Genomic DNA, 54,963 nt, shown 5'->3' with positions numbered 1-54,963 from the left:
AACGGCATCAAGAAGCGCCTCGTCCGATATGCACTGCTTGCGGGCAAATCGCCCGAACCAGGCGTTCTTGAAAACCCTCATCCCGCCTCCCCGGATTTTTATCACACCTAGTATTACACAAAAGGGTGTTGATAGCGAGGCGCCATCGCCTCACAGCTGCCTTGGCTCAGTGGGAAGACCGACGACCCACCCCGGTAGCCGGCATCAGCGAGCACCCGCGCACCGGCCTGTGCCGCCAGCCGCTGCGTTCACTTCACGACGTGCCGCACCGTGGCGCCACGCTTGGCCGTGGGCAGTTCGCCGCGCCGGAGCTGCGTGAACTGCTCGAACTCCCAGTTGCGCATGCCCAGCAGCAGGGTGAAGCCCTCGCGGTCGTCGGGCGAGAGTTTCTGGTCGGTCTGGTGCTGCTGCGCGAAGTCCTGCGCCACGCGCTGCAGCCGCTCCAGGAAGGCCGGCGCCAGCGCGCGGCTGATGCTGCCGTGCACCAGCAGCAGCCCCTCGGCGGGGCCGTCGAAGCCGCCGCGGTAGTAGTCCAGCACCACGTGGTCGCGGAAGAACTGCATCACTGGGCCGTGCGGTCGCCAGCGGAAGGTCTTGGCCAGCTTGAGCCGGTAGCGGTTCAGCGGCCGCAGTTCGATGATGCCGATGCGGTCCAGCTGCGCCAGGTAGCCGATGCATTCCGCCTCGCTGATGCGGTAGGCGGCCACGATCTGCTCCAGCGTCCACTGGCTCAGCACGCTGATGGCGACCAGCAGCAGCTTCTTGTCCCTGACCACCGCCTTCTCCTGGTCCTGCGTCAGCTCCTTGAGCAGCGGCTGCGCGTCGGCCACCCGCCGCGCCAGGTCGGCGAAGTCCAGCCGCAGCGCGCGGCAGATCGCGTCCACCCGCGACAGCGGCATGTCGCCCTTGGCCAGCATGCGCTTGACGCTGGACTCGGCCATGCCCAGCGCGACCGCCAGGTCCGCGTAGGTCATGCGGGCGTGCTTGAGTTCGTTCTTGATGGCCTGGACCAGGTCGATGGTGGTGCTCATGGTTGAAGTATAGAAATCCGATACCTATGATGCATCATTCTTCATCCGTATCGATTTTCGATTCTTTCCCCGGCGGCTTTGCCTACAGTGCACCGGAACTTTTTCACGGACCGCCGCCCATGACTTTCCCCGTCCTCCCGTCCCTGAGCCGCCGCGAACGCCTGCTGGCCGGTTTCCTCCTTCTCCTCTGGGTGCTGGCTGTTGCCGCACCGGCCCTGCCGATGCCGGCGGCGCTGGCAGCCGGCTTCGCCGACGGCCGCGGCTGGCACGGCCTGCCCAATGCGCTGGACGTGCTGAGCAACCTGCCTTTCGCGCTGCTCGGGCTGGCGGGGCTGTGGCGGCTGCACCGCGTCGACCGCTGGGCGCACCCGGAGCCGGGCGCCGACGAGCGCGCCGCGAACGCGCTGGACTGCGCCTGGCTGTTCTTTGCCGGCCTGCTGGTGACGGCTGCCGGCTCCGCCTTCTTCCACCTGCAGCCCGACGCCCATCGCCTGGCGGCGGACCGCGCCGGCATGGCGGTGGCCTTCGCCGGGCTGGTCGGGCTGGCGGCGTGCGAGCGCGTGTCGCCCCGTGCCGGCTGGGCCACGGCCTGGTGCACACTGACCGGCGGCCTGCTGGCGGCGGCCGTCGCGGCTGAGACGGGCAACGTGCTGCCCTGGGCGCTGGTGCAGTTCGGCGGCATGGCGCTGGTGCTGGCGATGGCCCTCGTGCCCCGCGTGCGCGGCGCCCTGGGGCTGAACCTGGGCGCGGTGATCGCCTGCTACGCCGTGGCCAAGCTGCTGGAGGTGGGCGACCACGCGATCTACGAGGCCACGGCTCACCTGGTGTCGGGCCATACGCTCAAGCATCTCGTGGCGGCGCTGGCGGCCCTGCCGGTGCTGGCCATGGTGCGGGCCGCCGGGCGCGGGGGGCTGCGGCACAATCCGGCGCCGGCCGCCGCCACGGCGTGACGCAAGAACGACAAGGCCGAGAGCGAGGGATCCAGCCGATGAGCACGAGCGCTTCCAACCCCACCCAGCCCGGCGCCAACGCGCAGGCCAACCAGTTCGCGCTGCTGGGGCAGCGCCGCTTCGCCCCGTTCTTCTGGACGCAGTTCGCCGGCGCCGCGAACGACAACCTGTTCAAGTTCGCCTTCACCGTGATGGTGACCTACCAGCTCCAGGTCGCCTGGATGAAGCCGGCCATGGCCGGGCTGGTGATCGGCGCGCTGTTCATCCTGCCCTTCCTGCTGTTCTCGGCCACCGCCGGTCAGCTCACCGACAAGTACGACAAGACGGTCATCATCCGCCTGGTCAAGAACCTCGAGATCGCGATCATGCTGCTCGCGGCCTGGGGCTTCGTGACGGCCCACGTGCCGGTGCTGCTGGCCTGCGTGTTCCTCATGGGGCTGCACTCCACGCTGTTCGGGCCGGTCAAGTACGCGTACCTGCCGCAGGTGCTCGACGCGCGCGAGCTCACCGGCGGCAACGGCATGGTGGAGATGGGGACCTTCGTCGCCATCCTGCTCGGTCAGGTGGCCGGCGGCCTGCTGGTGGCGCTGCCCGGCATCGGCCACACGACGGTGGCGGCCGGCTGCGTGCTGCTGGCGCTGGCGGGCCGTGTGGCGGCGCAGGCGATCCCGCGCACGGCGGCCACCGACCCGGGCCTGCGCATCAACTGGAACCCGGTGAGCGAGACCTGGCGCAACCTGAAGCTCGCGCACGGCAACGTGGTGGTGTTCCGCTCGCTGCTGGGCATCTCGTGGATGTGGTTCTTCGGCGCGGTGTTCCTGAGCAACTTCCCGGCCTTCGCCAAGGAGGTGCTGCACGGCAACGAGCAGGTGGCCTCGCTGCTGCTGGTGGTGTTCTCGGTGGGCATCGGCATCGGCTCCCTGCTGTGCGAGACGCTGTCGCACCGGCAGGTCGAGATCGGCCTGGTGCCGCTGGGCGCCATCGGCATGAGCGTGTTCGCCATCGACCTGTACTTCGCCTCGCGCGGGCTGCCGCCGGCGGCCGAGATGGGCGCCGCCGCCTTCGTCGGCCACGCCTCGCACTGGCGCGTGATGGCCGACCTGGCGCTGCTGAGCCTGTGCGCGGGCCTGTACAGCGTGCCGATGTATGCGCTGATCCAGCTGCGCAGCCAGCCCACTCACCGGGCGCGCGTCATCGCCGCCAACAACATCCTCAACGCGCTGTTCATGATCGGCAGCGCCGTCATCGCCGGCGCGCTGCTGGCGGCGGGCTTCACCATCCCGCAGATCTTCCTCTTCACCGGCATCGCCAACGCGGTGGTGGCCTTCTACATCTTCATGCTGGTGCCCGAGTACCTGTTGCGCTTTGTCGCCTGGGTGGCCTCGCGCTGCGTCTACCGCTTCAAGGTGCGCGGCGACGAGCACATCCCCGCCGAAGGGCCCGCAGTGCTGGTGTGCAACCACGTCAGCTTCGTCGATGCGGTGCTGCTGATGGCGGCCAGCCCGCGGCCGGTGCGATTCATCATGGACCACCGCATCTTCAAGGTGCCGGTGCTGGGCTGGCTGTTCCGGCTGGCCAAGGCCATCCCCATCGCGCCACAGAAGGAGGATGCCGCCGCCTACGAACGCGCCTTCGCCGAGGCCGTGGCGGTGCTGCGCGAGGGCGACCTGCTGGGCATCTTCCCCGAGGGCGGCATCACTCGCGACGGGCAGTTGCAGCCTTTCAAGGGCGGCGTGATGAAGATCCTCGAACTCGCGCGCGCCGAAGGCATCGAAGCGCCGGTGATTCCGATGGCACTGACCAACCTGTGGGGTTCCTTCTTCAGCCGCATCGAGGTGCGAAACGGCGAGAACGTGGCGATGGTGCGGCCCTTCCGCCGCGGCCTGCTCAGCCGCGTGGGCCTGAACGTCGGGCCGGCCATGCCGCCGGCCGAGCTGGCGCCCGAGGCCATGCGCAGCCACGTGGACGGACTGCTGGCCTCGTGAGCCTGCCGCCGCGCCCTTCCATCGCACACCACGGCGCCATGCCCGCCGGGCGCATCCGGTGAGCGGCTGGCAGCTCTTCACCTGGCTGGGCGACAGCGCGCTGCTGCTTCCTTGCGCGGCGCTGGTCGCCCTGTGGCTGCTGATCCCGCGGGCGACGCGGCCGCAGGGCTGGACCTGGGTGCTGTGCTTCGGCGCCACCGGGGCGCTGGTGGCCCTGACGAAGCTGCTCTTCCTCGGCTGGGGGGTGGGCAGCGCTGCGCTCGACTTCACCGGCATCAGCGGGCACACGGCGCTCTCGACCTGCTTCTGGCCGGTCGCACTGTGGCTCATGGGTTCGCGCGGCACGCACCGGCTGCGCGTGGCGCTGGCGGCTGCCGGCTGGCTGCTGGGCGCGCTGATCGGCGTGTCGCGCACGGCGCTCGACGCGCATTCGGCCACGGAGGTCGGCGCCGGCTTTGCGCTGGGCGCGTCGGCCAGCCTGGTCTTTCTGCTGCGGCAGCGCCGCTGGCCGCACCTGCGCGTCCGCGCCCACTGGGTGTTCGCGGCGCTGCTGGCCCCGCTGCTGGTGGTGGAGCCGGGGTGGCGCGCCCCCACCCATGACTTCGTCGCCTGGCTGGCCGTGGAACTGGCCGGCCACGACCGGCCCTACACCCGGGCCGACCTGCACCAGGGGACCCGCCCCGCGCCGCGCCGCTGGTGAAGCAGGAAGGGTATCGAAATACGATACCCATGAGGTTCTTGAAGGAGACGGGTGCATTCATTCGATGCGCCTGCGCGGCATGGCCCGCACCATCCGCCTCACCTCAACTCCGCCGCAAGGCACCAAGCACATGCACACCTCCGCTCCCCTCGTCCGCATCCAGCGCGACACCCGCGCCTGGCAGTTCCAGACCTGGGCCTCCTTCGGCATCGCCGTCTTCCTGTGCGCCACCGGCCTGGCCTGGCTGCCGGGCGAGAACCTGGAGCGCGCCTTCATGGTGATGGGCTACGTGTTCTGCCTTTCGGCGGTGTTCATGCTGGCCAAGTTCGTGCGCGACAACCAGCATCCGGGTGCAGCCGGCGACACGCCGATGTGGAAGCTGGTGGTGTGGGGCGGCTTTGTCACCGCCATGGGCCTGACGGCCTGGGGCCTGCTGCGCATGCCGATCAACGAGGCCTACAAGGCGTACCTCGGCGTGAGCTGGCTGTTCCTGGTCAGCTCGGCCTTCACGCTGGCCAAGATGCTGCGCGACCGCCATGAAGCCGACCTGGCCGACGCCCGCCTGGCCGGCCGCCGCGAAGCCCTCGAGGCACGCGACGCCGCGCGGGGCGAGTGAAGCCTGGCGCGCCTTCTTCTTCCTCACGAATCCACCTTACGCAGGAGTCCGTCATGACCATGCAAGCCACGTGTTCGTCTTCCATCCGTTCGGTCTTCGCCGCAGTGGGCCTGGCCGTCGCCCTCGCCCTGGGGGCCGCTTCGCCCGCACGAGCGCAGAGCGAAGCCTCTGCCGCCCTGTCGCTGCTGCCGGTGGCTTCCGTCGTGGGCGCCGCATCGGCGGCGGGCGCCGTCGGCGCGACGGCGCTGGCGCTGCCGGCCGCGCTGTCGGTGGGCGGCGCGGTGCTCACGGTGAAGGCGGTCGAAGCCTCGGCCGACGGCACCGTCTACCTGCTGGAGCGTGCTTCCGACGGCGCGCAGGCCAGCGTGCGGCTGATGGACCGCGGCGCCCGCGCGGTGTCGGTGGCGACGGGCGCGTCGGTGGAGGTCAGCGTGATCGGCACCGGCGTGCTGCTCTCGGCCGCTGGGGAGGTGCTGGCCTTCATCCCCAACGCCATCGGCCGGGCGCTGCTGCACGACGAGAGGCTGCTGTGAGGCCGCCGCGCACCAACTTCGGCCCCTACGAGCTGGAGGAGACCCGGATGCCGCGAAGCCGCCGCTGGCTGCGCCGGCTGCTGCACACAGCGCTGCTGATCGCGCTGGTGGCGTTCGCGGGGCTGGTCCTGTTTCCGGTGTCGGCCCATGCCGGCCGTTCGTGCGAGGAACGGCAGCCCACGGCTGCCGCGCTCTCCCGCGGCCTGGAGCTGGCGCAGCGCACCTCGCAGGCGCTGGACGCCAGCGGCGCCCGGGTGGTGGTGTTGGCCCGGGCCGGCCAGGACCTGAGCCGCTACGGCCTGAGCTGGTCGCACATGGGCTGGGCCTACAAGAGCGCCGAGGGCCCCTGGCGCGTGGTCCACAAGCTCAACCGCTGCGGTACCGCCGAGGCGATCGTGCAGCGCCAGGGCCTGGGCGAGTTCTTCCTCGACGATCCCTGGCGCTACGAGGCGGCATGGGAGGTGCCCTCGCTGCAGGTGCAGCAGCAGTTGTGGGCGCTGCTTTCGCAGCCGGCGCCGCAGCTCTCGCGGGCGCTGTCGGTGGTTTCGACGCGGTCCTACAGCCTCGTCAGCTACGCCTGGGGGCAGAAGTACCAGCAGTCCAACCAGTGGGCCATCGAGACCCTGGCCCTGGCGATGGAGCCCGGCACGGTGCGCCAGCGCACGCAGGCGCAGGCCTGGCTTCGCTTCAAGGGCTACGAGCCGACCACGCTGCGGCTCGGACCGTTCACCCGGCTGGGCGGGCGCATCGGCGCCGCGAACGTGGCCTTCGACGATCATCCGAACGAGAAGCGCTTCTCGGACCGCATCGAGACGGTGACGGTGGACTCGGTCTTCGAGTGGCTGCCGCGCGCCGGCCTGGGTGCGCCGCCGGTGCGCCTGAAAATCTGAGAGCCTGTTCGGTGTCTCCAAGGAAGGAACTGTCAATGAGCAAATCGCTGCGTCTGTCGGAGAAGTGGTTCCGCCGCGGCCTGTGGCTGGTGGCGCTGGTCTTCGCCGGTTTCCTGATCGGCCTGGGCGGCACGGTGGTGGGCGATCTGCCGCGCGTCGAGCGCACGCTGCAACTGGAGGACTTCATGCCGCCCGGGCGTGCCGACGCGCTGCGCGAGTCGGTGCGCCAGGCCGAGGAGAAGGCGCAGGCCGCGCAGCGCGCGCTCGACCAGGCGCAACTGCAGGTGCAGGCCACCGGCCAGGCCAGCCGCAACGCCCGCGAGACCTTCGACAACTGGCTGGCCACGCGCCGCGCCACGCAACTGCCGCAGCAGGACGCCGAACTCATCGCCCGCACGCGCCAGCTCGATGCGCTCAAGGCCGCCGAGGACGACGCGCAGCGCCAGGCGGCCGCCCAGCGCCAGCAGCGCCTGGATGCCCGCCAGCAACAGGAGGCGCGGCAGGCGGAGCTTCATGCGCTGGAGGCCGAGGCGTACGAGAAGCTGGAGGCCGAGCAGCGCCGCGTCGAGCTGCGCGTGTTCCTCTACCGCCTGGCGCTCACGCTGCCTCTGCTGCTGGTGGCGGGCTGGCTGTTCGCGAAGAAGCGCCAGGGCACGTGGTGGCCCTTCGTCTGGGGCTTCATCCTCTTCGCCCTGTTCGCTTTCTTCGTCGAGCTGGTGCCCTACCTGCCCAGCTATGGCGGCTACGTCCGCTACGTCGTGGGCCTCATCATCACGGTGCTGGTGGGACGCTATGTCATCGTCGGGCTGCAGCGCTACCTGGCGCGGCAGAGGGAGGCCGAGGCCCATTCGGCCGAGCAGCGGCGCGAGGCACTCGGCTACGACACCGCGCTGGCGCGTCTGGCCAAGGGCGTGTGCCCGGGCTGCGAGCGCCCGGTGGACCTGAAGGCGGCCGCGGCGGGGCAGCCCACGGGCGGGGCGCTGAATTTCTGCCCGCACTGCGGCATCGGCCTGTTCGACCATTGCGGGCACTGCCAGGCGCGCAAGAGTGCCTTCTCGCGCTTCTGCCCGGACTGCGGCGCGTCCGCGCACCCGGGCGGCGCGCAGCCGGCCGTGGCAGCGTCGCCCGGCTGATCGTGTCGCGGTGTTCGGGCTTTCCGCACGATCGACGCCAATCTTTACCAGGGCCGTCGCCGCAAAGTGTTAGAACTGCGCCCTGCGCCGCATCCCGCGCGCAGCCGGCGGCAGGGCTCCCTTGCCGCCAGCCCGCAACACGAACGACGAGGACCGCATCCATGAGCTTTTTCGGAAAGATTTTTTCCAAGATTTTCCCGTCGGCCAACGCCTCCGAGGTGGTGGCTGCGCCGCCCGCGGCCGCGCCCGCCGGCGCTCCGGCCGTGCCGGCACCGCCTCCGGCCATCCCGCTGGGCGAGGTGGCGCCCATCCTCGACGCGATGCCCGGCGCCAGCGCGCTGAACTGGCGCACCTCCATCGTCGACCTGCTCAAGCTGCTGGGACTGGACAGCAGCCTGGCGGCGCGCAAGGAACTGGCCAATGAACTGATCTACACCGGCAACGCCGAGCCCGGCTCGGCCGAGTGGAACATCTGGCTGCACAAGCAGGTGATGAGCCGCATCGCGGCCAACGGCGGCACGCTGCCGCCTGAACTGCGCGACTGATCCGGCGTCGCCCGCAAGAGCAAAGGCCCGGCAGCATTCCGCTGCCGGGCCTTTTTTCTTCATCGGCAGGTCAGACGCCCCGCGCGCGGTCGGCCTTGAAGCGGGCGCGGAAGGCCGTGTAGGCGCCTGCGTCCAGCGCCTCGCGCACCTCGCGCATCAGGTTCAGGTAGTAGTGCAGGTTGTGGATGGTGGTGAGCATCGGCCCCAGCATCTCGCCGCAGCGGTCCAGATGGTGCAGGTAGGCACGGCTGAAGCCTGCGCGGCCACCCTGTTCCCAGCTCACGCCGCTCGTGCCGGCGCAGGCATGGCAGGTGCAACTCGGATCCAGCGGCTGGTGGTCGCTCTTGTGGCGCGCGTTGCGCAGCTTCAGGTCGCCGTAGCGGGTGAAGATGGTGCCGTTGCGCGCGTTGCGGGTGGGCATCACGCAGTCGAACATGTCCACGCCGTCGGCCACGCCCTGCACCAGGTCCTCGGGCGTGCCCACGCCCATCAGGTAGCGCGGCTTGTGCGCCGGCAGCCGGTGCGGCGTGTGGGCCATGATGCGCAGCATCTCCTCCTTGGGCTCGCCCACGCTCACGCCGCCGATGGCGTAGCCGGGGAAGTCCATGTCGACCAGCGCCGCCAGCGACTCCTCGCGCAGGTGCTCGAACATGCCGCCCTGCACGATGCCGAAGAGGGCGTTGGGGTTCGAAAGGCGCGCGAACTCCGCCTGGCAGCGCTTCGCCCAGCGCAGGCTCAGCTCCATCGAGTGGCGCGCCTCGGCCTCGGTGGTCACGTGGCCGTTCGTGTCGTAGGGCGTGCACTCGTCGAACTGCATGACGATGTCGCTGTTGAGGATGGTCTGGATCTGCATCGAGACCTCGGGCGTGAGCAGCAGCTTGTCGCCGTTGACGGGCGAGGCGAAGCGCACGCCTTCCTCGCTGATCTTGCGCATCGCGCCCAGGCTCCACACCTGGAAGCCGCCCGAGTCGGTGAGGATGGGCTTGTGCCATTGCTCGAAGCCGTGCAGGCCGCCGAAGGACTGCATCACGTCCAGCCCCGGGCGCATCCACAGGTGGAAGGTGTTGCCCAGGATGATCTGCGCGCCCATGTCCTCGAGGCTGCGCGGCATCACGCCCTTGACGGTGCCGTAGGTGCCCACGGGCATGAAGATCGGTGTCTGCACCACGCCGTGGTTGAGCGTGAGCGTGCCGCGGCGGGCGTGGCTGTCGGGGTCGGTGGCGAGCAGGTCGAAGCGCAGGGCGGTCATTTTTTCGGGGCAGGGTTGGGGGCGGAGGCCGGCGCCTGGCGCAGCAGCATCAGCACGGTGCGGTTGTAGTCCTCGACCGCCAGCAGGCGGCCGGCGCGGTCCACCGTCAGGCCGGTGGGGCGGCCCATCGGGCGCATACCGCCCTGGGCGTGCCAGTCGAAGAGCCAGTCGACGGGCTTGCCCGCGGGCAGGCCGTCCTTGCCCAGCCGGAAGCCGACGACGCGGTGGCCGCTGGCCTGCGGGCCGCGCCAGGCGACGAGCAGTTGGCCGGCGAACGGCGTGTTGGCCGGGCCGGGGATCATCTGCAGCGGCGCGGCATGCGCGGGCCACAGGGTCAGCGGCGCCTCGGTCTTCGCGCAGTCGTAACGGCCTTCGTAGCCCTGCGCGCTCCTGCGCTTGCCGACGCAGTAGGGCCAGCCGTAGTGGCGGCCGCGCTGCAGCAGGTTCAGCTCCTCCGGCGGCGACTGCGGGTCGCGGTAGTCGATGGAGTTCTCGCCCTGCAGCACGAGGCCTTCGGCGCCGTCGGGCAGCACGGCCAGCGCCATGCTGTTGCGCAGGCCGGTGGCGAAGGGTGCGAAGCGCTGCACCGTCATCTGCGGGCCGCCGAGCTGCGCCTCGTACACCGCGGCGCGCGGACGCTCGCCCTGGCCGTCGGGGCAGGGCAGGGCGGGCGGCTGGCTGCCCTCGCGGCAGGCATCGCTGCTGGAGCCGACGTTGACGTACAGGCGGTTGCCGGGGCCGAAAGCGATCTCCTTGAGCGGGTGCGTGCCGTCGGCGGGCAACTGGTCGAGCACGGTTTCGCGCTGCAGCGCGCCGCCGGGGCCGGGCACCGCGGTGCGCCACACCTGGCCCGCCTCGCCCACGTAGACCTTGCCGTCGGGGCCGAGCGCCAGGCCCGAGGGCCGGTCCAGGCCGCTGGCCAGCACGGCGATGCGCGCGCGGCGGGGCGCCGGGCCGTCCGCGGGCAGCGTCATCTCCAGCAGGCGGCCGCGCCGCGGCTCCCACGAACCCATGTCGGCGATCCAGTAGCGCCCCGGCGCGACTTCGAGGATGCGGCGCGGCGCGCGCAGGCCCTCGGCCTCGTCCGCCAGCAGCGCCACGCAGGTGCCCGCAGGGCTGGCGATCGGCAGCCGGGCGAAGTCGCCGCACGCGCCCTGCGGCGTGTAGCCGCGCGCGGCGGCCAGGGCCGGCAGCGCCGCCAGCAGGACCTTCAGGATCGACAACGGGAGCGCACGCATGGCTCAGGCCGCGGCGGCGTTGAAGGCCTGGTAGGCCCGCATGTGCTGGTGCCGCTGCCAGTAGTGGCCGAGCACCGCCTTGAATTGCTGCTTCGCCTCGCCCTTGAGGCCCGCGAGCTTGAGCTTGACCGCCTTGGCACCGACCAGGCCCTTCTCGTTGAGCTTGACGACCAGCGTGTCGCCGAAGCTGCCGTCCTTGTATTCGAGGCCCTTGACGGCGTCCCACGCGATCTCTGCGCTGCCGTCGGGCGGCGCGATGCCGGTGTAGGCGATGCCGACGCTGCGGCCGTCCTTCAGCGCGAAGGACTGCGCGGGGAAGTGCTTGAGCACCAGCGCCCGTTCTTCGTCGTTGGCCGGCTCATAGCGCCAGGCCAGGTGCTGCTCGTGCTCGGCGGCGAAGTCCTGCTCGTAGGCGGCCCACAGGCGCGACTCGATCTCGGCCGCGGTGGCGATGTCGTCCACCCAGGTGGCGGCCGCCGGCTGCGTCACGATGGCGGCGAAGCGCATCTCGGGCTCCACGTGGCCGACCTGGGCCATGCGCTCGCGCAGCGGCGGGTGGCTGTCGTAGGGGTGCGGCACGCGGCCCTCGGTCATGGCCTCCATGAAGGCCTCCGAGCCGGCCCACTGCGGCAGGCCCGAGGCCACGCTGTGGCCGATGCTCAGCGACTCGCCCAGCCGCTCGTCGCGGCTGAACAGGCGCCCCTCGGTGTCGGCGCGGTAGCTGGCGTAGGCGGCGATCTTGACCAGCGAGTGGCTGATCGCGCGCGGCGACACCAGCCGGGCCGCGGTGCCGTCGGCCATGAATTCGCGCGCACGGCTCTCGCGCGACAGGGCGAGCTGGAAGACCATGCGGTACAGCCGCAGGAAGGGCAGCACCACGCGCGAGGCGCCGCCTTCGTACAGGTGCGCGAGGTAGCGGTCGAACTGGTCGAGCTTGGGGCCGAGCGCGGCGCTGCTGCGCGCGTCGCCGCCGCTCAGGTGCGCCAGCTCGTGGGCCAGCACGGCGTCGGCTTCCTCGCGGTCGAGCTGGCGCAGCAGGGGCACGCTCACGTAGAGCTTGCGGCCTTGCAGCACCAGCCCGCCGACGGCCAGCGGCGCCTCGGTGACGAAGAAGTTGGCGTCGATGCCGGCGATCAGGTGGTCGGGCGCGGGCGTGCCCAGCCGGGCGGCCATGTCGCGGATGCGCTGCCACAGGCGCGGCGCGTCGGCGTCCGACACCAGTTCGCCGTCTGCAGCGCTGCCCTCGGCGCTGCGCTGGAAGATCTTCAGGATCACCACCACGGCGGCGGCCAGCACCAGCAGGCCGACCGCGATGATCAGCTTCGGGTAGTACTTGTGCGTGTAGAAGGCCGTGACCCAGAACGACAGCCACACGCACATGGCGCCCTGCACCACCACCATCGCGGCGCTGGCGAAGGTGAGCGTGCGCCAGCCGGCGACGAAGCTGGCGTACTGCAGAGCGCGGTTGGCGAAGGCCAGCGCGCCCAGCAGCGCCAGCCAGGCCAGGATGGCGACGCCGGCCGCCAGCGTGGCGATGGAGAGCAGGCGCATCCAGGTGAACTGCCACAGCTCGCCGTAGGCCGGGCAGCTCGCGGCGCGGAAGCGCGCGGCCTCCGGCGCATCGTCGCGGCACAGCTGCGCCACGGGATGGCGGGTGTAGAAGGCCTGGATCTCCTCGCGCTCGGCGGCCGACAGGCGCGGGTCCTTCGCCATGCGCGCGGCGACGGCGCGGTCGAGCTTCCCCTGGTCTTCCGCCAGCGAGTGTGTGGTGAACCACAGGCAGGCCGCGGGGATGAGGAACAGCGCCAGCAGCGACCACAGGATGGTCTTGGCGAAGTCCTTGCGCAGAGAGTCTTCTTGCATGTTGTTTTCCCTCCTTGGTGTGATTCAGGCGTCGCCGGCGCGCGCCAGCAGCATCGCGTCGCCGTAGCTGAAGAAGCGGTAGCGCTCGCGCACGGCATGCGCGTACAGCGCCATGATCCGCTCGTACCCGGCGAAGGCGCTCACCAGCATCATCAGCGTGCTCTTGGGCAGATGGAAGTTGGTGACGAGCAGGTCGACGTGCCGGAAGCGGAAACCCGGCGTGATGAAGATGCGCGTGTCGCCCGACGCCTCGCCGCTCGCGGCCCAGGATTCGAGCGTGCGCACGGTGGTCGTGCCCACCGCCACCACGCGGCCGCCGCGCGCATGGCAGTCGGCGATGGCCTGCTGCGTCGCCGGCGGCACCTCGTAGCGCTCGGCGTGCATCACGTGCTCGGCGATGTTCTCGGTCTTGACGGGCTGGAAGGTGCCGGCGCCCACGTGCAGCGTCACGCTGGCGCGCTGCACGCCGGCGGCGTCCAGTTGCGCGAGCAGCGCTTCGTCGAAGTGCAGCGCCGCCGTCGGCGCGGCCACGGCGCCGGGCACGCGGGCGAACACGGTCTGGTAGCGGCGCACGTCGTCCTCGGAATCGGCATGCGCGATGTACGGCGGCAGCGGCACGTGGCCGTGGCGCGCCATCAGGGCGTAGGGGTCGGCGCCGTCGTCGCTTGCGAAGGCGAGGCGGAACAGGGCGCCGTCCTTCTCCGGCCAGCGGCCGAGCAGCGTGGCGCGGAAACCGCCCACCATGCGCAGCACCGTGCCCACGGGCGGCTTCTTGCTCACCTTCATGTGGCAGACGACCTCGCCGTCCGTCAGCACGCGTTCGACCAGCAGCTCCAGCCTGCCGCCGGTTGGCTTCTCGCCGAACAGGCGCGCCTTGACCACCTGCGTGTCGTTGAAGACCAGCAGGTCGCCTGCGCGCAGCAAGCTGGGCAGGTCGCGGAAGATGCGGTCGGTGGGCGGTGAGATGGTGCCGTCGAGCAGGCGCGAGGCGGAGCGTTCGGCGGCGGGATGCTGTGCCACCAGCTCGGGCGGCAGCGCGAAATCGAAGTCGGAGAGGGTGAAGGAACGCATGCTTGAGGGCTGGACGAGCCCGTGCCAAGAAGTTGCAGGCCCCCAGGTCCGGGCTGCGCCCAGCCCGCCCCCCGAGGGGGAGCAAGAAAGCTTGGGAACGGCCCGGCGCTTTCTTGAAGGGCAGAATTCTCCCATGCCCGTTTCGAAGCCCCCCGCCCCTGCCGATGCGCCCCCGCAGCGCGCCCCCGGCAGTGGCGAAAGCGCCGTGCAGCGCGCGCTGAAGAAGCTGGGCCTGGTCCGCGACATCGACTTCGCGCTGTACCTGCCGCTGCGCTACGAGGACGAGACGCGCATCGTGCCCCTGGCCAGCACCCGCGAGGGCGACACGGCGCAGGTGGAGGGCGTGATCACCGAGTGCGAGGTGGTGTATCGCCCGCGCCGCCAGCTGCTGGCCACGCTGGAGGACGGCAGCGACACGGTGCAGCTGCGCTTCTTCAACTTCTATCCCTCGCAGCAGAAGCAGCTCGCGCCGGGCAGCCGGGTGCGCGTGCGGGGCGAGGTCAAGGGCGGCTTTGGCCCGCCGGGCCGCCCCAAGGGCCAAAGCGCCCCCTTGGGGGGCAGCGGACCACGCGCAGCGGGGGAGCGTGGGGGCTACTTGTTCGGGCGGACGATGATGCACCCGACCGTGAAGGCTGCCGGCACACCGCTGCCGCTGGCGCTCACGCCCGTGTACGGCACCACGGCAGGCCTGGCCCAGCCCGTGCTGCGCCGCGCCGTGCAGGCCGGGCTGGCGCGCGCGCCGCTGGACGACATCGTGCCGGCGCACCTGATGCCGCCGCGCGCCTGGGGGCTGCGCGAGGCGCTGTCCTTCCTGCACTACCCGGCGCCCGACGTGGCGCTCGCCACGCTGGAGGACCACAGCCATCCCGCCTGGCAGCGCCTGAAGGCCGAGGAACTGCTGGCGCAGCAGCTCTCGCAGCTCCAGGCGCGGCGAGAGCGCGCGGCGCAGCGTGCGCCCATCCTGCGTGCGCCGGACGGCGCCGGCTCGCTGCATGCACAACTGCTCGGTGTGCTGCCCTTCACGCCCACCGGCGCCCAGCGCCGCGCCGACGGCGAGGTCGCCGGCGACCTGGCGCGCGCGCAGCCCATGCACCGGCTGCTGCAGGGCGACGTCGGCTCCGGCAAGACGCTGGTGGCCGCGCTGGCCGCGGCGCGCTGCATCGACGCGGGCTTCCAGTGCGCGCTGATGGCGCCGACCGAGATCCTCGCCTCGCAGCACTTCGGCAAGCTGGTGGGCTGGCTCGACCCGCTGCTGGCCGAGCGCGGCCTGCGCGTGGCCTGGCTCACCGGCAGCCAGAAGAAGCGCGAGCGCGACGCGATGGCCGCCGCCGTGGAGAGCGGCGAGGCGGCGCTGGTGGTCGGCACGCACGCCGTCATCTCGGAGAAGGTGCGCTTCGCCCGGCTGGCGCTGGCCATCGTCGACGAGCAGCACCGCTTCGGCGTGGCGCAGCGGCTCGCGTTGCGCGGCAAGGCCGAAGGCGCGCTGGAGCCGCACCTGCTGATGATGAGCGCCACCCCCATCCCGCGCACGCTGGCGATGAGCTACTACGCCGACCTGGACGTCTCCACCCTCGACGAACTGCCGCCCGGCCGCACGCCCGTCATCACCAGGCTGGTGGCCGAGCACCGCCGCGACGAGGTGATCGAGCGCATCCAGGGACAGCTCGCCCAGGGCCGGCAGGTCTACTGGGTCTGCCCGCTGATCGAGGAGAGCGAGGCCGTCGACCTGCGCAACGCCACCGCCACGCGCGACGAGCTGGCCGAGGCGCTGGGCGAGCGCGTTCAAGTCGGCCTGCTGCACTCGCGCATGCCCACTGCCGAGAAGCAGGCGGTGATGGCCGAGTTCACTGCCGGCACGCTGCACGTGCTGGTCAGCACCACCGTCATCGAGGTCGGCGTGGACGTGCCCAACGCCTCCCTGATGGTGATCGAGCACGCCGAGCGCTTCGGCCTGTCGCAGCTCCACCAGTTGCGCGGCCGGGTGGGTCGCGGCGCGGCGGCCTCGGCCTGCGTGCTGCTCTACGCCACCGGCGACAGCGGCCGCGTCGGCGAGGCGGCGCGGGCGCGGCTGAAGGCGATGGTGGAGACCGCCGACGGCTTCGAGATCGCGCGGCGCGACCTGGAGATCCGCGGCCCCGGCGAGTTCCTCGGCGCCCGCCAGTCCGGCGCGCCGCTGCTGCGCTTCGCCGACCTGGCCACCGACGGCCGGCTGCTGGACTGGGCGCGCGAGCTGGCGCCGCGGCTGCTCGATGGCCACCCCGAGCTGGCGCGGCGCCACGTGGACCGCTGGCTCGGCACCCGGGCTGAATACCTCAAGGCCTGAGAGGGCGCGGCCGGCCGACTCAGCCGGCCAGGCGTCGCAGCCCGGCCCACCAGTGCAGGGCGGCAGGGGGCTTCGGCCTCCGCGGAGGCTCCGCCGCCGCCGACAGTTTCGGCCAGGGCAGCGGCGCGTTGATCTGGAAGCGGGCCGCCAGCACTTCCAGCTCGGCAGCCACCCGGTTCATGCGCGCCGCGGGCACGCGGCGGTAGGCCATGGCCCGGGCGCACATGCGCGCGTAGCTGTCCGTCAGGCGGTTCCAGCGCTCGAAGTCCGATTCGCCCTGCAACGGCATCGAGTCGCTGCTGATCTCCTCGACCTCGGGCCAGGCGCCTTCGAAGTCGGGCGGGGCCCAGGCGGCGGCCGGGATGCTCGGGGAGGAGGGCGGAGGTGCGGCGTGCTTCATGGCTGCTCAGGGGCAACATGCATGCCGGGCGCCGCGGCCATCGCACGCGCGCCGGCCGCATGCGTCAAGGGCTTGTGGCCATTGGTCTTTTTCAGCCGTGCCGGTCCTGGCCGATGCCGGCAGGGACCGCTCGTTACGGACCATGAGGCCCTTCGTGTTACGTAACGCCGTAACACGAAAGTCGTCGATGCGGCCGCCGGAGACATCCGTGGCCAGCGGCGCCGCCGCCGTCCACGCCCGCCGCGCATAATTGAAGCAAGCTATGACCCTGACCGAACTGAAATACATCGTCGCGGTCGCCCGCGAGCGCCATTTCGGCAAGGCGGCGGAGGCGTGCTTCGTCTCGCAGCCCACGCTCTCGGTGGCGATCAAGAAGCTGGAAGAGGAACTGGAGGTCAAGCTCTTCGAGCGCAGCGCCGGCGAGGTGACCGTCACCCCGCTGGGCGAGCAGATCGTGCAGCAGGCGCAGACCGTGCTCGACCAGGCCGCCACCATCAAGGAGATCGCCAAGCGCGGCAAGGACCCACTGGCCGGCCCGCTGAACCTGGGCGTGATCTACACCATCGGCCCCTACCTGCTGCCCGACCTGGTGCGCCAGAACATCGCCCGCACGCCGCAGATGCCGCTGGTGCTGCAGGAGAACTTCACCGTCAAGCTGCTGGAGCAACTGCGCTCGGGCGACATCGACTGCGCCATCATCGCCGAGCCCTTCCCCGACACCGGCCTGGCCATCGCGCCGCTGTACGACGAGCCCTTCATGGCCGCCGTGCCCGTCTCGCACCCGCTGGCCGCGCGCGAGTCGGTCAGCTCCGACGAGCTGAAGAACGAGACCATGCTGCTGCTGGGCACCGGCCACTGCTTCCGCGACCACGTGCTGGAGGTGTGCCCCGAGTTCGCGCGCTTCTCCAGCAACGCCGAGGGCATCCGCAAGAGCTTCGAGGGCTCCTCGCTGGAGACCATCAAGCACATGGTGGCAGCCGGCATGGGCGTGACGCTGGTGCCTCGCCTGTCGGTGCCGGCCGAGGCGCTCAAGCCCCGCAGCCGCGCCAAGGACGCGGCGCCCATCGTGCGCTACCTGCCGGTGCGCGACACCGGCGGCGAGCCGCCCTCGCGCCGCGTGGTGCTGGCGTGGCGGCGCAGCTTCACGCGCTACGAGGCGATCGCCGCGCTGCGCAACGCGATCTACGCGTGCGAGTTGCCCGGGGTCAAGCGGCTGTCCTGAGGCGGGCGTCTTGCGGCGGCGGCCTACGCGGCGGGCGATGATGAAGCTGCATCGACGCGATAGAGTGTCGTGCCTTGCGAAGCCGCTTCGCGGCGCCTAGATTCGGCAGCGAGACCTCTCTCTTTCCCGACAGCAACCAAGGAACACCGACATGGCCAAGTCCTCCAAGCCCAGCAAGAACAGCAAGAGCCTTTCCGCCGTGGCCGCCGCGCCGGCGGCCGCCAAGGGCACCGTGCCCGCCAAGGGCGGCGAGCGGGTGGCGCCCGAGTCGGGCGGCAGCCGCGCCGCGCCGATCATCAACATCGGCATCGACCGCAAGGACCGCGCCGCCATCGCCGAAGGCCTGTCGCGCGTGCTGGCCGACACCTACACGCTGTACCTGACCACGCACAACTTCCACTGGAACGTGACGGGCCCGCACTTCAACTCGCTGCATGCCATGTTCATGGAGCAGTACACCGAGCTGTGGAACTCCACCGACGTGATCGCCGAGCGCATCCGCGCCCTGGGCCACTACGCGCCCGGCTCGTACGCCGAGTTCAGCAAGATCGCCACCGTGCCCGACGTGCCGGCCACGCCGCCCAAGGCGATGGAGATGGTGCGCATCCTGGTCAAGGGCCACGAGACGGTGTCGCGCATCGCGCGCGAGTTCATCCCGGTGGCCGAGGAGGCCGGCGACGACCCGACCGCCGACATGCTGACCGCACGCTGCTCGGTGCACGACCAGACCGCATGGATGCTGCGTTCGTTACTTGAGGAATAACCCCCAGCCTGCGCGGACTTCGTTCCGCTTCGGCAACCCCCTGCAAGGGGGCACCGTCAGCGGCCCGGCAAAGCCGGTTCCGCGGCGGTCGCTGGCATGGCCTGCTCCGCGGCCTTCCGAAGACAATCGGACGATGGAGAGATTGCGATGAGTACCGGTGCCCTCCAGCCGCCCGCCCCGCGCGGGCGGCTTGCCGTCTACCTGGACCTGATCCGCTGGGACCGGCCCGCCGGCTGGCTGCTGCTGCTGTGGCCCTCGCTCAGCGCGCTGTGGTTCGCGGCCGGCGGCTTCCCGGGCTGGCACCTGGTGATCGTCTTCGTGCTCGGCACCATCCTCATGCGCAGCGCCGGCTGCTGCGTCAACGACGTGGCCGACCGCGACTTCGACCGCCACGTCAAGCGCACCGCCCGGCGGCCCGTCACCACCGGCGAGGTGTCGGTGAAGGAAGCGCTGGCCCTGGGCGCCGCGCTGGCGCTGGCGGCCTTCGCGCTGGTGCTCACCACCAACGGGCCGACCGTCCTCTGGTCCTTCGCGGCGCTGGCGGTGGCGCTGGCCTATCCCTTCGCCAAGCGCATCGTCTCGGTGCCGCAGGCGGTGCTGGGCGTGGCCTTCAGCTTCGGCATCCCGATGGCCTTCTCGGCCGTCGCCGGCGAGGTGCCGTGGCTGGCCTGGTGGCTGCTGGCCGGCAACCTGTTCTGGGTGCTGGCCTACGACACCGAATACGCGATGGTCGACCGCGACGACGACCTGCGCATCGGCATGAAGACCTCGGCCATCACCTTCGGCCGCTTCGACGTGGCGGCGGTGATGGCGAGCTACGCCCTGTTCATCGCCATGTGGGCCTGGGCCGGCGCGCGGCTCGGACTGGGTGCGCTCTACTACGTCGGCTTGGCCGCTGCCGCGGCGCAGGCGGCGTGGCACTGGATGCTGATCCGGCAGCGCACGCGCGAAGGCTGCTTCAAGGCCTTCCGGCTCAACCACTGGGTGGGCTTCGCCATCTTCGCCGGCGTGGCCGCAGCCTACGCGCTGGGCTGACCGAACTCCGCCGCCAGTTCGCCGGCCCGCTGCTGCGCGGCGCGGATCGCGGCCTTGAACTTCTCCTTCACGTCCGCTGCCTGCATCGAGGTGATGGCGGCGTGCGTCGTCCCGCCCTTGGAGGTGACGCGCTCGCGCAGCACGGCCGGCGGCTCGCTCGACGCCGCCGCCAGCGCCGAGGCGCCGGTGAAGGTGCCCACCGCCAGGCGCAGCGCGTCTTCGGGCGGCAGGCCCATCTCGGCGCCGGCCTCGGCCATCGCCTCGATGAAGAAGAACACGTAGGCGGGCCCGGAGCCGGACATCGCCGTCACGGCGTCGAGCAGCGCCTCGTCCTGCACCCACAGGCGCTGGCCGGTGGGGGCGAGCAGTTGCTCGACGGCGGCGCGGTCGGACTCGCCGGCCGCGGCGCGGGCGAACAGCCCGGTCATGCCCTGGCCCACCAGGGCAGGCGTGTTGGGCATGGCGCGCACGATGCGCTCGGTGCCCAGCCAGCCGGCGATGCTCTGCGAGGGGATGCCCGCCGCCACGCTCAGGTGCAGCGCATGGCCGGCGAAGGGCTGCGCGGCGCGCGCCGCCTCGCCGAAGACCTGCGGCTTGACCGCCCACACGAACACGCCGCAGCGCGCCAGCGCCTCGGTGGGTGCCGGCCGGGCGGCGACGCCGAAGTCGCGCTGCAGGCGCTCGCGCGCCTCGTCCCAGGGCTCGACGATCTCGAACGAGGCGGCCGGCAGCCCGGCGCGCAGCAGGCCGCCGAGGATGGCACTGGCCATGTTGCCGCCGCCGATGAAGGCGACCGGGGGCAGGGTGGGGGAAGTGGTCATGGCGAGGGCGGGTCCGTGAAGGCGAAGACGGCGAACTGGGTGATCTGCGTCGGGTTGAAATTGTCGTCGCTGACCGCCAGCAGGCGCCGGCGGCCGTCGGGCAGGGGCGGGCCCCAGCACAGGGCCTCGGTGTTGTCCAGGCGCGCCAGGCCGAGCCGGGCGAAGTCGGCCAGCATCCGCTTGGGCGCGGGGCGGTGGTTGCCGGGGCGCAGCGTGTCCAGCGCCAGCGTGTCGCTGCCCGCGCGGGTGTCGATCTCGTACAGGCGCAGCGAGTTGCCGCGGCCCAGGGCCCAGGCGCGCTCCAGCACCAGCATGCGGCGCGCGTCGATCATCAGCGCCTCGCTCACGCCGTTGTCCGCATAGGTGTCGGGCACGGCGGGGCGCAGCGGGACGGCGTCCGGCACGTAGGCGATCTGGCGCACCGCCCGGCCGCCGGCCAGGTCGACCTGGGTGAAGCGGCAGGGGCCGCCGGCGTCGTCCACGGTGGGCAGCGGGCCGTCCTGCACCAGCGCGCCTTCCATCGCCAGCCAGGCGAAACGGCCGTCGGGCGTGGTCGCCAGGCCCTCGAAGCCCTCGTTGTCGCGCGGGCCGCGCCCGCCGGACGGGTCGGGCCGGAACATCGCCGGCAGCGCGAATTCACGCAGCAGCCGGCCGTCGCGCGCCGATTCGTAGAGCGCCGGGCCGAAGCCGCGGTCGACGTCGCCCTCGGTGCTCCACAGCAGCGTGCCGGTGCCGGGGCGCAGCCGCAGCGCCTCCGGGTCCGCCACCGGCACGCCGGGCGGTGCCTGGCGGCGGTTCGGCCACGGCGTGCCGCCGGCCTGTTGCAGCGGCACCACGCCTGTCAGGCGCGGCGCGGGCTCTTGGGCGGGCCACTCGGCCGTGTAGAAGCGCACCGGGCCGCGATCGGCGCGGTCGTCGCTCAGCAGCAGGTATTCGCCGGTGCGGGCGTCGAAGTCGGCGCCCGAGAGCCCGCCGAGCGCCGTGCCGCCGAAGGGCAGGGCGTGGGGCCAGCGGGCCTCGCCCAGCAGCGCCAGCCGGGCGGGGCCTGCCGCGGCGGGCGCCTGCGCCGGGCTGTCGCAGGCGGCGACCCAGGGCGCGGCGGCCAGCGCCGCGGTCCGGCGCAGCAGGGTCCGGCGGGAGATCGGGCGGTCGGCCGCGGGAGCCGGGGCGGCGGAGGGGCGCGTCATGGCGGCGGGCAGTCTAAACAGCCGCCGTGACGCCGCCCCCGTGGCCGCCCGGCGGGCGGGCCGTAGGCAGGGCGTTGACAGCCCTTTCGGTGCGTGCCACAATCGCGGGCTTCGCTTTCAAAAGCGGAAACTTTCGCCCATGCGAAGGTGTGCCCAGGTCCTTCGGACCGGCGCGCCGACGACGGGCCCAAGACTGACCGGCAAGGCCTTTTGGTGGCCGTGTCGGTACAAGTTGGGAACTACTCACAATGATCCAGACTGAATCCCGGCTCGACGTGGCCGACAACACGGGTGCGAAGTCCGTCCTGTGCATCAAGGTGCTCGGCGGCTCCAAGCGTCGTTACGCCAGCGTCGGCGACATCATCAAGGTCAGCGTCAAGGAAGCGGCCCCGCGCGGCCGCGTCAAGAAGGGCGAGATCTACAACGCCGTGGTGGTGCGCACCGCCAAGGGCATCCGCCGCGGCGACGGCTCGCTCGTCAAGTTCGACGGCAACGCCGCCGTGCTGCTCAACGCCAAGCTGGAGCCGATCGGCACCCGCATCTTCGGACCGGTCACGCGCGAGCTGCGCACCGAGAAGTTCATGAAGATCGTCTCGCTGGCTCCCGAAGTTCTGTAAGGACACACGCGCCATGAACAAGATTCGCAAGGGCGACCAGGTCATCGTGATCGCGGGTCGCGACAAGGGCAAGCGCGGCACCGTGTCGCTGCGCGCCGGCGAGAGCCATGTCGTGATCGAGGGCGTCAACCTCGTCAAGAAGCATGCCAAGCCGAACCCGATGAAGGGCACGACCGGCGGCATCGTCGAGAAGGCCATGCCGATCCACCAATCCAACGTGGCGATCTTCAACGCCGCGACCGGCAAGGCCGATCGCGTGGGCATCAAGCTCGTGGACGGCAAGCGCGTGCGCGTGTTCAAGTCCAGCGGCGAACAGATCAAGGCTGCCTAAGCCGCGAGGAAGAGGACATCATGGCCCGACTGCAACAACACTACCGCGAGAAGATCGCGAAAGAACTGACCGAGAAGTTCGGCTACAAGTCGCCGATGCAGGTCCCGCGCCTGACCAAGATCACGCTGAACATGGGCGTGAGCGAGGCCGTGGCCGACAAGAAGGTGATGGACAACGCCGTCGCCGACCTGACCAAGATCGCCGGCCAGAAGCCGGTGGTGACGAAGGCCCGCAAGGCCATCGCCGGCTTCAAGATCCGCGAAGGCCAGGCCATCGGCTGCATGGTCACCCTGCGCGGCGTGAAGATGTACGAGTTCCTGGACCGCTTCGTCACCGTGGCGCTGCCCCGCGTGCGCGACTTCCGCGGCATCAGCGGCCGCGCATTCGACGGCCGCGGCAACTACAACATCGGCGTCAAGGAACAGATCATCTTCCCCGAGATCGAGTACGACAAGGTGGATGCGCTGCGTGGCCTGAACATCAGCATCACGACGACCGCCAAGTCCGACGAAGAAGCCAAGGCGCTGCTGCAGGGCTTCCGTTTCCCCTTCAAGAACTAAAGGTGACCCTGTGGCAAAAGTTGCTTTGATCCAGCGCGAACTCAAGCGCGACAAGCTGGTCGCCAAGTACGCGAAGAAGCATGAAGAACTGAAGGCGATCGCCGGCGACGCCAAGAAGAGCGACGAGGAGCGCGCTGCCGCGCGCCTGGCGCTGCAGAAGCTGCCGCGCAACGCCAACCCGACGCGCCAGCGCAACCGCTGCGAAATCACCGGCCGTCCGCGCGGCACCTTCCGCCAGTTCGGCCTGGGCCGCGCCAAGGTCCGCGAACTGGCCTTCGCCGGCGACATCCCCGGCGTGACCAAGGCCAGCTGGTAAGACGCGCAGGCAGGAGCAAGAAACATGAGCATGAGTGATCCCATCGCCGACCTGCTGACGCGCATCCGCAATGCGCAGATGGTCGCGAAGCCCACCGTGTCGGTCCCGTCTTCCAAGGTGAAGGTCGCGATCGCCCAGGTGCTGAAGGACGAGGGCTACATCGACGGCTTCCAGGTCAAGACCGAAGCCGGCAAGAGCGAACTCGAAATCTCGCTGAAGTATTACGCCGGCCGCCCGGTGATCGAGCGCATCGAGCGCGTGAGCCGCCCCGGCCTGCGCGTGTACAAGGGCGCGACCGCGATCCCCAAGGTCCAGAACGGCCTGGGCGTGGCCATCGTCACCACCCCCAAGGGCGTGATGACCGACCGCAAGGCGCGCGCCACCGGCGTGGGCGGCGAAGTGCTGTGCTACGTCGCCTGATGCGGAGGAACTGAACAATGTCCCGAGTCGGAAAAATGCCGGTCGCCGTCCCGCAAGGCGTGGACGTGTCGATCAAGGAAGACCAGATCAGCGTGAAGGGCGCGGGCGGCCAGCTGTCCATCGCCGCCAACGCGCTGGTGAAGGTGACCAGCAAGGACGGCCAGCTCAGCTTCGAGCCGGCGAACGAGTCGCGCGAAGCCAACGCGATGAGCGGCACCGTGCGCCAGCTGGTCAACAACATGGTCGTGGGCGTGAGCAAGGGCTTCGAGAAGAAGCTGACGCTGGTCGGCGTGGGCTACAAGGCCCAGGCCCAGGGCAGCAAGCTGAACCTGTCGGTCGGCTTCTCGCACCCCGTCAACAAGGAGATGCCTGCGGGCATCACCGTGGCCACCCCCGCCCCGACGGAAATCGTCATCAAGGGTGCCGACCGCCAGCGCGTCGGCCAGGTGGCTGCCGAGATCCGCGCGATCCGTCCGCCCGAGCCCTACAAGGGCAAGGGCATCCGCTATGCCGATGAGCGGATCGTGATCAAGGAAACCAAGAAGAAGTAAGAGGCCGCATGATGTTGACCAAAAAGGAACAGCGCCTGCGCCGCGCCCGCCAGACCCGCATCCGCATTGCCACGCAAGGCGTCGCGCGTCTGACGGTGAACCGCACCAACCTGCACATCTACGCCACCGTGATCTCCGGCGACGGCTCCAAGGTGCTGGCCACGGCCTCCACCGCCGAAGCCGAAGTGCGCAGCTCGCTCGGTGGTGCCGGCAAGGGCGGCAACGCCGCTGCCGCCACGATCATCGGCAAGCGCATCGCCGAGCGCGCCAAGGCCGCCGGCGTTGAGAAGGTGGCCTTCGACCGTGCGGGCTTCGCCTACCACGGTCGCGTGAAGGCGCTGGCCGAAGCCGCCCGCGAAGCCGGGCTGCAGTTCTAAGCGAACGCGCACGAATCAGGAATTCAAGATGGCAAAGATTCAGGCAAGAACGAGCGCCGAGGGTCCCGAGGACGGTCTGCGCGAGAAGATGATCTCGATCAACCGCGTCACCAAGGTGGTGAAGGGTGGTCGGATCCTGGGCTTCGCGGCGCTGACGGTGGTCGGCGACGGCGACGGCCGCGTCGGCATGGGCAAGGGCAAGTCCAAGGAAGTGCCCTCCGCCGTGCAGAAGGCGATGGAAGAAGCCCGCCGCAACATGCTGAAGGTGTCGATCAAGAACGGCACCCTGCACCATGAAGTGACCGGCCACCACGGCGCCTCCAAGGTGATGATGTCACCGGCCCCCAAGGGGACCGGCATCATCGCCGGCGGCCCGATGCGTGCCGTGTTCGAGGTGATGGGCATCACCGACGTCGTGGCCAAGAGCCACGGCTCGTCCAATCCGTACAACATGGTCCGCGCGACCCTGGACGCGCTCAAGAACTCCACCACCCCGGCCGAAGTCGCTGCCAAGCGCGGGCTGACGGTGGAAGAAGTCTTCAGCGCCTGATCGGAGAGAACGCGATGACGACGCAACAACAGACCGTGAAGGTCCAGCTGGTCCGCAGCCCCATCGGCACGAAGGAATCGCACCGTGCCACGGTGCGCGGCCTGGGCCTGCGCAAGCTCAACAGTGTGAGCGAGCTGCAGGACACGCCCGCCGTGCGCGGCATGATCAACAAGATCGCCTACCTGGTGAAGGTGCTCTGACATGGAACTCAACAGCATCCAGCCCGCAGCGGGCGCCAAGCATGCCAAGCGCCGCGTCGGCCGCGGCATCGGCTCCGGCCTGGGCAAGACCGCGGGCCGCGGCCACAAGGGCCAGAAGTCCCGCGCCGGCGGCTTCCACAAGGTCGGCTTCGAAGGCGGCCAGATGCCGCTGCAGCGCCGCCTGCCCAAGCGCGGCTTCAAGTCGGCTTCGCTGAAGTTCAACGCCGAGGTCACGCTGGCCCAGCTCGACAAGCTGGGCGCGGCCGAGGTCGACATGCTGGCCCTCAAGCAGGCCGGCCTGGTCGGCCAGCTCGCCAAGGTGGTGAAGATCATCAAGTCGGGTGAACTGACGAAGGCCGTCAAGCTGACGGGCATCGGCGCGACCGCCGGCGCCAAGGCTGCCATCGAGGCGGCCGGCGGCAGCGTGGCCTGAAGCCCAGGGCGGAAAGCAGACCGAACGTGGCAACCAACGCGATGACCAGGCAGCAGGGGCTCGCCAAGACCGGCAAGTTCGGCGACCTGCGTCGCCGGCTCGTCTTCTTGCTGCTTGCGCTCGTGGTCTACCGCATCGGGGCGCACATCCCGGTGCCGGGCATCAATCCGGACCAGCTGGCGCAGCTCTTCCAGGGGCAGCAGGGCGGCATCCTGAGCCTGTTCAACATGTTCTCGGGCGGCGCGCTGTCGCGCTTCACGGTCTTCGCGCTGGGGATCATGCCGTACATCTCGGCGTCGATCATCATGCAGCTGATGACCTACGTGATGCCGCAGTTCGAGCAGCTCAAGAAGGAAGGCGAGGCCGGCCGGCGCAAGATCACCCAGTACACGCGCTACGGCACGCTGGGCCTGGCGCTGTTCCAGTCGATGAGCATCGCGGTGGCGCTCGAGTCGTCGCCCGGCCTGGTGATCGCGCCGGGCTTCGGCTTCCGCATCACGGCGATGGTGAGCCTGACGGCCGGTTCCATGTTCCTGATGTGGCTGGGCGAGCAGATCACCGAGCGCGGCCTGGGCAACGGCATCTCGATCCTCATCTTCGCCGGCATCGCCGCCGGCCTGCCGAGCGCGATCGGCGGCCTGCTGGAGCTGGTGCGCACGGGTGCGATGAGCGTGATCGTGGCACTGTTCATCGTCGTCCTGGTGGCGCTGGTGACCTGGTTCGTGGTGTTCGTCGAGCGCGGCCAGCGCAAGATCCTGGTGAACTATGCGCGCCGTCAGGTGGGCAACAAGATCTACGGCGGCCAGGCCTCGCACCTGCCGCTCAAGCTGAACATGGCCGGGGTGATTCCGCCGATCTTCGCGTCGTCGATCATCCTGCTGCCGGCCACCATCGTGGGCTGGTTCAGCTCGGGCGACAGCATGCGATGGCTCAAGGACATCGCCGCGATGCTGGCGCCGGGGCAGCCGGTCTACACGGCGCTGTACGCCGGCGCCATCGTGTTCTTCTGCTTCTTCTACACGGCGCTCGTGTTCAACAGCCGCGAGACCGCCGACAACCTGAAGAAGAGCGGCGCCTTCATCCCCGGGATCCGTCCCGGCGATCAGACGGCCCGCTACATCGACAAGATCCTGGGACGCCTCACGCTGGCCGGTGCCATCTACATCACCTTCGTGTGCCTGCTGCCGGAGTTCCTGATCCTCAGATACAACGTGCCGTTCTATTTCGGCGGCACCTCGCTGCTGATCATCGTGGTCGTCACCATGGACTTCATGGCCCAGGTGCAGAACTACCTGATGTCGCAGCAGTACGAATCGCTGCTCAAGAAAGCGAACTTCAAGACCTCGCTGGGCGGCTGATGACGGTGACGACATGTCCAAGGACGATGCGATCCAGATGCAGGGGGAGGTCCTTGAGAACCTTCCCAATGCAACTTTCCGGGTCAAGCTGGAAAACGGTCACATCGTCCTCGGCCACATTTCGGGAAAGATGCGCATGCATTACATCCGCATCCTTCCCGGAGACAAGGTGACGGTGGAACTGACGCCCTACGACTTGAGCCGGGCGCGCATTGTGTTTCGGGCGAAGTGAATCGCGCCCACGAGAGAGTTTCAGGAGAAATGAAATGAGAGTTTCGGCTTCGGTCAAGACCATCTGCCGCAATTGCAAGATCATCCGCCGCAAGGGCGTCGTGCGCGTGATCTGCACCGACCCGCGCCACAAGCAGCGCCAGGGTTGATTCGAGAGTTCTAGAGGACGCACATGGCACGTATCGCTGGCATCAACATCCCGCCGCACAAGCACGCCGAAATCGGCCTGACGGCGATCTTTGGCATCGGTCGCACGCGCGCTCGCAAGATCTGCGAAGCCTGCGGCATCGACTACGCGAAGAAGGTCAAGGACCTGACCGACGCGGACCTCGAGAAGATCCGCGACCAGATTGCCCAGTTCACGATCGAGGGCGACCTGCGCCGCGAGACGACGATGAACATCAAGCGACTGATGGACATCGGCTGCTACCGCGGCTTCCGCCATCGTCGCGGCCTGCCCATGCGCGGCCAGCGCACGCGCACCAATGCCCGCACCCGCAAGGGTCCGCGCAAGGCTGCCCAGGCCCTGAAGAAGTAAGGAATAGAGCATGGCAAAGTCTCCCGCCAACAACGCCGCCCAGCGCGTGCGCAAGAAGGTCCGCAAGAACGTTGCGGACGGCATCGCGCACGTGCACGCGTCGTTCAACAACACCATCATCACGATCACCGACCGCCAGGGCAACGCACTGTCGTGGGCCTCGTCGGGCGGCCAGGGCTTCAAGGGCTCGCGCAAGTCGACCCCCTTCGCGGCCCAGGTGGCCTCCGAAGTGGCCGGCCGCGCCGCGGTCGAGCAGGGCATCAAGAACCTGGACGTCGAGATCAAGGGCCCCGGCCCGGGTCGCGAATCGTCGGTGCGCGCGCTGGCCGCGCTGGGCATCCGCATCACCTCGATCTCCGACGTGACGCCGGTGCCGCACAACGGCTGCCGCCCCCAGAAGCGCCGCCGCATCTGAGCGCTGGCGCCAGGCGCAGCCCGCCGCGAGGCGGTCTGCGCGTTTTGCTTTTTCACCACCCCAAGCCCACCGCCATCGACCGACGCGACTGATGGCTCCCGCAGGCGACTGCGGCAGAAGACTCAAAGGAAAATACCGTGGCACGCTACCTCGGCCCCAAGGCCAAGCTCTCCCGCCGTGAAGGCACCGACCTGTTCCTCAAGAGCGCCCGCCGCTCGATCGCGGACAAGGCCAAGTTCGACTCCAAGCCCGGCCAGCACGGCCGCACCTCGGGTCAGCGCACCTCCGACTTCGGCCTGCAGCTGCGCGAGAAGCAGAAGGTCAAGCGCATGTACGGCGTGCTGGAAAAGCAGTTTCGCCGCTACTTCGAGGAAGCCGACCGCCGCCGCGGCAACACCGGCGCCAACCTGCTGTTCCTGCTGGAATCGCGCCTGGACAACGTCGTCTACCGCATGGGCTTCGGCTCGACCCGCGCCGAGGCGCGCCAGCTCGTGTCGCACAAGGCCATCACGGTCAACGGCCAGCCGGTGAACATTCCCTCGTACCTGGTGAAGCCGGGCGATGTGGTTGCCGTGCGCGAGCAGTCGAAGAAGCAGGCCCGCGTGATCGAGGCGCTGCAACTGGCGCAGCAGGTCGGCATGCCCGGCTGGGTGGAAGTCAACGCCGACAAGGCGGAAGGCACGTTCAAGAAGGTGCCGGACCGCGACGAATTCGGCGCCGACATCAACGAATCGCTGATCGTGGAACTGTATTCGAGGTAAGACGATAACGAGGCTGCTGCGCAGCCTCGTCCTTGAATGTTTTTGTTCCCTTATCGGAGGCATCCGGTAAGGGCACTTCACCAGCCTTACCGGTGTAACGAGCCGGGGGTATTGAGAGGAAGTCCGCATGCAAACGACCCTGCTGAAACCCAAGACCATCCAGGTCGAGCAACTGGCCGCCAACAAGGCGAAGGTCACGCTCGAGCCCTTCGAGCGCGGCTACGGCCACACGCTCGGCAACGCGCTGCGCCGCGTGCTGCTCTCTTCGATGGTGGGTTACGCAGCCACTGAAGTGACGATCGCCGGCGTGCTGCACGAGTACTCGTCGATCGACGGCGTCCAGGAAGACGTCGTCAACATCCTGCTCAACCTCAAGGGCGTGGTGTTCAAGCTGCACAACCGCGACGAGGTGACCCTGTCGCTGCGCAAGGACGGCGAAGGCCCGGTCAAGGCCTCCGACATCCAGACGCCGCACGACGTCGAGATCATCAACCCCGACCACGTGATCGCCAACCTGTCGCAAGGCGGCAAGCTGGACATGCAGATCAAGGTCGAGAAGGGCCGCGGCTACGTGCCCGGCACGATGCGCCGCTACGCCGACGAGCCGACCAAGTCGATCGGCCGGATCGTGCTGGACGCCTCGTTCTCGCCGGTCAAGCGCGTGAGCTACACCGTCGAGAGCGCCCGCGTCGAGCAGCGAACCGACCTGGACAAGCTGCTGGTCGAGATCGAGACCAACGGTGCGATCAGCGCCGAAGACGCCGTGCGCGCCTCGGCCAAGATCCTGGTCGAGCAGCTGGCCGTGTTCGCGCAGCTGGAAGGCGGCGCCATCGACGGCATGTTCGAGCAGCCCCAGCAGCGCAGCGCCCAGCAGTTCGACCCGATCCTGCTGCGCCCCGTGGACGAACTGGAGCTGACGGTGCGCTCGGCCAACTGCCTGAAGGCCGAGAACATCTACTACATCGGCGACCTGATCCAGCGCACCGAGAACGAACTGCTCAAGACCCCGAACCTGGGCCGCAAGTCGCTCAACGAGATCAAGGAAGTGCTGGCCTCGCGTGGCCTCACGCTGGGCATGAAGCTCGAAAGCTGGCCGCCGGCCGGCCTGGACAAGAGGTAAACCAGGTTCGCCGCTCGCGGCAAACCTTGCCCTCCTGTGTGTATTGCGGGTACCTGATACGGCCTGCTCTTAAATAACGAAAGGAATATCACCATGCGTCACGGACTCGGCCTGCGCAAACTCAACCGCACCAGCTCGCACCGCCTCGCGATGCTGCGCAACATGACCAACTCGCTGATCGCGCACGAAGCGATCAAGACCACCGTGCCGAAGGCCAAGGAACTGCGCCGCGTCGTCGAGCCGCTGATCACCCTGGCCAAGAAGCCGACGGTCGCCAACAAGCGCCTGGCCTTCGACCGCCTGCGCGACCGCGACAGCGTCGTCAAGCTGTTCAACGAACTCGGCCCGCGCTATCAGACCCGTCCGGGCGGCTACACGCGCATCCTGAAGATGGGCTTCCGCGTGGGCGACAACGCCCCCATGGCCCTGGTCGAGCTGGTGGACCGCCCCGAGCCGACGGAAGCGGCCGAAGGCGAGCAAGGCGCCGCCGAATAAGCTATAATTTCTTTCTTGCCGCGCGGTGGAGCAGCCTGGTAGCTCGTTGGGCTCATAACCCAAAGGTCGCAAGTTCAAATCTTGCCCGCGCAACCACTTTCAAAAGGCCCTCGTTCGAGGGCCTTTTTCTTTGGCCGGCCGCGTCAGCCCCAGGCAAACGGCGGTGTCTGCAAACTGCGGCGTGTTGTGCCACCATCGGCGCTTCCTGTCTTCCGTGTTTTGCACAATCCGTCGACATGCAGAGCCTGGTCAGCAAGATCGAAGCCATTCTGGCGCCCCTTCCCGTTCCCGTTTCCCTCCAACTGCCTGACGGCCAGCGCATCGGCGCCGGCGACGCGAGGCTCGTCCTGAGCTTCTCGACCTGGGGCGCCCTGGCCAAGCTGGCGGCCAGCCAGGTCGGCAGCGTGGGAGAGGACTACGTCGAGGGCCGGGTGGGCATCGAGGGCAGCATGCGCGACCTGATGGCCACCGCGGCGGCGCTGATGCCGTCCAGCCCCGCCGAGAGCAACAGCGGCTGGTGGACCCGCCTGCTGCGCAACGCCAAGTCGCGCGGCTCGCACACGCAGGGCAAGGACGCCGAGCAGATCCAGTTCCACTACGACGTCTCGGACGACTTCTACGCGCTCTGGCTGGACCCGCGGCGCGTGTACTCCTGCGCCTACTACCGCACGCCGGATCTGGACATCGCCGGCGCTCAGGAAGCCAAGCTCGACCACATCTGCCGCAAGCTGATGCTGCAGCCGGGCGAGCGCTTCCTCGACATCGGCTGCGGCTGGGGCGCGCTGCTGCTGTGGGCGGCCGAGCACTACGGCGTGGACGCCACCGGCATCACCCTGTCGAAGAACCAGCACGCCCACGTGGAGCGGCTGATCGCCGAGCGCGGGCTGGGCGAGCGCGTGCGCGTGCGGCTGATGGACTACCGCGAGCTCAAGACCGACCGGCCCTTCGACAAGATCGCCTCCATCGGCATGCTGGAGCACGTCGGCCGCGCCAACATGGGCCTGTACCTGCGCGACGTGCACGACCTGCTCGCGCCCGGCGGCCTCACGCTGCAGCACGGCATCACGGCCGGCCAGCTGGACTACAAGCAGCTCGGCGCCGGCATGGGCGACTTCATCGAAAAGTACATCTTCCCGGGCGGGGAGCTGCTGCACGTCACGCACATCCTGAGCGAGACGGCCGAGGCCGGGCTGGAGATGGTGGACACGGAGAACCTGCGCCCCCACTACGCCCGCACGCTGTGGGCCTGGTCCGATGCGCTGGAGGCGCGGCTGGACGAGGCGCGCGCCGTGCTGGAGCGCACGGCCGGCCCGGAGCGCGGCGGGCGCATCCTGCGCGCCTACCGCCTCTACCTGGCCGGCTGCGCCATGAGCTTCGAGCAGGGCTGGATCGCGTTGCACCAGATGCTGTCTGCCCGACGCGACGGGCAGGTGGCATCCCACGTGTTGCGCGGCGCGCAATCGGTATACCCTTTCACACGCAACTACATGTACGAGTGAAGAAAGGGGATTCCGCCATGCTCTACCGCTTCAAGTCCCAGGCCAGTGCCGACGTCGTGATGCTGGAGGCCAACGCGCGCCAGTTGCTGGACATCATCGGCAAGGCGGCGGCGCCGGCCGGCGTCATCGTCGTGGACCAGATGCCGGGCGCCATCGCCTCGCTGGAGGCCGCGGTGGCGCGCGAGGCGCGCGACGGCAAGCACAACCGCGACCCCAACGCCGTGGAAGACCACGACGCCGAGTCCGAAGCGCAGCACGTCGGCCTGCACCAGCGCGCCACGCCGCTGCTGAACATGCTGAAGGAATCGCTCGCGGAGAAAAAGGACATCGTCTGGGGCGCGTAACCCGCTTCCCCGGTCCAGAAAAAACAAAGGCCGCGCCCATCGGACGCGGCCTTTGTCTTTGCGGCGCCGGCCTGCTCAGTCCACCGTCGCGCCCGAGTCCTTCACCACCTTGGCCCACTTCACGTGCTCGTCGGCGATGTGCTTGGTGAACTGCGCCGGCGTGTTGCCGCTGGGGATCGCGCCCTGGGCCTGCATCTTCTCCTTCACCTCGGGCGTGCCCAGCGCCTTGGCCACCGCCTGCTGCACGCGGTTGACGACGTCGGGCGAGGTGCCGGCCGGCGCCAGCAGGCCGAACCAGGAACTGGCCTCGTAGCCCTTGAGCGCGGGGCCGCCGGCTTCCTCCACCGTCGGCACGTCGGGCAGCGCCGACGAGCGCTGGCTGCTGGTGACCGCCAGCGCGGTGAGCTTGCCGCCCTTGATCTGCTGCATCGACGAGGGCAGGTTGTCGAACATCACGTCGGCGTTGCCCGCCACCATGTCCAGCAGCGCCGGGCCGGAGCCCTTGTAGGGCACGTGCGTCATCTGCGTGCCCGTCATGCTCTTGAACAGCTCGCCGGCCAGATGGATCGAGGTGCCGCTGCCGCTGGAGGCCATGTTCAGCTTGTTGGGGTTGGCCTTCAGGTACTTGATCAGGTCCGGCACGTTGCGGATGCCGTACTGCCTGGCCTTCTCGGCGTTCATCTCCAGCACGTTGGGCACGGCGGCCACCAGGGTGACGGGCACGAAGTCCTTGATCGGGTCGTAGGGCAGGTTCTTGTAGAGCGCGCGGTTGATGCCGTGCGTGCCCACCGTGCCCATCAGGAAGGTGTAGCCGTCGTTCGGCGACTTGGCGACGATCTCGGCGCCGATGTTGCCGCCGGCGCCGGCCCGGTTGTCGACGATGAACTGCTGGCCGAAGGCCTTGCTCAGCTCCGGCGCCACGGCGCGCGCCAGGATGTCGGTGGTGCCGCCGGGCGCGAAGGGCACGACGATCTTCACCGGCTTGGTTGGCCAGGTGTCGGCCCAGGCGGCCGGGGCAGCCAGGGCCAGGGCGGCGGTGGCCGCCAGGGCCAGTGCGGCGCGGCGGTTCGGTTGGCAATGACGACGCATCATGCAGGGGTCTCCTCGAAGGGGGTTGGAAGGGCCGCCAGCGCCTGGCGCAGCGTCTGGCCGGGCGCCAGGCCCAGCGCCGCGGCGCCGGCGTTGACGTGGCTGAGCACGCCGTCGTCCAGCGTGCTGCGGGCCTCGCCGATGCGCGCGCTGCCGTGCGCCACCGTGCAGGCCGCCAGCGCGTGCGCCTGCAGGAAGCCCAGCGCCGCGATGCCGGCTGCGTCGCGGCCGACGCCGGCGTCGTTGAACACCGACAGCAGCGGCCGCGCCGCCAGCGCATAGCGTGCCGAGCTGATCCCGCCGTGCGAGCCGCTCACCGCCACGCAGCCGGCGTCGCCCGCATGCAGTTCGGTGATCGAGTCGACGACGCGCAGGCGCAGCGGCATGCGCCCGTTTGTAGCGGCCGGCGCCTGCGCGTCCGAGGGTGGAAACCCGTCCTTCAGGCCGCGGCCGGCTCGGCCAGCGGCACCTGCCAGGCGTCGTAGCCGTAGACCCAGTCCGCATTGCCGCCCGCGCGCAGCCAGTTGTTGCCGCGCGAGCCGACCTGGATGCGCGCCGTGCGCTCCAGGCGGGCCTGCTCGTAGCGGCGCAGCGCGTGGGGCACGGCGTCCGCTGCGACGCCCTCCAGCGCGCGGGCCAGCACCACCGCGTCCTCGATCGCCATGCCGGCGCCCTGCGCCATGAAGGGCATCATCGGGTGGCAGGCGTCGCCCAGCAGCGTCAGGCGGCCCTGGCTCCAGCGCGGCAGCGGGTCGCGCTCGTACAGCGCGGTCTTGAGCACGCTGTCGCAGGCGTCGAGCAGGGCGCGCGCATGCGGATGGAAGTCCGCGTAGAAGCCGCGCAGCTCCTCCACGCTGCCCTCGGTGGTCCACGACTCCTCGTGCCAGGCGTCCTGCGCCGTGGTGGCGAAGACGAAGGTGTCGCGCCCCTGGTTGAGCGGGAAGGTGACGATCTGGCTTTCCGGCGCGGGGCCCCACCACTTGGTGAAGGCGCCGATGTCCGGCACGTCCTTCACCCGCTCGGTCGGCACCACGGCGCGGAAGGCCACCACGCCGGTGAAGCGCGGCGCGTCGGCGCCGAACATCGCCGCGCGCACGGCGGAATGGATGCCGTCGGCGCCCACCAGCACGTCCAGCCCGCGCGCCTCGCCGCCATCGGCGAAGCGCACAGCCACGCCGTCCTCCGTCTCCTCGATGCGTTCGCAGCGGCTGGCGAAGCGCACGCGCTCGCGCGGGAAGGCCTCGGCCAGCGCGGCCAGCAGGTCGGCGCGGTGGATGGTGAGCTGCGGCGCGCCGTACTGGCGCTCGGCCGCGTCGCTCATCGGCAGGCGCGAGGTCTCCTCGCCGGTGTCCCAGGTGCGGCTGATGCGGTGCGTGGGCCGCGCCGCCGAGGCGCGCGCCGCCGCGGCGATGCCGGCGCCCAGGCCGTCCAGCGCACGCACGGCGTTGGGCGTGAGGTTGATGTCGGCGCCGACGCGCAGGTATTCGCGGCTCTGCTCGAACACGGTCACGTCGTGGCCCTGGCGCTGCAGCGCGCAGGCGGCGGCCAGGCCGCCGATGCCGCCGCCGGCGATGCCGATCTTCAGGGGGTTCGTCATGGGGAAGTCTCCAGTGCTGTGAAAAAAGGGGGAACGGGGCGGCGCCGCGCTGTGCCAAGATCGACGGCATGCCGTCCATCCCGCGTGCGCCGAAGCGATGCCTTGATTCTTCGCAGGCGGCCGTGCCGCCTCAACCGCCGTGCGTCCGCAAGAAGGCACGATTCGTCCCGCCCTGGGCTGCATGGACGCGCTGAGCGAGGTGCTGGCCGCCTGCCGCGTCGAGCGCGCGGTGACGGCGCGCTTCTCGCTGCACGCGCCCTGGGCGCTGCGCTCCGACGGGCTGCCCGGCGTGATGCTGCGCCTCGCGCGCGGCGCACCGTGGTGGCTGCTGCTGGACGGCGCCGCCCCGGTGCAGGTGCAGGCCGGCGACCTGCTCATGCTGCCGCTGGGCAGCGCCCATCAGCTCGCGTCGGCGCCTGGCCTGCCGGCCACGCCCTTCGCCGAGCTGATCGCGCGCCATGCGGAGGGCCCGCGCGACGAGAACCCGCTGGTCTTCCGCCACGGCGGCGCGGGCGAGGCGACGCAGGTGGACTCCGTGCTGCTGTGGTTCTCGGCCTGGAGCCGCCACGCCGTGCTGCAACAGCTGCCGCCGCTGATCCACCTGCGCGCGGCCGAGGTGCCCTGGCTGCCGCGCCTGGCTGCGGCGATGGAGGCGCTGACCGAGGACAGCCTCGCGCGCCGGCCCGGCTGGCGCGTCTCGGCGGCACGCATGGGCGAGCTGCTGGCGGTCAACCTGCTGCGCGAGCACCTGGCCCGCACCCCGGCGCACGGCGAGGGCTGGCTGCGCGGCCTGGGCGACCCGGCCATCGGCCGCGCGCTGGCCGCGCTGCACCGCGCGCCGCAGCGCGACTGGCGCCTGGAGACCCTGGCGCGCGAGGCCGCCATGTCGCGCTCGCGCTTCGCCGAGCGCTTCCGCGCGGTGGTCGGCGCCACGCCCATCGGCTACCTGACGGCGCACCGCATGGCGCTGGCGGCCGAGCAGATCGAGGCCGGCCGTCAGCCGCTGGCGCGCATCGCCGAGGCGGCGGGCTACGAGTCGGAGAAAGTGTTCTCGCGCGCCTTCCGCCGCTGGGCCGGGCTGCCGCCCACCGCCTGGCTGCGGCGCGAGCGCGCGCGCCGGCAGGCGCTGATGGATTTCGGCGGGGCGGACGCGGAAGAAGAAGCGGGCGCTCAGCCCACCAGCCGCCGCGCGGCCGCCGCCACCGCCGCCGCGTCAATGCGCGACGCGGCCTCCAGCACCGGCGCGTAGCCCACCGGGATGCGCGGCGCGCCCAGGCGTGCCACGCGGCAGCCGGTGGCCTCGGCCGCCGTCGCGGCGATCTCGGCGCCGAAGCCCGCCGCCTGGATCGCCTCGTGCACCACCAGCAGCCGGCCGGTGCGGGCGCACGATTCGAGCACCGTCTCGCGGTCCCAGGGCCAGAGCGTGCGCAGGTCGATCAGGTCGACGCCGATGCCCTCGGCCGCGAGCTGCTCGCAGGCCTCCTGGCACACGCGCAACTGCCGGCTCCAGCTCACCAGCGTGAGCGCATCGCCGCGGCGCACGCGCGCGGCGCGGCCCAGCGGCACGGCCAGCGATTCATCGACCGCGCCGCGCATGCCCCACAGCGTCTTGTGCTCGATGTAGACCACCGGATCGCCGCATGCCAGCGCGGCGCGCAGCAGCGAGAAGTTGTCCTGCGGCGTCGCCGGGCACACCACCGCCACGCCCGGCAGGTGCGCGAACCACGCCTCCAGGCTCTGCGAATGCTGCGCGGCCGAGGCGTCCCAGATGCCGCCCGGCATGCGCGCCACCAGCGGCACGCGGCCCTGGCCGCCGAACATGTAGCGGTTCTTGGCGGCCTGGTTCACCAGCTCGTCCATGCCGCACAGCGCGAAATCCACCACGCGCATCTCGACCACCGGCTTCAGGCCGGCCAGCGCCATGCCCACGCCGGCGCCCATGATGGCGGCCTCGCTGATCGGCGTGTCGATCACCCGGCTGCTGCCGAAGCGCTCCTGCAGCCCCCTGTACTGGCCGAAGATGCCGCCGCGGCCCACGTCCTCGCCCAGCACCACGACCCGCTCGTCGGCCTGCATCTCGTGCGCCAGCGCGAGCGCGGCGGCCTCGGCGTAGCTGCGTTCTTGCGCGTCGTTCATCGCCATTGGCCGGCTCCCGTGGTCTGCACGTCGGTGTAGGCGGCCTCGGGGGCGGGCCAGGGCGCGGCGTCGGCCGAGGCCAGCGCGGCCTGCACCTCGTCCTGCGCCTCGTTCTCGACGGCGTCCAGCGCCGCGGCGTCGATGCCGCCGGCCAGCAGGCGCTCGCGGGCGCGGGCGATCGGGTCCGTCTCCAGTGCGGCGGCCAGCTCGGCCGGGTCGCGGTACGCGGCCGGGTCCACCGAGACGTGGCCCTTCACGCGGTACGTCACCGCGTGCAGCAGGCGCGGCCCCTGGCCGTCGCGCACCTCGGCCACCAGCCGCGCCGCGGCCTCGTGCACCGCGAACACGTCGTTGCCGTCCACCGGCGTGGCCGGGATGCCCAGCGCCACCGCGCGCGCCGAGGCGCCTTCGCCGGCCGTCATCGGGCCGCTGGCGGTGGTGGCGCTCCAGCGGTTGTCCTCGCACACGAACAGCACCGGCAGGCCGTACACCTTCGCCCAGTTCAGCGATTCGAGGAAAGGCCCGCGGTTGATCGCGCCGTCGCCGAAGAAGCAGGCCGTGATCGCTTCGCGCTGCTGGAGTTTCTGCGCATGCGCCGCGCCCACCGCGATCGGCAGCCCCGCCGCCACCACGCCGTTGGCGCCCAGCATGCCCACCGAGAAGTCGGCGATGTGCATCGAGCCGCCCTTGCCGCCGTTGAAGCCGGTGGCCTTGCCGAACAGCTCGGCCATCATGCGGCCCATGTCGGCGCCCTTGGCCAGCGTGTGGCCGTGGCCGCGGTGGGTGGAGGTGAGGTAGTCGGCCGCCGCCAGGTGCGCGCACACGCCGGCGGGCACGGCTTCCTGCCCGGTCGACAGGTGCAGCGGGCCGCGCACCTTGGCGGCGCCGGCGGCCTGCTGCCCGTAGGCGCTGACACCGCCCTGGCTGGCCACCTCGGCCGCGTTTTCGAAGGCGCGGATACGCACCATGGTGCGGTACAGCGCCAGCGCCGCCGCGGGGGGAAGGGGGGAATGCATCTTGTCTCCAGCGCACCCGTGTGGCGCGCGCTGCGCAAAATCGTAACAGCCGGGGCGACGGGCCACAGCCGGGGCTTTCCTCCCTGTGGACGCGGCGCCGCCTACAGGCCGCCGGGCGTGCTGTCGGCGAAGTCGCGCCGGCCGGTGTCGCGTTCGCCGGGCGGCTCGGGCGCAGGCCGCGCCGCCGCGGCCACCGCGCGGAGCTGGTAGTGGGTGCCCGTGGCCTGCAGCACGTAGCCGTGCCGGCCGTCGAGCTCGAGCACCTCCAGCGCCCAGGCCGCGTGCGCGGCGACCGCGGCGGCGCGCATCCTGCCTTCGCCGCCCCATGCCAGGCGATGCAGGTCGGCCCAGGCGATCTCCACGTCGCGGTGCAGGAACAGGCTCAGTACGAAGCGGAACTTGTGCGGCGACAGCCGCAGCGTGCCCAGCTCGGCGACGTCCACGCTGTTCGCTTCCGGGTCGAAGCGGTAGCTGCCCCACCGCGGAACCCACTTCGCCGAGACCTCCTGGCGCGCGAGGAAGCTGCGCACGTTCTGCAGCACCGCGGGCAGGCCGCCCGACAGCATCGCCAGCTCGTGGCGCGGCGATTGGCCGAGGAAGGTGGGCAGCAGCGACGCCTGCCCATGCTCGATCAGCGCGATGGTCGGAACATTCCAGCGCGCGCGCAGTGGATGCCACACCGCCTCACCCTCGCCCATGCGGGCATCGAGCACCACCGCATCGCACTTCACCTTGGACCAGGTCTTCGGCGAGGCGCGCCGGAGCATGCGCAGGTCGATGATCCAGCCCTGCCGTTCATGGACGATGGCCGACACGCCGGACCACAGTGCCGGATGTGCCGTCAGCAACGCCACCCTGAGCATGTCTTCTCCCTGAGCATCCTGATCTTTCTTCTATTTCGTCCGTCCCGATGTCAGCGACATCGGCCGCGGCGTCCGCAGCCGTTCGATCCCGGCGCGGAGGAACGGCGCGACATCAGCCGTCGAATCCGCGCGCCGAGTCCGGCGACGGCTCAGTTGCCGCCCTGCACCTCGACTTCGACCCGGCGGTTGGGCTGCAGGCACTTCACCAGTTCCGGCGTGGCGCGCGAGCCGGCGCAGTCGCTCACCACCGGCTGGCGCTTGCCCATGCCGACGGCGCGCACCTTGGCGCGGTCGATGCCGCCCTGCACCAGCAGGTCGCGCACGGTGTCGGCGCGCGCCTGCGACAGCGCCTGGTTGTAGGTGTCCGTGCCCAGCCGGTCCGTGTGGCCGGTGACGGTGATGTAGTGCAGTACCTTGAAGTTGGCGCGGATGTCGGCGGCCAACTGCGAGATGCGCTCGCGCCCCTCGGGCAGCAGGTCCGCGGGGCCGGCGCCGTCGAAGCGGAACAGGCCGTCCGCGGACAGGCTCACCTTCTGCGGCGGCATCAGCGTCGGCGCCGCCGGGATGGGCGTCACCGCCGGCGGGTTCGCCAGGGCGGCGCAGTCCGCCGTCTTCCACCATGCACCGGTGGCCAGTTCCGCGCCGTCGTAGCGCACCATGTACTGGCAGGTCACGTAGTCGCTGGGCGTCTTGCCCGTGCGCAGGTGGAACAGGTAGTTCCATTCGCGCACGCCCCACAGCCCTTCGCTGAAATGCGGCCAGCCCAGCAGCTCGCGCACCTGGTCCTTGCCCATGCCGGGCGCCATCTTGCGCACGTTCTCCAGGTTGGGGAAGGCGCCCTCCTTCCACTTCGCGGACGCCGGATCGGGCCATTCCTGCGCGGTCGGTTCCGCCGGCCGGGCGGCGATCGCGCGCGCCTCGGCCTCCTTGTCGATGGCGCGGCCGGGCGCGGCGCATCCCGCCAGCATTGCGGTCAGGCCGGCGAGCACCGGCGTCCAGAGCAGCATCTTCGTCTTCATGTGTCGTTCCTCCCAGATCAATCGAACACCCACTCGGCGCCCACCGTGGCCGCCACCCCGCCGCGGCTGGCCGAGGCGCCGCCCGTCAGGCTCCAGGCGTTGTTCTCCGAGGTGCGCCGGAAGCTCACGCCCATGGCCGACTGGCCCTGGTAGTAGCCGTAGCCGACGCGCATCGTCGTCTTGCCGGGAATCGACAGCGCCGGCGCCTGCACCGCCATGGCCGAGGCCACGCCCGCATAGGCCTTCTGCCCGATGGTGTTGATCTGGTCGCCCAACTGGTTCAGCCGCAGGCTGGTGGCGGCGGTGTTGGCGTTGAGCTGGTTGACGTTGACCGCATCGGTGCCGTTGACGCCCGGCGCCACGTTGGTGATGGCGGTGCCGCCGGCGTTGATGCCGCTGGTGGTCATGCTCGGCCCGCCCTGGATGCTCACCCCGTTGTTCGTGATGCTGGTGTTGCCCACGGTCAGGCTGTTGAAGGTGGGGTTGTCGTTCACCGCGAAGGCCACGTTCGCCCCGTTCTGCGTGAGCACCATGTTGTTGCCCGCCGTGTAGGTGGCCACGCCGCCCGGCCCCACGTTGGCCACGCTGGTGCCCACCGCCACCCCCGTGCCCGTGGCCGCCGTGGTCACGTTGATGCCCGCGTTGGCCGTCACGCTCAGCGTCTCAAGCGCCTGGTTGGTGGCATACAGCTGGCTGCCGTTGACCGCGTCCGTGCTGGTGGCGCTGAGCTGGCCGGCCGCCACGTTCTGGATCTGGCGTTCCTGGCCGGCCGAGCCGACGCTGACCACGCCGGCGGGGTTGGCGCCCGCGAAGGTGTAGTCCTGCCCGCGGATGGTGGTGCCGGAGGTCGGTGTGGCAGCGGTGGTGGTGCTGCCCGCGCCCAGTGCGACGCTGTTGGCGGTGGTAGCGCTGGCGTTGGCGCCCATGGCCACTGCGTTGGCGGCGCTGGCCGTCGCGCCCGGGCCGGAGGCGATGCTGTTGGCGCCGCTGGCGCCGCTGTTGTCGTAGTTGGCCTGCTGGGTGCCGCCGTCGTTGACGCTGTAGTAGTGCGAGCTGGCGTTGTTGACGATGGTGGTGATGCTGCCGCCGATGGCGTTGACCTGGCTGGCCACCGAATACAGCTGGCTGCCGTTGACGGCGTCGGTGCTGGTGGCCGTGATCGCGCCCGGCGCCACGTTGACGATCTGGCGCTCCGCGCCCGCTGCGCCCACGCTGACCACGCCCGTGGCGGTGCCGGCGAAGCCGCCGTAGGTGATGGTCGGGCCGGCCGAGTAGGTGACCGTGCCGTCCGGATTCAGCGTGGCGATCACTCCGGGAATGGTGGCGTCGTTGACCTGCACCGCCGCCTTGTCCGTGCTGCCCGCGCCCAACGCCACGTTGCTGGCATGACTCACGATGGTACCGTTGCCAAGGGCTACGCCATCGGCCGCGCTGACGGTGGCGCCGTTGCCCAGCACCATGGCGCTATTGGCGGTCACGGTGTTGTTGTTGCCGAGCACGCGCACACCGGTGATTCCGCCGCTCAGGCTGTTGCCCGAGCCATGCACCCCGCTCTCGCTTACATCGGTGATCTCGTTCCTGTCGCCGATCGCAGAAACGATGGTGGCGTTATTAAGGGTGTTTTCTGCACCGAAGACGCCCACCGTGCCCGCACTGCCGGTCACCGCGTTGCCGCCACCCACGATGAAAGTGTTATTTGAGTTCTGCACTACGTTCTGACCGCCAGTGATGCTGATGCCGAACGCGTCGCTAATCTCGTTATCGATGCCATAGACACCCACGCCGATGCTGCTGCCAACAGTGTTGCCCGAGCCGATCGTCATGGCCGACAGGGACGATGACACCTCGTTGCCGCCTCCGAAGACCGCAACGCGGCTGCTCTTGTCGATCGTGTTGTCCACGCCAACTGCCGTGTTGCTGGTCGTCAGGGCCGCGAGGCCAAGGTAGTTGCCGCTGATCGTGTTGCCACTGCCGACGGCCGTGCTGTCCTTGCTCGACACGTTGTTTTCGTATCCGGCAGCCGTACTGCGGTCACCGCTGGCCGAGGTATTCACGCCAGCGGCCAGTGCGTTCGCGCCCGTCGCGCCGTCGTTGTCGTAGTTGCTGCCTGCGCCCGTAACGGCGGACTTGATGCTGTAGTAATGCACTGCGCCCGCCGCCGCCGCACTGGAGACGGCCCTGAGCTGCGCCACGTTCACGGCATCGGTGTCCACGCTGCCGGCCGCCACGTTGGTGATCTGGCGTGTATTGCCCGCCGAGCCCACGCTCACTGCAGCCAGTGTGCTCTGCGTGGCATTGATGGCATCGGTCTGCGCGCCGCCCGCGCCGCCGGGCACGTAACCCGCAATGCCCGCCGCCGTATTCGCGACGCTGCCCGCACCGAGCGCGACACCATCGGCCACTGTGACACTGGCACTGGCGCCCAACGCGACGGCACGATTCACGCCCGCCCCAAGCTGAACGTTGTTGCCCAGGATGAAGGCTTCGTTCGTGCCTGCCGCAATCTTGTTGTTGTTGCCGATCGCATAGCTGTCGTCGCCGTCGATGAAGCTGGGATCGCCGATGGCACCCGAACGCGCGCCCGTCACCACGTTGCCCGTGCCGATGCTGATGCTGCCGACACCCGTGGCCTGCGCGCCCGTGCCGATGGCGATGGCGTTGACCGCCTTCGATTTGGCGCCGTAGCCGATCGCCACGGCTTGGCTTGCGTACGTCCAGGCCGAGTCGCCGATCGCGATAGTGCGGTTGGTCACCGTGCCCTTGGTTTCGTCGGGGAAACCGCCTTCGTAGACCGCGCCGTTGCCTGCCCAGCGGCCGATGGCCACGTTCCGGCTGCCCTTGGTGCCCCATCCCGACGTATCGCCCATGGCCACGTTCGAGTCGCCGTTCACATAGGCGCCGGACTGCAGGCCCACGGCCGTGTTGCGAGAACTGTTGATCGCGGCCGAGCCCACGAACTGGCCGGCCATGCTACCGAGTGCAGTATTCGAGAAGCCATAGACATTGCCGCCCGCGCTTCCGCCCAATGCTGTATTCGAGTCGCCAGTGACACGGGTACCGGCGGTCTGGCCGACAGCGGTGTTGGAGTTTCCGAGGACCACGGTGCCCGAGTTGGCGGTGCCTATGGCGAGATTGTTGGACCCGCTGCTGTTCGCCCCGGCGTTGTCGCCGATCCAGACGTTGGCCTGTTGATTCGTAGCCGTGGGGGTGGAGTTCTTGCCCGCGCCATAGCCGATGGACACGCCGCCGGCGTATGCATTGGCCTCGTAGCCCATGGCAATGCTGCCGATGCCCGCCGCCTTGGCGCTAACGCCTGCAGCCAGGCTGTTGGGACCTGTGGCGCCGTCGTTGTCGTAGTTGCCGCCTGGCGTGCCGTTGTCGTTGACGCTGTAGTAGTGCACCGCGCCCGCCGCCGCTGCGCTGGAGACAGCCTTGAGTTGGGCCACGTTCACGGCATCGGTGTCCACTGCGCCCGCCGCCACGCCGGTGATCTGGCGGTATTGGCCATTGGCTGCGTCGCCTACGCTCACCGCGCCCAGCGTGCCGGTGGTGGCCGCGATTGATGCCTGCTGCGCAGCATCCGCGCCGGCTGGCACAAAGCCGGCAACGCCAGCCGTGGTGTTCGCCACGCTGCCCGCGCCCAGCGCCACGCCGCCGGCCGCGGTCACGTCAGTGCCGTTGCCCAGTGCGGTGGCGTTCGCCACGTCGATGTTGACGTTGTTGCCCAGGACGAAGGTGTTGGTGGCGGCGGCGGCCAGGGTATTGTTGTTGCCCACGCTGTAGCTGTCGGCGGCGTCGATCACGGTGGGGTCGCCGATGGCACCCGAGCGCGCTCCCGTCACCACGTTGCCCGTGCCGATGCTGATGCTGCTGACGCCCGCAGCTTTGGCATTCGTGCCAATGGCGATGGCATCGGTTTGGGAGGCATTTGCTCTGTTACCCAAGGCAAGCGCCTGTTCGCCGGATGCTGTGTTGGCCCGGCCCAATGCCACGGCGTATTTGCCGGCGACGGTGTTGCCCACGCCCACGGCAAGTGCACCATCGTTGCTCAAGGTGTTCTGCGAACCCACTGCGACCGGGGCCACGCCGCCCGTGCCTGGCACGGTGGCAGTCACCGTATTCGATCGGCCCAATGCAATGGCGTACTGAGCGTTGCTGCCGATGCTGTTGACGGCGCCCACGGCGATCGTGGTGGGCGCCTCGATGGTGTTCTGGTTGCCCAGAGCCACCGCCCCCGTAGCGCCCGTGCCGCTGGTGGTGTTGCCCAAACCAAACACTGAGGTGTTCTGGCCGCCCACGGTGTTTCCACTGCCCACCGCGGTTGAGTTGCCGAAAGCCCCTGTAATCCGGTTGTTGTAGCCCACGGCCGTGCTTTGCTGGCCGGTGCCTGCATTGTTCATCGCGCCCACGGCCGTTGTGTTCACGCCGGCCGCCGTGCTGTCGCCGATGGCGATGGCATCCGCGGCCGAGGCCTTGCTGCCATAGCCCAGCGCCGTGGAACGCGGGCCGGTGGCTTGCGCTGCGTTGCCCGGAACGTCGTCGCCGCCGATGGCGGTGGCGTTCTCGCCTGTGCCCTGAGCGTTGGCGCCTACGGCAATGGCATCCGCCGCGGTGACGTCAGCGCTGTAGCCCAGCACGACGGCGCGGTTGGCCACGCCGTAGGCGGCACTGGCCTGGTAGCCGACGGCCGTGGCGTGCAGGGCCGTGGCGTCGGCGCCGTAGCCGATGGCGATGCCGCCCAGGTGCATCCCCGAGCCGATGGTTCCGCCGCTCGTGGCACCGGCACCGATGGCGACGGACTCGTTCCAGGATTCGGCGCCCTGCCCCAGCGCGACGCTCTGATTGCGGCTGGCCCGCGAACCCATGCCCAGTGCGATGCTCCCCTGCCCGTCGGCCAAGGCGCTCTGGCCGATGGCGATCTGGCTGGTGTCCGACGGATAGGAGGCGCTGCCCGCGCGGGCGCCCAGGCCCATGGCAATGGCGTTGGGGTCCTGCGCCGTGCTGTCGCCGATGGCAATGGTGTCGGTGCCGCTGGCGGTGCTGCCATAGCCCAGTGCGGTGGCACGGTCGGCAGTTGCCTTGGCCGCATTGGCAGACACCTGGCTGCCGCCGATGGCGGTGGTACCCACGCCGGATGCGGTCACGTTGGCACCGATGGCAAGGGCGTCCCGCTGGCTTGCCTTGGCCCAGTCGCCCATGGCAATGGCGTTGTAGCCCGTCGCTTCGGTGATGCGGCCGATGGCGATGGCGCTGCTGCCGCCCGCGTTCGCGCCGTCGCCCAGCGCCACCGTGGCAAAGTTGGTCGATTGGGCCGTGGTGCCCAACGCGACCGAGCGTGCACCGGTGGCATAGGCGCCATTGCCGAGCGCCAGCGAGCCCTCGCCCGTTGCGGTGCTGGCGCGTCCCAAGGCCACCGAGCCATCGCCCGTCGCCGTGTTGGAAGAGCCGATGGCCACCGCGCCATCGCCGTCGGCCGTCTGCGAGCGACCGATGGCCACGGCGCCGATGTCCGGCGAGCTGGTGGGTGTGGCGCTGGCGCTGGTGCCCTGCGAGCCGATGGCGACGTTGTAGCCCTGCGCCCCCGAGGTGACGTCATCGCCCAAGGCAACGCCGGAGGCGCCTTGGGCCTTGGCGCCGGCGCCGATGGCGACGGCGTTGGCCGCGGTGGCCTGGGTGTCCGCATTGCCCAGGACAATGGCCCCCGCACCCCCGAGGTTGCTGCCGACCCAGGTGCTTAGCGCGGTGAAGTTGGGCGCAGCGGCGCTGCCGGCAGGGCCGGTGACGGTGGCGAAGCCGCCGCTGCCGTTGGGCACCTGGCAGACCCAGGCGCCGCTGCTGCCGGGGCGGGCGCAGGTGGCGCCCGTGGCGGCGTCGGTGATCGGCGTATCGGCGAGTGCCGGCGCAGACAGCCCGGCCAGCGCCAGCAGCACGCCGCCGGCCACGCCGCTCAGGATCGGCGCCCCCACGGCGCGGACGCGTGCGCGGGCCGGCTTGCCGTGCGCCTTGGCGATCTCGGACGCGGCGACCCACGCGCCGAGGGAATCGTTCCAAATGGAGCGGTAGCTTTTATTCATGGCGTCTTGTTCGGAAGAAGGGAGGGGGCAGGATGGGGCGTGGCGCGCAAGCTTCTCGCGGCCTCTTCATCGGCTTGGCCGGGATGCTCCGGGAAATGCCGCCACGGCACACCGTGCTCGCGAGATTTCGCGACATTCACAGTCACATTCTGAGCTGATTCGTGACATTTAATGAATACTTTGGCCCATATACCCTTGCATGAATTCGTCAGATTTCGACAGGGTGTTGCTCGGTCAGAATACGTTTTCTTACGTGCCTCCTTCTGTCTCCTGCATGCGCATAGCGATCCTTGAGGACGACCCGATCCAGCAGGGCCTGCTGGTGCGCACGCTCGTGCGCCAGCTGGGCGGCGAGGAGCGCGTGCATTGCCGCGCCTTCTCCGACGGGCGGGAACTGCAGCGCCTGCTGCGGCGCGAGTCCTTCGATCTGGTGATCCTGGACTGGGCAGCGCCCTCGCTGGACGGCATGGAGGTGCTGCAGTGGCTGCGCACCTGGAAGGACAGCAGCGTTCCGGTGCTGATGCTCAGTTCCAAGGGCGCGGACCGCGACGTGGCCGATGCGCTGAACGCGGGGGCGAACGACTATGTCGTGAAGCCGTTCCGGCCCCTCGAACTGCAAGCGCGCGTCATGAGGCTGCTGCGGCCCGTCCAGCCGCTGGCGCCGGACCGCCGGCAGACCTTCGGCCACTGGACGCTGGACCCGGTGGCGCAATCGGTCGGCTACCAGGAGGCGCCGGATGCGCCCGCCGAGCAGCATGCGCTGACTGGCCGGGAGTTCCAGTTGATGCAGCTGCTGTTCGGCCGGCTGGGGCAGACGGTTTCGCGTGCCCACCTGCTGGAGGCGGCGGGCTATCCGACCGAGGACGAGCCGTCGCGCACGCTCGACAGCCATATCTACCGCCTGCGCAGGAAGCTGCGGCTCGACGCGGAGCGGGGCATGAGCCTGCGCGCCGTCTACGGGCAGGGTTACTGCCTCGACGCGATGGAGGATGCCGCTCGATGAACCGTCTGGCTTCTGCGCACGGCCTGGCTGCCGCCCTGCTGTTCCCGTTCCTGGCCCTGCCTGCCGGGGGGCTCTTCGCGCAGCAAGCGCACGTGGTGCAGCCCGGCGAGACGCTGTGGGGCATCTCGGGCGAGCGCTACGGCCAGCCGACCCGCTGGCCCGACGTGCAGCGGCGCAACGGCATCGCCGAGCCGCGGCGCCTGCAGCCGGGCACGGTGCTGTACTTCGCCGACGGCCGGCTGCTCGGCGAGGACGAGGCGATGGTGCTGGCGGTCGCCGGCAAGGCATGGCGTCGGCACGGGGGCAGGGCAGACGAGCCGCTGGCGCCGGGCGCCGCGGTCCGCGCGGGCGACGTGGTGGCGACGGAGGCGAAGGGCTTCCTGACGCTGGGGCTGCAGGACGGCAGCCGGTCGGTGATCCCGTCGGGCAGCGCGGTCGAGGTGGAGCGGATCGGGCGCGGCGGCGTGCGCCTGCGGCTGTTGCACGGCGAGATCGAGTCGCAGGTCCGCAGGCAGCAGCCGGGGCAGGAGTTCGAGATCCGTTCGCGCTCGGTGGTGCTGGGTGTGCGCGGCACGCACTTTCGCGTGCGCGACCGCGACGGGCACCTGACCGGCGAGGTCATCGAGGGGCAGGTCGCGGTGCAGGGCGGCGGCGCGGCGCCGCTGCTGCTCGATGCGGGGCAGGGCGCGGTGCTGGCCGGCGCCTCGGGGCGCGCCGAGGCGCGGCCGCTGCTGCCGGCGCCCCGGTTCACCGGGCAGGCCTTCTCCGAGGCCGCGCCGACGACGGCGGCGGTGGGCGCGGTGCCGGGCGCGCAGGGCTACCGCTGGCGCGTCGCGCAGGACGACCTGTTCCTCGCGCCGGTGGCCGAGTTCGCGAGCGAGGACGCGACGCTGCCGCTGCCGGCCGACCTGGATCCGGGCTTCTACCACCTGAGCGTCGCGGCGCTGGATGCCGACCGCCTGGAGGGCATGCCGGGCGAGCGCCTGTTCTACATGCCGGCGCCCCAGGGCGGGATGCGCCGGCTGGCCGACGGACGGGTGGAAATCCGGTGGGCCGCGTCATCGGCGCGCCGCTACAGGCTCGAGCTGTCGCTCGAACCGGACTTTGCCGCGACAGCGGTCGACCTGAAGGGGCTGCAGGCCACCGGCGCGGTGGTGGGGCCCTTCGCCATCGGCGGGCGGTACCACTGGCGGGTGAGCGAGACGTCCGACGGCGAGCACTACGGCAGGCCGTTCGCGGGAGGCAGCTTCGACGCGTCCGCGCGTTGACGCAGCAGGAGCCGGCATGCAGGCGCCCAGGCTGACCGGCGCGCTGGTCGCGATCGTGCTGCTGGCCGCGGCCCTGGCCTGGCTGGCGCAGAAGCCAGGCCTGGCGCAACTGGACATGCTGGCCTACGACCGGATGCTGCCGCTGGCCGCGCAGCCGCCCTCCGCCGACATCCTGATCGTGGCCATCGACGAGCCCAGCCTGGCCGCGCTGGGCCGCTGGCCCTGGCCGCGCGGCACGCATGCGCAACTGCTCTCGCGGCTGGCGGACGCGGGGGCCGCCAAGGTGCTGCTCGACCTGTTCCTCGCCGAGCCCAGCGTGGACGCGCGGGAGGACCAGCGGCTTGCGCAGGCCATGGGGCGGCTGCCGGTGTATCTGCCGATGATGGCGGAGCGCGACCCGCGGGCGCCGGAGGCCGGGCAGCAGGGGTTCCAGCGGCCGCTGCCGCTGTTCGAGGCGCAGGCCCGCGGCGTCGGGCATGCGGAACTGGTGCTCGACGCCGACGGCGTCGCCCGCAACCTGTTCCTGCGCATGGGGCCGGCCGGCGACCTCCAGCCCTACGTCGGGGCGCTGGTGGCCGGGCGGTCGTCCTCGGCCGAGGCCGGGCGCGAGGATGCGTCCGGCTGGCGCTATGCGGACCGCATGCGCATCGCCTACGCCGGCGCGTCGGGGAGCTACGACAGGGTCTCCTACGTGCGCGTGCTCGACGGCGAGGTGCCGCCGGCGCGGCTGCGGGGGCGGACGGTGCTCGTCGGCGGCACGGCGCCGGGCCTGGGCGACCAGGTCTTCGCGCCGGCCTCGGCGCGCGCCGGGCTGCTGCCAGGCGTGGAGGTGCATGCCAACGCGATCGATCAGCTGATGCAGGGCAGGGCCATCCACGAGTTGCCGGCGCCGGCCCTGGCGGCCTGGATCGCCGCGGTGCTGGCGCTGGCGGCGGGCCTGCTGCGGTGGCAGCCCGGGGTCGGGCTGGTGATGGTGGCCGCGGTGGCCGGCGGCTGCGTGGCCGTGAGCGTGGCGGCGCTGTACGGGTTCGGCTGGTGGCTGCCGGCGGCCACGCCGCTGGCCGGGCTGGCGCTGCTGTATGCGGGCTGGAGCTGGCTGCGCCTGCGCGGGCAGTTGCGCTTCCTGGCGAACAAGGCCAGGGCGCTGCAGGCGGTGCCGGCGGGCATCTTCGAGATCGTCGCCGCGCCGGCGGCCGGTGCGGGGCCGCAGCCGCCGAAGGAGGCGCTGGACCGCGCGATCCAGCGCACCCTGCGTCTGCAGGCGCTCACCGAGTCGGCACTGCGCGCGATGCCGATGGGGGTGCTGCTGTGCGATCCGCTGGGGCGCGTGGTCGGCTGCAACGCCGCCGCCGTGCGATGGCTGGGCGGCGCGGCAGCGGGCGGCGATGCGGCCGATGCGCAGCCCTTCCGGGGCCGGCAACTGGCCGACCTGCTGGCGCCCCTGCGGCGGCAGGCGCGCGGCGCCGCGGTGGCCGACGTGCAGCGGGGCCCCGCCTGGCTGGCGGCGCTGGCGAGCGAGTACGCCACGGCGCGCGGGCAGCACCTGCAACTGCTCGCCGCGCCCGTGGCGGCGCCGGCCGGCCAGGCGCCGCCGGGCTACATCGTCGTGCTGGCCGACCTGACTTCCGAGCGCGAGGCGCAGCGCCAGCGCGAGCAGTGGAACCGCTTCCTCTCGCACGACCTGCGCAGCCCGCAGGTGGCGATCCTCGGCCTGCTCGACCTGGACGAAGGGCGGTCGGTGGCCGCGCCGATGGCGGCGTCGATCCGCCGCGAGGTGCAGCGGACCCTGGCGCTCGCCGAGGATTTCCTCGACGTCTCGCACGCCTGGATGGGCAGCTACCGCGTCGCGCCCACGCACGTGGCGACGGTGATGCTCGACGTGCGCGACCAGGTGTGGGCCGCGGCGCGGCGCGCGGGCGTGTCGGTGGAGCTGCGTTTCGACGAGGAGGAGGCCGAGGACGTCGAGGCGCCGCTGGACGGCGCGCTGGTCGTGCGGGCGCTGGTGAACCTGGTGCTCAATGCCGTCGCGCACAGTCCGTCCGGCTCGGCCGTGCGGCTGTGCTGCGCCTTCGATGCGCAATGGGTGTTCGTCTCCATCGCGGACGACGGCGCCGGCATGGCGCCGGCCGTGCTCCAGCGGCTGCTGTCGGGCAGCGGCGAGGCGGAGCCCGGGCCCGTGCGCAGCGACGGCGTGACCCGCTCCCACGGGCTGGGCTTCGAGTTCGCGCGCACCGTGATCGCCCGCCACGGCGGCTGGATCGAGGGCTGGTCGGCGCCGGGCGGCGGCTGCACGCTGTGCATCGGGCTGCCGCGCGGGGCGTGAGGCGGGCTCAGGGGCCTTCGCCTCGGCCGCGCAGCCGGCGGTAGAGCGTGCCGCGCGAGACGCCCAGCGCCCGCGCGGCGCCGGAGACGTTGCCGCCGTGGGCCGCCAGCGCCTGCCGGACCAGCCGCTGCTCGTGGTCGCGCAGCGTGCCGGCGGCGTCGGGGCTGCCGTCCGCACCGTGTCCGGCAGCAGCGGCTTCGCCGTGCTCTGCCGGCGCGGTCCGTGCCTGCGCCTCGGGCACGTCGGCCGGCGGCTGCAGCGCCACCGCATGCCGGAAGTCCACGCCGTCGGCCGCGCGCAGGCTGGCGCGCATCCACACGCCCAGCCCGCTGGCCAGCCGCATCGGCTGGGCGTCCTCGTGCCGGCCCAGGCGCAGCAGCGCGGGCAGGTCGTGGCCCAGCAGGCCGGCCACGCCGCGCTCGCCGGGCGCCTGCGGCAGGCGGCCGATCAGGCGCGCGGCGGCGTCGTTGAGCCAGGCCACGGTGCCGTCGGCGGCGATGCCGGCCAGCGCCTCCAGCGGCGTGCCCAGCAGCGCCGGGCTGGCCTGGAAGCGCAGGATCAGGTGCTCGCCGGCCTGCGCCTGGAGCAGCCGGTTCTCGATGGTGGTGGCGTACAGGCCCACCATCTGCGCGGCGTCGAAGCCGAAGCGCCGCGCCTCGACCGAGAGGTCCAGCACGCCGGCCAGCCGGCCGTGCACGTCGTGGATCGGCGCGGCGGCGCAGTGCATCTCGTGCAGCAGCTCGAAATAGTGCTCGCCGCCCATGACGGTGCAGGCCTGGCCGGTGCTGGCGACGATGCCCGGCGCGGTGGTGCCCACGCGCTGCTCGGCGATGTTCACGCCCACGCGCGCGGTCACCCGCAGCACCGGCTGCGCGGCCGCGGCCGGGTGGTGGGTGACGTGCAGCACCACGCCCTCGCGGTCGGTGAGGATCACGCGGCAGTCGGTGCCGGCCAGCGCGTCCTCCATCGCCGCCAGCTCGGCGCGCGCGGCCTCCAGCAGCTCGCGGTTGCGGCCGAGCGCGGCATGCAGCCGGCTGGGTGTGACGGCGTCGAAGGCGACGGCGCGGCGCGTGTCCTCGTGGCTGCGGCGGCAGCGCATCCATGACTGGATCACCGCCTCGCCCACCAGGCCCGAGGGGCGCACGCCTTCCTCGAAGAACTGCCGGCGCGCCAGCGCCACCCGCTGCGCAGGCGTGGTGCTGAACAACTGCCGCGGCGCGGTGTCGGCGCGGCGCAGGGGCTGGGTCATCGTGGTCTCCTGCCCGCCGCAGGGCGAACCGCGCGAATGTGTTCCGCAACGGAACAGGTCCCCACTGGGGAAATCCCGAAGGTGATGCGCGCCGCCGCACGGCCGATGCTGCGCGACACAACAAGGAGACCGCACGATGAAAGCACTTGGGATGGCCGTGCTCGCGCTCGGCATCGGGGCCACCGCGTCCGCGCAAGGAAACGCCGACGCCGCCGCGCGGGCCGCAGCGGCAGTGAAGAAGGTGGACGGCCAGTTCATCCGCGCCAACGCCGCGAAGACGCCCGACTGGCCCAGCGTCGGCCTGGACTACGCGGAGACGCGCTACTCCCGGCTCGACCAGATCGACACCGGCAACGTCAGGCAGCTCGGCCTGGTGTGGTCCTACGACCTGCAGAGCACGCGCGGCGTGGAGGCCACGCCGCTGGTGGTGGACGGCATCATGTACGTCACCGCCTCGTGGAGCGTGGTGCATGCCGTCGACGCGCGCACCGGCCAGAAGCTGTGGACCTTCGATCCCGGGGTGGACCGGTCCAGGGGCTTTCGCGGCTGCTGCGACGTGGTCAATCGCGGCGTGGCGCTGTGGAAGGGCAAGGTCTACGTGGGCGCCTACGACGGGCGGCTGATCGCGCTGGACGCCGCCACCGGGCAGAAGCTGTGGGAGAAGGACACGCTGATCGACCACGCGCGCAGCTACACCATCACCGGTGCGCCGCGCGTGTTCAAGGGCAAGGTGATCATCGGCAACGGCGGCGCCGAGTACGGCGTGCGCGGCTACATCACCGCCTACGACGCCGAGACGGGCGAGCAGAAGTGGCGCTGGTTCACCGTGCCGGGCGATCCGTCCAGGCCCTTCGAGGACGCCTCGATGGAGAAGGCGGCGAAGACCTGGGACCCGTCCGGCAAGTGGTGGGAGGCCGGCGGCGGCGGCACGGTGTGGGACACCATGGCCTTCGACCCCGAGCTGAACCTGATGTACATCGGCACCGGCAACGGCTCGCCCTGGGCACGCTCCAAGCGCAGCCCCAAGGGCGGCGACAACCTGTACCTGGCGTCGATCGTCGCGCTCGACCCCGACACGGGCAAGTACAAGTGGCACTACCAGGAGACGCCCGGCGACAACTGGGACTACACCTCCACGCAGCCGATGATCCTGGCCGACATCAAGGTGAACGGCAAGCCGCGCAAGGTGATCCTGCACGCGCCGAAGAACGGCTTCTTCTTCGTCATCGACCGCACCAACGGGCAGTTCATCTCGGCGAAGAACTTCGTCGAGGTGAACTGGGCCACGGGCTACGACGCCAAGGGCCGGCCGGTCGAGACGGCCAGCGCGCGCCAGGGCGACAAGCCGGGCGACGCGATCCCCGGCCCCTTCGGCGCGCACAACTGGCACCCGATGTCCTTCAACCCGAAGACGGGGCTGGTCTACCTGCCCGCGCAGCACGTGCCGCTGACGCTGATGGACGACAAGGACTGGAAGTTCAACGAGAACGTGCCGCTGCGCCCGCATGCGGCGCAGGGCTGGAACACGGCCATGTTCCTCAACGCCGAGCCGCCCAAGAGCAAGCCGATGGGCCGGCTGGTGGCCTGGGACCCGGTGGCGCAGAAGGAAGCGTGGGGCGTGGAGCATGTCTCGCCGTGGAACGGCGGCACGCTGACCACCGCCGGCAACCTGGTCTTCCAGGGCACGGCCGACGGGCGCCTGGTGGCCTACGACGCGAAGAGCGGCGCCAAGCTGTGGGAGACGCCCACCGGCACCGGCGTGGTGGCGGCGCCGGCCACCTACATGGTGGGCGGCAAGCAGTACGTCTCGGTCGCCGTCGGCTGGGGCGGCGTGTACGGGCTGGCGCAGCGCGCCACCGAGCGCCAGGGGCCGGGCACCGTCTACACCTTCGCCGTGGGCGGCAGCGCGAAGATGCCGGACTTCGTGCAGTACCGCATGGGCAAGCTGCTGCAAGGCGTGAAGTACGACCCGGCCAAGGTGCAGGCGGGCACCGGCCTGTACGTGGCCAACTGCGTGTTCTGCCACGGCGTGCCGGGCGTGGACCGCGGCGGCAACATCCCCAACCTGGGTTACATGGAGCCGGCCTTCATCGAGAACCTGGGCACCTTCCTCTTCAAGGGGCCGGCCATGGCGCGCGGTATGCCGGACTTCACCGGCAAGCTGTCGGCGGACGACGTCGAGGCGATCAAGGCCTTCATCCAGGGCACGGCCGACGCCATCCGGCCGAAGAACTGAGCGCCATGAAAAAGCCCGCCGGGTTCACCGGCGGGCTTTGTCGTTGACGTGCGAGCGCTTGGCTTGCGTCGTCAGTCTGCGTAGACGCCGGCGGCCTTGATGACCGGCCCGAACCGGGCCACCTCGGACTGCACGAACTTCTTGTGCTCGGCCGGCTCCACGCGCTTGTCCGCCGCCACCACCGCACCGAGCGCCTCCTCGCGCTTGATGAAGTCCGGGTCCTTCAGCGCCGTCTTCAGCGCATCGTTGAGCTTCTTGAGCACCGGCGCCGGCGTGCCCTTGGGCGCGTACAGCCCGTGCCAGATCGTCACCTGGAAGCCCTTGAGCCCCGAGGCGTCCAGCGTCGGCAGGTCCTTGAGCGCCGGCGTCGTCAGCGGCTTGAGCGTGGTCACCGCGTACGCCTTGACCTTCTTGCCCTC

At 70.6% G+C, this 54,963-nt stretch carries 56 protein-coding genes and 1 tRNA gene (1 of these 57 only partly in view); 38 read left to right on the top strand and 19 right to left on the bottom strand.

Translation table 11 applies throughout. From position 1 onward, the window contains the following. Positions 1–81 carry the 5' end (the start) of a type II toxin-antitoxin system RelE/ParE family toxin gene (locus tag Q392_RS04595; RefSeq protein ID WP_038202039.1) on the bottom strand. It extends 309 nt beyond the left edge of the window, so only the first 81 of its 390 coding nucleotides appear in the window; its start codon is at positions 79–81; its stop codon lies off the left edge, out of view. Positions 82–248: 167 nt separating this feature from the next. Continuing rightward, complete coding sequence (locus tag Q392_RS04590) at positions 249–1,031, bottom strand: helix-turn-helix domain-containing protein (RefSeq protein WP_051952897.1); 783 nt, start codon at positions 1,029–1,031, stop codon at positions 249–251. 119 nt (positions 1,032–1,150) lie between these two features. Here Q392_RS04590 and Q392_RS04585 point away from each other — a divergent pair, with 119 nt between their 5' ends. The 8 genes from Q392_RS04585 (at position 1,151) to Q392_RS04550 (ending at position 8,383) form a co-directional block, all read left to right on the top strand. Next, the gene (locus tag Q392_RS04585) at positions 1,151–1,981 is read left to right on the top strand and encodes a hypothetical protein (RefSeq protein ID WP_038202030.1); all 831 of its coding nucleotides are present in this window, start codon (positions 1,151–1,153) and stop codon (positions 1,979–1,981) included. Positions 1,982–2,019: 38 nt separating this feature from the next. Continuing rightward, positions 2,020–3,966, top strand: coding sequence for an MFS transporter (locus Q392_RS04580; protein ID WP_038202029.1), 1,947 nt, complete (start codon positions 2,020–2,022; stop codon positions 3,964–3,966). A 58-nt stretch (positions 3,967–4,024) separates the two neighbouring features. Continuing rightward, complete coding sequence (locus Q392_RS04575; RefSeq protein WP_038202028.1) at positions 4,025–4,666, top strand: phosphatase PAP2 family protein; 642 nt, start codon at positions 4,025–4,027, stop codon at positions 4,664–4,666. Positions 4,667–4,796: 130 nt separating this feature from the next. Beyond that, positions 4,797–5,282, top strand: a complete 486-nt coding sequence (locus Q392_RS04570) for a YiaA/YiaB family inner membrane protein (protein ID WP_038202668.1) — start codon at positions 4,797–4,799, stop codon at positions 5,280–5,282. A gap of 59 nt (positions 5,283–5,341) precedes the next feature. After that, the gene (locus Q392_RS04565; RefSeq protein WP_245610645.1) at positions 5,342–5,815 is read left to right on the top strand and encodes a hypothetical protein; all 474 of its coding nucleotides are present in this window, start codon (positions 5,342–5,344) and stop codon (positions 5,813–5,815) included. Positions 5,816–5,862: 47 nt separating this feature from the next. After that, complete coding sequence (locus Q392_RS04560) at positions 5,863–6,705, top strand: DUF2145 domain-containing protein (protein WP_051952933.1); 843 nt, start codon at positions 5,863–5,865, stop codon at positions 6,703–6,705. Between the two features lie 35 nt (positions 6,706–6,740). Then, complete coding sequence (locus tag Q392_RS04555) at positions 6,741–7,838, top strand: zinc ribbon domain-containing protein (RefSeq protein WP_038202023.1); 1,098 nt, start codon at positions 6,741–6,743, stop codon at positions 7,836–7,838. A 161-nt stretch (positions 7,839–7,999) separates the two neighbouring features. After that, entirely contained in the window at positions 8,000–8,383 is a 384-nt protein-coding gene (locus tag Q392_RS04550) for a DUF3597 domain-containing protein (protein WP_038202020.1), read from the top strand. Positions 8,384–8,453: 70 nt separating this feature from the next. Here Q392_RS04550 and tgt read toward each other — a convergent pair whose 3' ends face one another. The 4 genes from tgt to queA are packed head-to-tail and all read right to left on the bottom strand — an operon-like array spanning position 8,454 to position 13,804. Further along, positions 8,454–9,632 carry a tRNA guanosine(34) transglycosylase Tgt gene (gene tgt / locus Q392_RS04545; RefSeq protein ID WP_038202016.1) on the bottom strand — a complete coding sequence of 393 codons (1,179 nt, stop codon included), beginning with the start codon at positions 9,630–9,632 and terminating at the stop codon, positions 8,454–8,456. Next, positions 9,629–10,870 carry a PQQ-dependent sugar dehydrogenase gene (locus Q392_RS04540; protein WP_038202012.1) on the bottom strand — a complete coding sequence of 414 codons (1,242 nt, stop codon included), beginning with the start codon at positions 10,868–10,870 and terminating at the stop codon, positions 9,629–9,631. Before Q392_RS04540 ends, tgt begins: the two co-directional genes overlap by 4 nt. Before the next feature lie 3 nt (positions 10,871–10,873). Then, on the bottom strand, positions 10,874–12,733 hold the full coding sequence (locus Q392_RS04535; protein WP_038202010.1) for a M48 family metallopeptidase: 1,860 nt from the start codon (positions 12,731–12,733) through the stop codon (positions 10,874–10,876). A gap of 24 nt (positions 12,734–12,757) precedes the next feature. Next, the gene (gene queA / locus Q392_RS04530) at positions 12,758–13,804 is read right to left on the bottom strand and encodes a tRNA preQ1(34) S-adenosylmethionine ribosyltransferase-isomerase QueA (RefSeq protein WP_038202008.1); all 1,047 of its coding nucleotides are present in this window, start codon (positions 13,802–13,804) and stop codon (positions 12,758–12,760) included. A gap of 133 nt (positions 13,805–13,937) precedes the next feature. On the opposite strand from queA, the gene recG reads away from it, so the two are divergent. Beyond that, positions 13,938–16,127, top strand: a complete 2,190-nt coding sequence (recG, locus tag Q392_RS04525) for an ATP-dependent DNA helicase RecG (protein ID WP_038202007.1) — start codon at positions 13,938–13,940, stop codon at positions 16,125–16,127. Positions 16,128–16,146: 19 nt separating this feature from the next. Here the strand turns inward: recG and Q392_RS04520 are convergent, their stop codons facing one another. Then, positions 16,147–16,527, bottom strand: a complete 381-nt coding sequence (locus Q392_RS04520; RefSeq protein ID WP_038202004.1) for a hypothetical protein — start codon at positions 16,525–16,527, stop codon at positions 16,147–16,149. Between the two features lie 262 nt (positions 16,528–16,789). Here Q392_RS04520 and Q392_RS04515 point away from each other — a divergent pair, with 262 nt between their 5' ends. The 3 genes from Q392_RS04515 (at position 16,790) to ubiA (ending at position 19,547) form a co-directional block, all read left to right on the top strand. Next, positions 16,790–17,749: a LysR substrate-binding domain-containing protein gene (locus Q392_RS04515; protein ID WP_038202000.1), complete on the top strand. Its 960-nt coding sequence runs from the start codon at positions 16,790–16,792 to the stop codon at positions 17,747–17,749. Between the two features lie 151 nt (positions 17,750–17,900). Continuing rightward, positions 17,901–18,512, top strand: coding sequence for a Dps family protein (locus Q392_RS04510; RefSeq protein WP_084216826.1), 612 nt, complete (start codon positions 17,901–17,903; stop codon positions 18,510–18,512). 147 nt (positions 18,513–18,659) lie between these two features. Further along, entirely contained in the window at positions 18,660–19,547 is an 888-nt protein-coding gene (ubiA, locus tag Q392_RS04505; protein ID WP_038201996.1) for a 4-hydroxybenzoate octaprenyltransferase, read from the top strand. Here ubiA and proC read toward each other — a convergent pair. Next, positions 19,532–20,368: a pyrroline-5-carboxylate reductase gene (gene proC, locus Q392_RS04500; RefSeq protein WP_038201993.1), complete on the bottom strand. Its 837-nt coding sequence runs from the start codon at positions 20,366–20,368 to the stop codon at positions 19,532–19,534. The two genes, ubiA and proC, sit on opposite strands and share 16 nt — an antisense overlap. Continuing rightward, a complete protein-coding gene (locus Q392_RS04495) occupies positions 20,365–21,555 on the bottom strand; it encodes an esterase-like activity of phytase family protein (RefSeq protein ID WP_051952895.1) in 1,191 nt (396 codons plus the stop codon). Before Q392_RS04495 ends, proC begins: the two co-directional genes overlap by 4 nt. Positions 21,556–21,803: 248 nt before the next feature. On the opposite strand from Q392_RS04495, the gene rplN reads away from it, so the two are divergent. The 21 genes from rplN to Q392_RS04390 all read left to right on the top strand — a co-directional run bounded on the left by rplN (position 21,804) and on the right by Q392_RS04390 (position 32,671). Continuing rightward, positions 21,804–22,172: a 50S ribosomal protein L14 gene (gene rplN / locus Q392_RS04490; protein ID WP_038201990.1), complete on the top strand. Its 369-nt coding sequence runs from the start codon at positions 21,804–21,806 to the stop codon at positions 22,170–22,172. 13 nt (positions 22,173–22,185) lie between these two features. Next, positions 22,186–22,503, top strand: a complete 318-nt coding sequence (gene rplX, locus Q392_RS04485; protein ID WP_038201987.1) for a 50S ribosomal protein L24 — start codon at positions 22,186–22,188, stop codon at positions 22,501–22,503. Between the two features lie 20 nt (positions 22,504–22,523). After that, the gene (gene rplE / locus Q392_RS04480) at positions 22,524–23,063 is read left to right on the top strand and encodes a 50S ribosomal protein L5 (RefSeq protein WP_038201985.1); all 540 of its coding nucleotides are present in this window, start codon (positions 22,524–22,526) and stop codon (positions 23,061–23,063) included. Positions 23,064–23,073: 10 nt separating this feature from the next. Beyond that, positions 23,074–23,379 carry a 30S ribosomal protein S14 gene (gene rpsN, locus Q392_RS04475; RefSeq protein ID WP_038201981.1) on the top strand — a complete coding sequence of 102 codons (306 nt, stop codon included), beginning with the start codon at positions 23,074–23,076 and terminating at the stop codon, positions 23,377–23,379. A gap of 24 nt (positions 23,380–23,403) precedes the next feature. Continuing rightward, a complete protein-coding gene (gene rpsH, locus Q392_RS04470; RefSeq protein WP_038201978.1) occupies positions 23,404–23,799 on the top strand; it encodes a 30S ribosomal protein S8 in 396 nt (131 codons plus the stop codon). A gap of 17 nt (positions 23,800–23,816) precedes the next feature. After that, on the top strand, positions 23,817–24,350 hold the full coding sequence (gene rplF, locus Q392_RS04465; protein ID WP_038201975.1) for a 50S ribosomal protein L6: 534 nt from the start codon (positions 23,817–23,819) through the stop codon (positions 24,348–24,350). Positions 24,351–24,361: 11 nt separating this feature from the next. After that, the gene (rplR, locus tag Q392_RS04460; protein WP_038202656.1) at positions 24,362–24,727 is read left to right on the top strand and encodes a 50S ribosomal protein L18; all 366 of its coding nucleotides are present in this window, start codon (positions 24,362–24,364) and stop codon (positions 24,725–24,727) included. A 28-nt stretch (positions 24,728–24,755) separates the two neighbouring features. Continuing rightward, positions 24,756–25,277, top strand: coding sequence for a 30S ribosomal protein S5 (rpsE, locus tag Q392_RS04455; protein WP_038201972.1), 522 nt, complete (start codon positions 24,756–24,758; stop codon positions 25,275–25,277). Positions 25,278–25,291: 14 nt separating this feature from the next. Then, the gene (gene rpmD / locus Q392_RS04450; RefSeq protein WP_038201969.1) at positions 25,292–25,477 is read left to right on the top strand and encodes a 50S ribosomal protein L30; all 186 of its coding nucleotides are present in this window, start codon (positions 25,292–25,294) and stop codon (positions 25,475–25,477) included. 1 nt (position 25,478) lies between these two features. Beyond that, positions 25,479–25,910, top strand: a complete 432-nt coding sequence (gene rplO, locus Q392_RS04445; protein WP_038201966.1) for a 50S ribosomal protein L15 — start codon at positions 25,479–25,481, stop codon at positions 25,908–25,910. A 41-nt stretch (positions 25,911–25,951) separates the two neighbouring features. Beyond that, positions 25,952–27,268, top strand: a complete 1,317-nt coding sequence (gene secY / locus Q392_RS04440; protein WP_157007782.1) for a preprotein translocase subunit SecY — start codon at positions 25,952–25,954, stop codon at positions 27,266–27,268. Positions 27,269–27,281: 13 nt separating this feature from the next. Further along, positions 27,282–27,500: a translation initiation factor IF-1 gene (infA, locus tag Q392_RS04435; protein WP_038201961.1), complete on the top strand. Its 219-nt coding sequence runs from the start codon at positions 27,282–27,284 to the stop codon at positions 27,498–27,500. A 34-nt stretch (positions 27,501–27,534) separates the two neighbouring features. After that, positions 27,535–27,648, top strand: a complete 114-nt coding sequence (rpmJ, locus tag Q392_RS04430) for a 50S ribosomal protein L36 (protein WP_038201958.1) — start codon at positions 27,535–27,537, stop codon at positions 27,646–27,648. Positions 27,649–27,671: 23 nt separating this feature from the next. Continuing rightward, positions 27,672–28,037 carry a 30S ribosomal protein S13 gene (gene rpsM, locus Q392_RS04425; protein ID WP_038201955.1) on the top strand — a complete coding sequence of 122 codons (366 nt, stop codon included), beginning with the start codon at positions 27,672–27,674 and terminating at the stop codon, positions 28,035–28,037. A 10-nt stretch (positions 28,038–28,047) separates the two neighbouring features. Then, a complete protein-coding gene (rpsK, locus tag Q392_RS04420) occupies positions 28,048–28,452 on the top strand; it encodes a 30S ribosomal protein S11 (RefSeq protein WP_038201952.1) in 405 nt (134 codons plus the stop codon). A gap of 137 nt (positions 28,453–28,589) precedes the next feature. After that, positions 28,590–29,213: a 30S ribosomal protein S4 gene (gene rpsD / locus Q392_RS04415; protein ID WP_038201947.1), complete on the top strand. Its 624-nt coding sequence runs from the start codon at positions 28,590–28,592 to the stop codon at positions 29,211–29,213. A gap of 127 nt (positions 29,214–29,340) precedes the next feature. Continuing rightward, the gene (locus Q392_RS04410; RefSeq protein ID WP_038201944.1) at positions 29,341–30,333 is read left to right on the top strand and encodes a DNA-directed RNA polymerase subunit alpha; all 993 of its coding nucleotides are present in this window, start codon (positions 29,341–29,343) and stop codon (positions 30,331–30,333) included. 93 nt (positions 30,334–30,426) lie between these two features. Then, positions 30,427–30,828 (top strand): 50S ribosomal protein L17, encoded by a 402-nt coding sequence (gene rplQ, locus Q392_RS04405; protein ID WP_038201941.1) that lies wholly within the window; start codon positions 30,427–30,429, stop codon positions 30,826–30,828. A gap of 19 nt (positions 30,829–30,847) precedes the next feature. Continuing rightward, positions 30,848–30,924: transfer RNA gene (locus Q392_RS04400), tRNA-Met, on the top strand. 140 nt (positions 30,925–31,064) lie between these two features. Then, positions 31,065–32,327: a class I SAM-dependent methyltransferase gene (locus tag Q392_RS04395; protein WP_038201938.1), complete on the top strand. Its 1,263-nt coding sequence runs from the start codon at positions 31,065–31,067 to the stop codon at positions 32,325–32,327. A gap of 17 nt (positions 32,328–32,344) precedes the next feature. Beyond that, positions 32,345–32,671: a DUF1840 domain-containing protein gene (locus Q392_RS04390; protein WP_038201936.1), complete on the top strand. Its 327-nt coding sequence runs from the start codon at positions 32,345–32,347 to the stop codon at positions 32,669–32,671. A gap of 75 nt (positions 32,672–32,746) precedes the next feature. On the opposite strand, the gene Q392_RS04385 is transcribed toward Q392_RS04390, so the two are convergent. The 3 genes from Q392_RS04385 to Q392_RS04375 are packed head-to-tail and all read right to left on the bottom strand — an operon-like array spanning position 32,747 to position 35,357. After that, complete coding sequence (locus Q392_RS04385; protein ID WP_038202654.1) at positions 32,747–33,760, bottom strand: Bug family tripartite tricarboxylate transporter substrate binding protein; 1,014 nt, start codon at positions 33,758–33,760, stop codon at positions 32,747–32,749. Further along, on the bottom strand, positions 33,760–34,146 hold the full coding sequence (locus tag Q392_RS04380; protein ID WP_038201934.1) for a hypothetical protein: 387 nt from the start codon (positions 34,144–34,146) through the stop codon (positions 33,760–33,762). Before Q392_RS04380 ends, Q392_RS04385 begins: the two co-directional genes overlap by 1 nt. A gap of 53 nt (positions 34,147–34,199) precedes the next feature. After that, entirely contained in the window at positions 34,200–35,357 is a 1,158-nt protein-coding gene (locus Q392_RS04375) for an FAD-dependent monooxygenase (RefSeq protein WP_038201931.1), read from the bottom strand. Positions 35,358–35,496: 139 nt separating this feature from the next. Between Q392_RS04375 and Q392_RS04370 the strand changes: the two genes are divergently transcribed. Then, positions 35,497–36,606: an AraC family transcriptional regulator gene (locus tag Q392_RS04370; protein ID WP_245610639.1), complete on the top strand. Its 1,110-nt coding sequence runs from the start codon at positions 35,497–35,499 to the stop codon at positions 36,604–36,606. Here the strand turns inward: Q392_RS04370 and Q392_RS04365 are convergent. The 5 genes from Q392_RS04365 to Q392_RS04345 all read right to left on the bottom strand — a co-directional run bounded on the left by Q392_RS04365 (position 36,528) and on the right by Q392_RS04345 (position 46,465). Further along, positions 36,528–37,493: an alpha-ketoacid dehydrogenase subunit beta gene (locus Q392_RS04365; RefSeq protein WP_425425160.1), complete on the bottom strand. Its 966-nt coding sequence runs from the start codon at positions 37,491–37,493 to the stop codon at positions 36,528–36,530. The genes Q392_RS04370 and Q392_RS04365 overlap by 79 nt on opposite strands. After that, a complete protein-coding gene (locus Q392_RS04360; protein ID WP_038201926.1) occupies positions 37,490–38,509 on the bottom strand; it encodes a thiamine pyrophosphate-dependent dehydrogenase E1 component subunit alpha in 1,020 nt (339 codons plus the stop codon). Before Q392_RS04360 ends, Q392_RS04365 begins: the two co-directional genes overlap by 4 nt. A 101-nt stretch (positions 38,510–38,610) precedes the next feature. Next, entirely contained in the window at positions 38,611–39,372 is a 762-nt protein-coding gene (locus Q392_RS04355) for a hypothetical protein (RefSeq protein WP_038201924.1), read from the bottom strand. Between the two features lie 149 nt (positions 39,373–39,521). Further along, a complete protein-coding gene (locus Q392_RS04350; protein ID WP_038201920.1) occupies positions 39,522–40,391 on the bottom strand; it encodes an OmpA family protein in 870 nt (289 codons plus the stop codon). 17 nt (positions 40,392–40,408) lie between these two features. Next, a complete protein-coding gene (locus Q392_RS04345; RefSeq protein ID WP_038201917.1) occupies positions 40,409–46,465 on the bottom strand; it encodes an ESPR-type extended signal peptide-containing protein in 6,057 nt (2,018 codons plus the stop codon). Positions 46,466–46,739: 274 nt separating this feature from the next. Between Q392_RS04345 and Q392_RS04340 the strand changes: the two genes are divergently transcribed. From Q392_RS04340 to Q392_RS04330, 3 genes are read left to right on the top strand one after another with little or no spacing between them, the layout of a single operon-like run. Then, complete coding sequence (locus Q392_RS04340) at positions 46,740–47,468, top strand: response regulator transcription factor (RefSeq protein ID WP_038201916.1); 729 nt, start codon at positions 46,740–46,742, stop codon at positions 47,466–47,468. Beyond that, positions 47,465–48,736 (top strand): FecR family protein, encoded by a 1,272-nt coding sequence (locus Q392_RS31205; protein ID WP_051952891.1) that lies wholly within the window; start codon positions 47,465–47,467, stop codon positions 48,734–48,736. The genes Q392_RS04340 and Q392_RS31205 overlap by 4 nt, the downstream gene beginning before the upstream one ends. A gap of 16 nt (positions 48,737–48,752) precedes the next feature. Continuing rightward, complete coding sequence (locus Q392_RS04330; RefSeq protein ID WP_038201913.1) at positions 48,753–51,059, top strand: CHASE2 domain-containing protein; 2,307 nt, start codon at positions 48,753–48,755, stop codon at positions 51,057–51,059. Between the two features lie 7 nt (positions 51,060–51,066). Here Q392_RS04330 and Q392_RS04325 read toward each other — a convergent pair whose 3' ends face one another. Then, the gene (locus tag Q392_RS04325) at positions 51,067–52,308 is read right to left on the bottom strand and encodes a helix-turn-helix domain-containing protein (protein WP_038201911.1); all 1,242 of its coding nucleotides are present in this window, start codon (positions 52,306–52,308) and stop codon (positions 51,067–51,069) included. Between the two features lie 136 nt (positions 52,309–52,444). On the opposite strand from Q392_RS04325, the gene Q392_RS04320 reads away from it, so the two are divergent. Then, entirely contained in the window at positions 52,445–54,544 is a 2,100-nt protein-coding gene (locus tag Q392_RS04320) for a PQQ-dependent dehydrogenase, methanol/ethanol family (protein ID WP_038201908.1), read from the top strand. A 71-nt stretch (positions 54,545–54,615) separates the two neighbouring features. On the opposite strand, the gene Q392_RS04315 is transcribed toward Q392_RS04320, so the two are convergent. Beyond that, the coding region (locus Q392_RS04315) for a tripartite tricarboxylate transporter substrate-binding protein (RefSeq protein ID WP_038201906.1) at positions 54,616–54,963 on the bottom strand (348 nt) is incomplete at its 5' end.

The organism is Xenophilus azovorans DSM 13620, assembly GCF_000745855.1.
Classification (GTDB): domain Bacteria; phylum Pseudomonadota; class Gammaproteobacteria; order Burkholderiales; family Burkholderiaceae_C; genus Xenophilus; species Xenophilus azovorans.
Note: the sequence above shows the minus strand (reverse complement) of the source record. Positions and strands in the feature narration are given on the sequence as shown.

Coding starts and splice junctions, on each gene's coding strand:
- Q392_RS04590 (WP_051952897.1), bottom strand. CDS start 1,031: ATGAGCACCACCATCGACCTGGTCCAGGCCATCAAGAACGAACTCAAG.
- Q392_RS04585 (WP_038202030.1), top strand. CDS start 1,151: ATGACTTTCCCCGTCCTCCCGTCCCTGAGCCGCCGCGAACGCCTGCTG.
- Q392_RS04580 (WP_038202029.1), top strand. CDS start 2,020: ATGAGCACGAGCGCTTCCAACCCCACCCAGCCCGGCGCCAACGCGCAG.
- Q392_RS04570 (WP_038202668.1), top strand. CDS start 4,797: ATGCACACCTCCGCTCCCCTCGTCCGCATCCAGCGCGACACCCGCGCC.
- Q392_RS04565 (WP_245610645.1), top strand. CDS start 5,342: ATGCAAGCCACGTGTTCGTCTTCCATCCGTTCGGTCTTCGCCGCAGTG.
- Q392_RS04560 (WP_051952933.1), top strand. CDS start 5,863: ATGCCGCGAAGCCGCCGCTGGCTGCGCCGGCTGCTGCACACAGCGCTG.
- Q392_RS04555 (WP_038202023.1), top strand. CDS start 6,741: ATGAGCAAATCGCTGCGTCTGTCGGAGAAGTGGTTCCGCCGCGGCCTG.
- Q392_RS04550 (WP_038202020.1), top strand. CDS start 8,000: ATGAGCTTTTTCGGAAAGATTTTTTCCAAGATTTTCCCGTCGGCCAAC.
- tgt (WP_038202016.1), bottom strand. CDS start 9,632: ATGACCGCCCTGCGCTTCGACCTGCTCGCCACCGACCCCGACAGCCAC.
- Q392_RS04540 (WP_038202012.1), bottom strand. CDS start 10,870: ATGCGTGCGCTCCCGTTGTCGATCCTGAAGGTCCTGCTGGCGGCGCTG.
- Q392_RS04535 (WP_038202010.1), bottom strand. CDS start 12,733: ATGCAAGAAGACTCTCTGCGCAAGGACTTCGCCAAGACCATCCTGTGG.
- queA (WP_038202008.1), bottom strand. CDS start 13,804: ATGCGTTCCTTCACCCTCTCCGACTTCGATTTCGCGCTGCCGCCCGAG.
- recG (WP_038202007.1), top strand. CDS start 13,938: ATGCCCGTTTCGAAGCCCCCCGCCCCTGCCGATGCGCCCCCGCAGCGC.
- Q392_RS04520 (WP_038202004.1), bottom strand. CDS start 16,527: ATGAAGCACGCCGCACCTCCGCCCTCCTCCCCGAGCATCCCGGCCGCC.
- Q392_RS04515 (WP_038202000.1), top strand. CDS start 16,790: ATGACCCTGACCGAACTGAAATACATCGTCGCGGTCGCCCGCGAGCGC.
- Q392_RS04510 (WP_084216826.1), top strand. CDS start 17,901: ATGGCCAAGTCCTCCAAGCCCAGCAAGAACAGCAAGAGCCTTTCCGCC.
- ubiA (WP_038201996.1), top strand. CDS start 18,660: ATGAGTACCGGTGCCCTCCAGCCGCCCGCCCCGCGCGGGCGGCTTGCC.
- proC (WP_038201993.1), bottom strand. CDS start 20,368: ATGACCACTTCCCCCACCCTGCCCCCGGTCGCCTTCATCGGCGGCGGC.
- Q392_RS04495 (WP_051952895.1), bottom strand. CDS start 21,555: ATGACGCGCCCCTCCGCCGCCCCGGCTCCCGCGGCCGACCGCCCGATC.
- rplN (WP_038201990.1), top strand. CDS start 21,804: ATGATCCAGACTGAATCCCGGCTCGACGTGGCCGACAACACGGGTGCG.
- rplX (WP_038201987.1), top strand. CDS start 22,186: ATGAACAAGATTCGCAAGGGCGACCAGGTCATCGTGATCGCGGGTCGC.
- rplE (WP_038201985.1), top strand. CDS start 22,524: ATGGCCCGACTGCAACAACACTACCGCGAGAAGATCGCGAAAGAACTG.
- rpsH (WP_038201978.1), top strand. CDS start 23,404: ATGAGCATGAGTGATCCCATCGCCGACCTGCTGACGCGCATCCGCAAT.
- rplF (WP_038201975.1), top strand. CDS start 23,817: ATGTCCCGAGTCGGAAAAATGCCGGTCGCCGTCCCGCAAGGCGTGGAC.
- rplR (WP_038202656.1), top strand. CDS start 24,362: ATGTTGACCAAAAAGGAACAGCGCCTGCGCCGCGCCCGCCAGACCCGC.
- rpsE (WP_038201972.1), top strand. CDS start 24,756: ATGGCAAAGATTCAGGCAAGAACGAGCGCCGAGGGTCCCGAGGACGGT.
- rpmD (WP_038201969.1), top strand. CDS start 25,292: ATGACGACGCAACAACAGACCGTGAAGGTCCAGCTGGTCCGCAGCCCC.
- rplO (WP_038201966.1), top strand. CDS start 25,479: ATGGAACTCAACAGCATCCAGCCCGCAGCGGGCGCCAAGCATGCCAAG.
- secY (WP_157007782.1), top strand. CDS start 25,952: ATGACCAGGCAGCAGGGGCTCGCCAAGACCGGCAAGTTCGGCGACCTG.
- infA (WP_038201961.1), top strand. CDS start 27,282: ATGTCCAAGGACGATGCGATCCAGATGCAGGGGGAGGTCCTTGAGAAC.
- rpmJ (WP_038201958.1), top strand. CDS start 27,535: ATGAGAGTTTCGGCTTCGGTCAAGACCATCTGCCGCAATTGCAAGATC.
- rpsM (WP_038201955.1), top strand. CDS start 27,672: ATGGCACGTATCGCTGGCATCAACATCCCGCCGCACAAGCACGCCGAA.
- rpsK (WP_038201952.1), top strand. CDS start 28,048: ATGGCAAAGTCTCCCGCCAACAACGCCGCCCAGCGCGTGCGCAAGAAG.
- Q392_RS04410 (WP_038201944.1), top strand. CDS start 29,341: ATGCAAACGACCCTGCTGAAACCCAAGACCATCCAGGTCGAGCAACTG.
- rplQ (WP_038201941.1), top strand. CDS start 30,427: ATGCGTCACGGACTCGGCCTGCGCAAACTCAACCGCACCAGCTCGCAC.
- Q392_RS04395 (WP_038201938.1), top strand. CDS start 31,065: ATGCAGAGCCTGGTCAGCAAGATCGAAGCCATTCTGGCGCCCCTTCCC.
- Q392_RS04390 (WP_038201936.1), top strand. CDS start 32,345: ATGCTCTACCGCTTCAAGTCCCAGGCCAGTGCCGACGTCGTGATGCTG.
- Q392_RS04385 (WP_038202654.1), bottom strand. CDS start 33,760: ATGCGTCGTCATTGCCAACCGAACCGCCGCGCCGCACTGGCCCTGGCG.
- Q392_RS04380 (WP_038201934.1), bottom strand. CDS start 34,146: ATGCCGCTGCGCCTGCGCGTCGTCGACTCGATCACCGAACTGCATGCG.
- Q392_RS04375 (WP_038201931.1), bottom strand. CDS start 35,357: ATGACGAACCCCCTGAAGATCGGCATCGCCGGCGGCGGCATCGGCGGC.
- Q392_RS04365 (WP_425425160.1), bottom strand. CDS start 37,493: ATGAACGACGCGCAAGAACGCAGCTACGCCGAGGCCGCCGCGCTCGCG.
- Q392_RS04360 (WP_038201926.1), bottom strand. CDS start 38,509: ATGCATTCCCCCCTTCCCCCCGCGGCGGCGCTGGCGCTGTACCGCACC.
- Q392_RS04355 (WP_038201924.1), bottom strand. CDS start 39,372: ATGCTCAGGGTGGCGTTGCTGACGGCACATCCGGCACTGTGGTCCGGC.
- Q392_RS04350 (WP_038201920.1), bottom strand. CDS start 40,391: ATGAAGACGAAGATGCTGCTCTGGACGCCGGTGCTCGCCGGCCTGACC.
- Q392_RS04345 (WP_038201917.1), bottom strand. CDS start 46,465: ATGAATAAAAGCTACCGCTCCATTTGGAACGATTCCCTCGGCGCGTGG.
- Q392_RS04340 (WP_038201916.1), top strand. CDS start 46,740: ATGCGCATAGCGATCCTTGAGGACGACCCGATCCAGCAGGGCCTGCTG.
- Q392_RS31205 (WP_051952891.1), top strand. CDS start 47,465: ATGAACCGTCTGGCTTCTGCGCACGGCCTGGCTGCCGCCCTGCTGTTC.
- Q392_RS04330 (WP_038201913.1), top strand. CDS start 48,753: ATGCAGGCGCCCAGGCTGACCGGCGCGCTGGTCGCGATCGTGCTGCTG.
- Q392_RS04325 (WP_038201911.1), bottom strand. CDS start 52,308: ATGACCCAGCCCCTGCGCCGCGCCGACACCGCGCCGCGGCAGTTGTTC.
- Q392_RS04320 (WP_038201908.1), top strand. CDS start 52,445: ATGAAAGCACTTGGGATGGCCGTGCTCGCGCTCGGCATCGGGGCCACC.